The sequence below is a fragment of the Candidatus Hepatobacter penaei genome (genome assembly GCF_000742475.1).
In the GTDB taxonomy this organism is placed as follows: Bacteria; Pseudomonadota; Alphaproteobacteria; order Holosporales; family Hepatobacteraceae; genus Hepatobacter; species Hepatobacter penaei.
Window position 1 is genome coordinate 151414 of sequence record NZ_JQAJ01000003.1, and the last position, 55471, is coordinate 206884.

At 49.2% G+C, this 55471-nt stretch carries 64 protein-coding genes, 3 tRNA genes and 1 pseudogene (1 of these 68 cut by a window edge); 51 read left to right on the forward strand and 17 right to left on the reverse strand.

The genetic code is table 11. From position 1 onward, the window contains the following. Both IG82_RS07100 and IG82_RS0105005 read left to right on the forward strand, forming a co-directional pair. Positions 1 to 1346: pseudogene (locus IG82_RS07100) on the forward strand (hypothetical protein); the annotation flags it as partial. 55 nt (positions 1347 to 1401) lie between these two features. Further along, positions 1402 to 1476 (forward strand) — tRNA-Thr (locus IG82_RS0105005). A gap of 115 nt (positions 1477 to 1591) precedes the next feature. Here IG82_RS0105005 and tgt read toward each other — a convergent pair. From tgt to IG82_RS0105025, 3 genes are read right to left on the reverse strand one after another with little or no spacing between them, the layout of a single operon-like run. Then, entirely contained in the window at positions 1592 to 2746 is a 1155-nt protein-coding gene (gene tgt / locus IG82_RS0105015) for a tRNA guanosine(34) transglycosylase Tgt (protein ID WP_031934465.1), read from the reverse strand. Between the two features lie 23 nt (positions 2747 to 2769). Next, positions 2770 to 4290 (reverse strand): methionine--tRNA ligase, encoded by a 1521-nt coding sequence (metG, locus tag IG82_RS0105020; protein WP_031934466.1) that lies wholly within the window; start codon positions 4288 to 4290, stop codon positions 2770 to 2772. 28 nt (positions 4291 to 4318) lie between these two features. Then, the gene (locus IG82_RS0105025) at positions 4319 to 4957 is read right to left on the reverse strand and encodes a hypothetical protein (RefSeq protein WP_135957804.1); all 639 of its coding nucleotides are present in this window, start codon (positions 4955 to 4957) and stop codon (positions 4319 to 4321) included. Between the two features lie 99 nt (positions 4958 to 5056). Here IG82_RS0105025 and IG82_RS0105030 point away from each other — a divergent pair, with 99 nt between their 5' ends. Then, the gene (locus tag IG82_RS0105030; protein WP_031934468.1) at positions 5057 to 5902 is read left to right on the forward strand and encodes an alpha/beta fold hydrolase; all 846 of its coding nucleotides are present in this window, start codon (positions 5057 to 5059) and stop codon (positions 5900 to 5902) included. Positions 5903 to 5998: 96 nt separating this feature from the next. Here IG82_RS0105030 and IG82_RS0105035 read toward each other — a convergent pair whose 3' ends face one another. Further along, the gene (locus tag IG82_RS0105035; protein WP_156095393.1) at positions 5999 to 6388 is read right to left on the reverse strand and encodes an NADH dehydrogenase ubiquinone Fe-S protein 4; all 390 of its coding nucleotides are present in this window, start codon (positions 6386 to 6388) and stop codon (positions 5999 to 6001) included. Between IG82_RS0105035 and gmk the strand changes: the two genes are divergently transcribed. The 5 genes from gmk (at position 6380) to IG82_RS0105070 (ending at position 8571) form a co-directional block, all read left to right on the forward strand. Beyond that, complete coding sequence (gmk, locus tag IG82_RS0105045) at positions 6380 to 6979, forward strand: guanylate kinase (RefSeq protein ID WP_031934470.1); 600 nt, start codon at positions 6380 to 6382, stop codon at positions 6977 to 6979. The genes IG82_RS0105035 and gmk overlap by 9 nt on opposite strands. A gap of 70 nt (positions 6980 to 7049) precedes the next feature. Then, entirely contained in the window at positions 7050 to 7256 is a 207-nt protein-coding gene (gene rpmI, locus IG82_RS0105055; RefSeq protein WP_031934471.1) for a 50S ribosomal protein L35, read from the forward strand. 9 nt (positions 7257 to 7265) lie between these two features. Then, positions 7266 to 7619, forward strand: a complete 354-nt coding sequence (gene rplT / locus IG82_RS0105060; RefSeq protein WP_031934472.1) for a 50S ribosomal protein L20 — start codon at positions 7266 to 7268, stop codon at positions 7617 to 7619. 21 nt (positions 7620 to 7640) lie between these two features. Then, positions 7641 to 7949 carry an FtsB family cell division protein gene (locus IG82_RS0105065; RefSeq protein ID WP_082192085.1) on the forward strand — a complete coding sequence of 103 codons (309 nt, stop codon included), beginning with the start codon at positions 7641 to 7643 and terminating at the stop codon, positions 7947 to 7949. Beyond that, positions 7933 to 8571, forward strand: coding sequence for a hypothetical protein (locus tag IG82_RS0105070; protein WP_031934474.1), 639 nt, complete (start codon positions 7933 to 7935; stop codon positions 8569 to 8571). The genes IG82_RS0105065 and IG82_RS0105070 overlap by 17 nt, the downstream gene beginning before the upstream one ends. Here the strand turns inward: IG82_RS0105070 and IG82_RS0105075 are convergent. After that, positions 8568 to 9242: a methyltransferase domain-containing protein gene (locus IG82_RS0105075; protein WP_216476162.1), complete on the reverse strand. Its 675-nt coding sequence runs from the start codon at positions 9240 to 9242 to the stop codon at positions 8568 to 8570. The two genes, IG82_RS0105070 and IG82_RS0105075, sit on opposite strands and share 4 nt — an antisense overlap. Before the next feature lie 64 nt (positions 9243 to 9306). Next, the gene (locus IG82_RS0105080) at positions 9307 to 10629 is read right to left on the reverse strand and encodes an MFS transporter (RefSeq protein ID WP_172642908.1); all 1323 of its coding nucleotides are present in this window, start codon (positions 10627 to 10629) and stop codon (positions 9307 to 9309) included. A gap of 310 nt (positions 10630 to 10939) precedes the next feature. Between IG82_RS0105080 and rpsL the strand changes: the two genes are divergently transcribed. The 32 genes from rpsL (at position 10940) to IG82_RS0105245 (ending at position 29365) form a co-directional block, all read left to right on the forward strand. Further along, a complete protein-coding gene (gene rpsL / locus IG82_RS0105090) occupies positions 10940 to 11314 on the forward strand; it encodes a 30S ribosomal protein S12 (protein WP_031934478.1) in 375 nt (124 codons plus the stop codon). Further along, entirely contained in the window at positions 11314 to 11781 is a 468-nt protein-coding gene (gene rpsG / locus IG82_RS0105095; RefSeq protein ID WP_031934479.1) for a 30S ribosomal protein S7, read from the forward strand. The genes rpsL and rpsG overlap by 1 nt, the downstream gene beginning before the upstream one ends. Positions 11782 to 11801: 20 nt before the next feature. Beyond that, the gene (gene fusA / locus IG82_RS0105100; protein WP_031934480.1) at positions 11802 to 13886 is read left to right on the forward strand and encodes an elongation factor G; all 2085 of its coding nucleotides are present in this window, start codon (positions 11802 to 11804) and stop codon (positions 13884 to 13886) included. Positions 13887 to 13956: 70 nt separating this feature from the next. Next, the gene (gene tuf, locus IG82_RS0105105) at positions 13957 to 15144 is read left to right on the forward strand and encodes an elongation factor Tu (RefSeq protein WP_031934481.1); all 1188 of its coding nucleotides are present in this window, start codon (positions 13957 to 13959) and stop codon (positions 15142 to 15144) included. 35 nt (positions 15145 to 15179) lie between these two features. Then, complete coding sequence (gene rpsJ / locus IG82_RS0105110; RefSeq protein ID WP_031934482.1) at positions 15180 to 15491, forward strand: 30S ribosomal protein S10; 312 nt, start codon at positions 15180 to 15182, stop codon at positions 15489 to 15491. A 1-nt stretch (position 15492) separates the two neighbouring features. Further along, positions 15493 to 16149: a 50S ribosomal protein L3 gene (gene rplC / locus IG82_RS0105115; RefSeq protein WP_031934483.1), complete on the forward strand. Its 657-nt coding sequence runs from the start codon at positions 15493 to 15495 to the stop codon at positions 16147 to 16149. 10 nt (positions 16150 to 16159) lie between these two features. Further along, positions 16160 to 16777: a 50S ribosomal protein L4 gene (gene rplD / locus IG82_RS0105120; RefSeq protein WP_031934484.1), complete on the forward strand. Its 618-nt coding sequence runs from the start codon at positions 16160 to 16162 to the stop codon at positions 16775 to 16777. Next, positions 16774 to 17106 carry a 50S ribosomal protein L23 gene (gene rplW, locus IG82_RS0105125; protein WP_052545735.1) on the forward strand — a complete coding sequence of 111 codons (333 nt, stop codon included), beginning with the start codon at positions 16774 to 16776 and terminating at the stop codon, positions 17104 to 17106. The genes rplD and rplW overlap by 4 nt, the downstream gene beginning before the upstream one ends. Continuing rightward, positions 17103 to 17924 carry a 50S ribosomal protein L2 gene (gene rplB, locus IG82_RS0105130; RefSeq protein WP_031934486.1) on the forward strand — a complete coding sequence of 274 codons (822 nt, stop codon included), beginning with the start codon at positions 17103 to 17105 and terminating at the stop codon, positions 17922 to 17924. The genes rplW and rplB overlap by 4 nt, the downstream gene beginning before the upstream one ends. Positions 17925 to 17936: 12 nt before the next feature. Beyond that, on the forward strand, positions 17937 to 18215 hold the full coding sequence (gene rpsS / locus IG82_RS0105135) for a 30S ribosomal protein S19 (protein ID WP_031934487.1): 279 nt from the start codon (positions 17937 to 17939) through the stop codon (positions 18213 to 18215). Positions 18216 to 18223: 8 nt separating this feature from the next. Beyond that, the gene (gene rplV, locus IG82_RS0105140) at positions 18224 to 18595 is read left to right on the forward strand and encodes a 50S ribosomal protein L22 (protein WP_031934488.1); all 372 of its coding nucleotides are present in this window, start codon (positions 18224 to 18226) and stop codon (positions 18593 to 18595) included. After that, positions 18595 to 19260, forward strand: coding sequence for a 30S ribosomal protein S3 (rpsC, locus tag IG82_RS0105145; protein WP_031934489.1), 666 nt, complete (start codon positions 18595 to 18597; stop codon positions 19258 to 19260). The genes rplV and rpsC overlap by 1 nt, the downstream gene beginning before the upstream one ends. Beyond that, positions 19260 to 19673 carry a 50S ribosomal protein L16 gene (gene rplP / locus IG82_RS0105150; RefSeq protein WP_031934490.1) on the forward strand — a complete coding sequence of 138 codons (414 nt, stop codon included), beginning with the start codon at positions 19260 to 19262 and terminating at the stop codon, positions 19671 to 19673. The genes rpsC and rplP overlap by 1 nt, the downstream gene beginning before the upstream one ends. Positions 19674 to 19694: 21 nt before the next feature. Further along, the gene (gene rpmC, locus IG82_RS07415) at positions 19695 to 19874 is read left to right on the forward strand and encodes a 50S ribosomal protein L29 (protein WP_408605318.1); all 180 of its coding nucleotides are present in this window, start codon (positions 19695 to 19697) and stop codon (positions 19872 to 19874) included. A gap of 2 nt (positions 19875 to 19876) precedes the next feature. Beyond that, positions 19877 to 20116 (forward strand): 30S ribosomal protein S17, encoded by a 240-nt coding sequence (gene rpsQ, locus IG82_RS0105160; protein ID WP_031934492.1) that lies wholly within the window; start codon positions 19877 to 19879, stop codon positions 20114 to 20116. 48 nt (positions 20117 to 20164) lie between these two features. Further along, the gene (rplN, locus tag IG82_RS0105165; RefSeq protein WP_031934493.1) at positions 20165 to 20533 is read left to right on the forward strand and encodes a 50S ribosomal protein L14; all 369 of its coding nucleotides are present in this window, start codon (positions 20165 to 20167) and stop codon (positions 20531 to 20533) included. Further along, positions 20533 to 20856 carry a 50S ribosomal protein L24 gene (gene rplX, locus IG82_RS0105170; RefSeq protein WP_031934494.1) on the forward strand — a complete coding sequence of 108 codons (324 nt, stop codon included), beginning with the start codon at positions 20533 to 20535 and terminating at the stop codon, positions 20854 to 20856. The genes rplN and rplX overlap by 1 nt, the downstream gene beginning before the upstream one ends. Positions 20857 to 20879: 23 nt before the next feature. Further along, a complete protein-coding gene (gene rplE / locus IG82_RS0105175) occupies positions 20880 to 21425 on the forward strand; it encodes a 50S ribosomal protein L5 (protein WP_031934495.1) in 546 nt (181 codons plus the stop codon). Further along, on the forward strand, positions 21425 to 21730 hold the full coding sequence (gene rpsN, locus IG82_RS0105180; protein WP_031934496.1) for a 30S ribosomal protein S14: 306 nt from the start codon (positions 21425 to 21427) through the stop codon (positions 21728 to 21730). Before rplE ends, rpsN begins: the two co-directional genes overlap by 1 nt. A gap of 10 nt (positions 21731 to 21740) precedes the next feature. After that, positions 21741 to 22136 (forward strand): 30S ribosomal protein S8, encoded by a 396-nt coding sequence (gene rpsH, locus IG82_RS0105185; protein ID WP_031934497.1) that lies wholly within the window; start codon positions 21741 to 21743, stop codon positions 22134 to 22136. Positions 22137 to 22154: 18 nt separating this feature from the next. Then, the gene (gene rplF, locus IG82_RS0105190) at positions 22155 to 22685 is read left to right on the forward strand and encodes a 50S ribosomal protein L6 (RefSeq protein ID WP_031934498.1); all 531 of its coding nucleotides are present in this window, start codon (positions 22155 to 22157) and stop codon (positions 22683 to 22685) included. Next, complete coding sequence (rplR, locus tag IG82_RS0105195) at positions 22682 to 23038, forward strand: 50S ribosomal protein L18 (protein ID WP_031934499.1); 357 nt, start codon at positions 22682 to 22684, stop codon at positions 23036 to 23038. Before rplF ends, rplR begins: the two co-directional genes overlap by 4 nt. A 9-nt stretch (positions 23039 to 23047) precedes the next feature. Further along, positions 23048 to 23641 (forward strand): 30S ribosomal protein S5, encoded by a 594-nt coding sequence (rpsE, locus tag IG82_RS0105200; protein WP_031934500.1) that lies wholly within the window; start codon positions 23048 to 23050, stop codon positions 23639 to 23641. Then, positions 23631 to 24080: a 50S ribosomal protein L15 gene (gene rplO, locus IG82_RS0105205; protein ID WP_031934501.1), complete on the forward strand. Its 450-nt coding sequence runs from the start codon at positions 23631 to 23633 to the stop codon at positions 24078 to 24080. The genes rpsE and rplO overlap by 11 nt, the downstream gene beginning before the upstream one ends. A gap of 6 nt (positions 24081 to 24086) precedes the next feature. After that, on the forward strand, positions 24087 to 25421 hold the full coding sequence (secY, locus tag IG82_RS0105210) for a preprotein translocase subunit SecY (protein WP_135957812.1): 1335 nt from the start codon (positions 24087 to 24089) through the stop codon (positions 25419 to 25421). Positions 25422 to 25427: 6 nt separating this feature from the next. Next, positions 25428 to 26075 (forward strand): adenylate kinase family protein, encoded by a 648-nt coding sequence (locus IG82_RS0105215; protein ID WP_082192087.1) that lies wholly within the window; start codon positions 25428 to 25430, stop codon positions 26073 to 26075. Between the two features lie 55 nt (positions 26076 to 26130). After that, positions 26131 to 26496, forward strand: coding sequence for a 30S ribosomal protein S13 (gene rpsM, locus IG82_RS0105220; RefSeq protein WP_031934504.1), 366 nt, complete (start codon positions 26131 to 26133; stop codon positions 26494 to 26496). Between the two features lie 14 nt (positions 26497 to 26510). Beyond that, positions 26511 to 26897 carry a 30S ribosomal protein S11 gene (gene rpsK, locus IG82_RS0105225; protein WP_031934505.1) on the forward strand — a complete coding sequence of 129 codons (387 nt, stop codon included), beginning with the start codon at positions 26511 to 26513 and terminating at the stop codon, positions 26895 to 26897. A 26-nt stretch (positions 26898 to 26923) separates the two neighbouring features. After that, entirely contained in the window at positions 26924 to 27979 is a 1056-nt protein-coding gene (locus IG82_RS0105230) for a DNA-directed RNA polymerase subunit alpha (protein WP_052545738.1), read from the forward strand. An 8-nt stretch (positions 27980 to 27987) separates the two neighbouring features. Beyond that, positions 27988 to 28407 carry a 50S ribosomal protein L17 gene (gene rplQ / locus IG82_RS0105235; protein WP_031934507.1) on the forward strand — a complete coding sequence of 140 codons (420 nt, stop codon included), beginning with the start codon at positions 27988 to 27990 and terminating at the stop codon, positions 28405 to 28407. A 9-nt stretch (positions 28408 to 28416) separates the two neighbouring features. Then, positions 28417 to 29229 carry a CDP-alcohol phosphatidyltransferase family protein gene (locus IG82_RS0105240; protein ID WP_052545739.1) on the forward strand — a complete coding sequence of 271 codons (813 nt, stop codon included), beginning with the start codon at positions 28417 to 28419 and terminating at the stop codon, positions 29227 to 29229. Positions 29230 to 29289: 60 nt separating this feature from the next. Next, a tRNA-Thr gene (locus IG82_RS0105245) sits at positions 29290 to 29365 on the forward strand. A 264-nt stretch (positions 29366 to 29629) separates the two neighbouring features. Here IG82_RS0105245 and IG82_RS0105250 read toward each other — a convergent pair. From IG82_RS0105250 to IG82_RS0105305, 7 genes are all read right to left on the reverse strand, one after another. Continuing rightward, the gene (locus IG82_RS0105250; RefSeq protein ID WP_172642909.1) at positions 29630 to 31684 is read right to left on the reverse strand and encodes a hypothetical protein; all 2055 of its coding nucleotides are present in this window, start codon (positions 31682 to 31684) and stop codon (positions 29630 to 29632) included. A 368-nt stretch (positions 31685 to 32052) separates the two neighbouring features. Beyond that, complete coding sequence (locus IG82_RS0105260; protein WP_031934510.1) at positions 32053 to 33006, reverse strand: SPFH domain-containing protein; 954 nt, start codon at positions 33004 to 33006, stop codon at positions 32053 to 32055. Between the two features lie 174 nt (positions 33007 to 33180). Then, on the reverse strand, positions 33181 to 33987 hold the full coding sequence (locus tag IG82_RS0105265; protein WP_082192088.1) for a phosphatase domain-containing protein: 807 nt from the start codon (positions 33985 to 33987) through the stop codon (positions 33181 to 33183). A gap of 118 nt (positions 33988 to 34105) precedes the next feature. Continuing rightward, a complete protein-coding gene (locus tag IG82_RS0105275; RefSeq protein WP_156095395.1) occupies positions 34106 to 35584 on the reverse strand; it encodes a hypothetical protein in 1479 nt (492 codons plus the stop codon). Positions 35585 to 36533: 949 nt separating this feature from the next. Next, positions 36534 to 38090 (reverse strand): hypothetical protein, encoded by a 1557-nt coding sequence (locus IG82_RS0105295; RefSeq protein ID WP_031934514.1) that lies wholly within the window; start codon positions 38088 to 38090, stop codon positions 36534 to 36536. 33 nt (positions 38091 to 38123) lie between these two features. Next, complete coding sequence (locus IG82_RS0105300; protein WP_156095396.1) at positions 38124 to 38666, reverse strand: hypothetical protein; 543 nt, start codon at positions 38664 to 38666, stop codon at positions 38124 to 38126. 272 nt (positions 38667 to 38938) lie between these two features. After that, a complete protein-coding gene (locus tag IG82_RS0105305; RefSeq protein WP_156095397.1) occupies positions 38939 to 39526 on the reverse strand; it encodes a hypothetical protein in 588 nt (195 codons plus the stop codon). A gap of 92 nt (positions 39527 to 39618) precedes the next feature. On the opposite strand from IG82_RS0105305, the gene IG82_RS07180 reads away from it, so the two are divergent. Then, positions 39619 to 39780 (forward strand): hypothetical protein, encoded by a 162-nt coding sequence (locus tag IG82_RS07180; protein ID WP_156095398.1) that lies wholly within the window; start codon positions 39619 to 39621, stop codon positions 39778 to 39780. A 188-nt stretch (positions 39781 to 39968) separates the two neighbouring features. On the opposite strand, the gene IG82_RS06995 is transcribed toward IG82_RS07180, so the two are convergent. Continuing rightward, the gene (locus IG82_RS06995) at positions 39969 to 40937 is read right to left on the reverse strand and encodes an N-acetylmuramoyl-L-alanine amidase (protein ID WP_052545740.1); all 969 of its coding nucleotides are present in this window, start codon (positions 40935 to 40937) and stop codon (positions 39969 to 39971) included. 161 nt (positions 40938 to 41098) lie between these two features. Here IG82_RS06995 and IG82_RS0105325 point away from each other — a divergent pair, with 161 nt between their 5' ends. From IG82_RS0105325 to rfbC, 5 genes are read left to right on the forward strand one after another with little or no spacing between them, the layout of a single operon-like run. Beyond that, entirely contained in the window at positions 41099 to 41827 is a 729-nt protein-coding gene (locus tag IG82_RS0105325; protein WP_031934518.1) for a cephalosporin hydroxylase family protein, read from the forward strand. A gap of 1 nt (position 41828) precedes the next feature. After that, positions 41829 to 42779: an NAD-dependent epimerase/dehydratase family protein gene (locus IG82_RS07000; protein WP_052545741.1), complete on the forward strand. Its 951-nt coding sequence runs from the start codon at positions 41829 to 41831 to the stop codon at positions 42777 to 42779. Beyond that, positions 42776 to 43816, forward strand: a complete 1041-nt coding sequence (gene rfbB, locus IG82_RS0105335; protein WP_031934520.1) for a dTDP-glucose 4,6-dehydratase — start codon at positions 42776 to 42778, stop codon at positions 43814 to 43816. Before IG82_RS07000 ends, rfbB begins: the two co-directional genes overlap by 4 nt. Beyond that, positions 43803 to 44699 (forward strand): sugar nucleotidyltransferase, encoded by an 897-nt coding sequence (locus IG82_RS0105340; RefSeq protein ID WP_031934521.1) that lies wholly within the window; start codon positions 43803 to 43805, stop codon positions 44697 to 44699. Before rfbB ends, IG82_RS0105340 begins: the two co-directional genes overlap by 14 nt. Continuing rightward, entirely contained in the window at positions 44671 to 45192 is a 522-nt protein-coding gene (rfbC, locus tag IG82_RS0105345; RefSeq protein ID WP_216476163.1) for a dTDP-4-dehydrorhamnose 3,5-epimerase, read from the forward strand. The genes IG82_RS0105340 and rfbC overlap by 29 nt, the downstream gene beginning before the upstream one ends. A gap of 42 nt (positions 45193 to 45234) precedes the next feature. Here the strand turns inward: rfbC and IG82_RS0105350 are convergent, their stop codons facing one another. Next, positions 45235 to 46392: a hypothetical protein gene (locus tag IG82_RS0105350; RefSeq protein WP_031934523.1), complete on the reverse strand. Its 1158-nt coding sequence runs from the start codon at positions 46390 to 46392 to the stop codon at positions 45235 to 45237. A 220-nt stretch (positions 46393 to 46612) separates the two neighbouring features. On the opposite strand from IG82_RS0105350, the gene IG82_RS0105360 reads away from it, so the two are divergent. After that, positions 46613 to 47716: a hypothetical protein gene (locus IG82_RS0105360; RefSeq protein WP_156095399.1), complete on the forward strand. Its 1104-nt coding sequence runs from the start codon at positions 46613 to 46615 to the stop codon at positions 47714 to 47716. 104 nt (positions 47717 to 47820) lie between these two features. On the opposite strand, the gene IG82_RS0105365 is transcribed toward IG82_RS0105360, so the two are convergent. Continuing rightward, complete coding sequence (locus IG82_RS0105365) at positions 47821 to 49560, reverse strand: ABC transporter ATP-binding protein (RefSeq protein WP_216476164.1); 1740 nt, start codon at positions 49558 to 49560, stop codon at positions 47821 to 47823. 472 nt (positions 49561 to 50032) lie between these two features. Between IG82_RS0105365 and IG82_RS0105375 the strand changes: the two genes are divergently transcribed. From IG82_RS0105375 to IG82_RS0105390, 4 genes are all read left to right on the forward strand, one after another. Further along, positions 50033 to 50109 (forward strand) — tRNA-His (locus IG82_RS0105375). A gap of 225 nt (positions 50110 to 50334) precedes the next feature. Then, the gene (locus IG82_RS0105380; RefSeq protein ID WP_172642910.1) at positions 50335 to 51558 is read left to right on the forward strand and encodes a hypothetical protein; all 1224 of its coding nucleotides are present in this window, start codon (positions 50335 to 50337) and stop codon (positions 51556 to 51558) included. A 244-nt stretch (positions 51559 to 51802) separates the two neighbouring features. Continuing rightward, entirely contained in the window at positions 51803 to 52114 is a 312-nt protein-coding gene (locus IG82_RS0105385) for a hypothetical protein (protein ID WP_135958384.1), read from the forward strand. Then, positions 52086 to 53540: a hypothetical protein gene (locus IG82_RS0105390; RefSeq protein WP_156095401.1), complete on the forward strand. Its 1455-nt coding sequence runs from the start codon at positions 52086 to 52088 to the stop codon at positions 53538 to 53540. The genes IG82_RS0105385 and IG82_RS0105390 overlap by 29 nt, the downstream gene beginning before the upstream one ends. Before the next feature lie 124 nt (positions 53541 to 53664). Here IG82_RS0105390 and IG82_RS0105395 read toward each other — a convergent pair whose 3' ends face one another. Continuing rightward, positions 53665 to 55471, reverse strand: the 3' portion of a protein-coding gene (locus tag IG82_RS0105395; protein WP_031934529.1) for an F-box protein. 17 nt of this gene lie beyond the right edge of the window; the window shows 1807 of its 1824 coding nt (coding positions 18-1824); its start codon lies off the right edge, out of view; its stop codon occupies positions 53665 to 53667.

Here is a 55471-nt window from a genome sequence, read left to right on the forward strand (position 1 = left end):
GCGGCAACAACAGCGGCGGTAATCTTATGGATCGCTCTGTTGAATCAGATTCGTCTTCTCAGCCTGGACAAAACCAGGGACAGCAACAAAACGATAACAATCAAAAACAAGCACAAAATAACAACCAACCTTCTGCCAGCGATACGGCTTGTCAATCGAAGTGCAATCCCAATTTATGCGCGCAACAGCAACGCGCTGTCACAGATTGTGAAAGTTCGTGCCAACAAGATTATCCCCAATACGTCAATGACTGTAGAAATGCTTTTAATAACCAAAATCAATCTGGCGGTGGGTTTGGCGACTATGGTGATGATGGGGGCGACGGTTTTTTGGGTGATGGTGATGCCATTGGGGGCGTTGCGGGCGCTGTTGGCGGCATTGTCATTGCTGATAAACAAGCAGATGCAGAAGTGGCAAAAGCGAAGACAGAAGCTGCGTCTCAGCAGGCGCAAAAGGAGATAGAAACAGAAGCGGCGATGAGAGAAGCCGAACTGCAAGCACAGTCTGCCGTGGCGCAAGCTGATATTGCCGCAGATGCCGCCACCGATGCAGCCCTTGTGACTGGGGGGCTGGAGATTGGGAAAACGTTGGTAGATAAGGACAAAGGGGATGACGGAGACAAAGGTAAGGATAAAGATGATGATGCGGGTGACAAAGATAAAAGTGACAGTGATGGCGATGATTCAAAAAAAGAAGATAGCGATGACGGCAAGGATGATGGGGATGATGACGCTGATGACGATGATTCAAAAAGAGAGGGTGGTGATGACAAAAAAAGCAGTGGCGGTGATGCTGACAAAGATACAAAAGAACGGGAGGATGATGCTGACGCCCGTGGGGCCATCATGGGCGGCGTCTTAGGAGGCGGTGCCTCGGGGGTGGCTGGGCAAGGCAAGGGTGGCGTCAAAGAGGGCAAGGGCGGCAGTGCTGACGGCGCAGGACAAGCAGGTGCTGGCGGAAAAGGCAAGGGGTCAAGGGACGGCGTGGTTTTTAATATGCTGATTATCCAAAAGAAAAATGGCGAAAAACCTCAAATTGTTCCCCTATCTCCTGACTCTGTGTCATCCATTTGCTTTATGAACATTCCATCCAAAAAGGATCAAGCAGAAGACAAACCTGAAGACAACGGCCCCTCAGAAGCGTTACGCGCAAACTCGTTGGAGATGCGTCGTATTAAGGCTTCAGAGCGTCTTGAGCGCGATCTTGACAGCATTGGCGGGCGCGTGGAAGAGATTGATATCTCTATTCAATCCTTGCGTGAAGATGTGCGCCGTTTGGCGTTAACGCCGGTGCCTAAAACCGAGCAAGACGATCAACAAAAGGATGGATCGGACAAAGAGGAGTAAAGAGTCGCTTGATAAGGTTGCACCTTGCGTATGTTTTTGGCAATCTTAAGAGAATGCCGTTGTAGCTCAGTGGTAGAGCGCACCCTTGGTAAGGGTGAGGTCGAGAGTCCGATTCTCTCCAGCGGCACCATGTACAGCCGTCTGAAGGATGCGTGTCATCGCATCCGTCACAGTGTGTGGCTTGTGCTGGTGGGCGCTTTCTTGATCCAGGTGCATAAGAACCCCTAGGGTACCGGCTGTTGTTTTTAGATACGGTTGGCCAAAATCTCGCCTTTAAGGCGTTCCATCCAAGATACCATAAACGCCACATTATGTTGTGTGAGGGCAATCGGCCCTAATATTTCCCCCGCCTTAAAGAGATGATGAAGGTAAGCTCTCGAATAATGTTTGCATGTGGGGCAGGGGCATTGTTTATCAAGGGGGGTGTCATCAGTGCGGTATTGGGCATTTTTGATGTTCAGATGATCCTTGCCGTGGGTGTGAGGGCACATCAGGGCCCCGCCGTGGCGAGCCAATCGCGTGGGGTGAACACAATCAAATGTGTCAATGCCTCGTTGGATATGGGTTTCGATGTCGTGCAGTTTGCCAATGCCCAGCAAGTGAATGGGTCGTTTTTTGTCGAGATAGCTTGTGGTCATGTCCACCACTTCATTCATTTGCGCAGTGGAGGCCCCGAGCGAGCCGCCAATGGCATGGCCAAAAAAAGCATGCTGGTTCGCAAAGTCAGCGCTTTCTTGGCGCAGGTGTGGGTAAATGCCGCCTTGAATCACACTATAAAGCGCTTGTGTGTGGTGGTTGTGTTGTGTAAAAAAATCAAGGCAGCGTTTTCCCCAGCGGGTGCTGAGGCGCATTGATTTTTCAGTATACGCTTCACTCACGTGATAGGGCGTGCACTCATCAAAGGACACAATCAAATCAGCGCCCAATTTTTGCTGGATGTCTATCGATTTTTCAGGTGTCAGGTGATGTTTTTGGCCATCACGATACGACGTAAACGTCACACCGTCCTCACAAATGCGCAGACAGTTTTTCTTAGGCGCACGGGCGCGTCCTTTAATTTCGTCGGTCACATGGCCATGGCCGAGACTAAAGATCTGAAAGCCGCCTGAATCTGTGAGAAGGGGTCCTGACCAGTTCATAAACTTATGCAGACCGCCCAAGCGTTGAATCAGCTCAGCCCCTGGCTGCAGCATGAGGTGATAGGTGTTAGACAAAATAATGGGCACGCCAGCCTCTCGTAAGGCGGCGGTGCTCACACCCTTCAGTGAGGCTTTGGTGGCACAAAAAATAAAGGCTGGGGTGGACAAGGTGCCGTGGGGCGTGGTGAGGGTGCCCACGCGCGCGCCACTTTTGGTACTTTGGTGCGTGATGTCAAAACGAAAGTGTGGGTAAAGATCCATTGTCAGTGTCAGCTGTTTGCGGGTTACGCGGCGTTGCGATCCTTTTGAAACAAGGGCCAAGGCTTGGGAAGGCTGGCACCCTCAGTCAGGCGAAAGGTCTCGTTATGGAAAGGAAGCGGCGGCCCGTCATACCCCAACTGGGCAAGCATGGTTTTTGCAGCTTCAGGCATCACAGGTTGCAGATAAAGCGCCAGATCATAAAGCAATGCAAGCATCTGAACAAGGCCACTATTCAGACGACGCAGATCTTCTGGTGCATCGCTTTTTGCCAGTTTCCAAGGTTCAAGGGCGTCAAAAAAGCGGTTCCCTAAGGCGACGCCTTCCCAGATGTGGGTGAGATAGCGGTGTGGCTCCACGGATGTCATAAAGCCTTCTAACTGGGACCACAGATGCTGGCGCCAGGTGTCGATATCCTCAGACACAGGGCCTTGGGGGTTGGGGGAGATTGTGCCGCCACGCTTTTGGATGAAGGCCAACACCCGTTGAAAAAGATTGCCGAGATCATTCGCTAAATCAGATCGAAAACGCTCGGCAAAGGTCGCTTCAGAAAAATTGCCATCATCACCAAAGGGCATTTGCCGCAACAGAAAATAGCGTAAGGGGTCAATTCCAAAAAGCGCCACAAGATCGGTGGGAGAAAGCACATTGCCCACGGATTTTGACATTTTCTCACCTTCCACCGTCCACCACCCATGAATATAAAGCTGTCTGGGGGGGGGTATATCTGCAGCCATCAGGAATGCAGGCCAATAAATGGCGTGAAAGCGCAAAATATCCTTACCAATCACGTGTCTTGCGTGGGGCCACCATGACTCAAATTTCTGGTTTTTTTCAGGGTAGCCTAAGGCGTTGATATAATTAGAAAGGGCATCAATCCACACATACATCACATGCGTCTCATCACCCGGCACAGGAATGCCCCAGCGCAAGGTGGAGCGTGAGATAGCTAAATCTTGAAGCCCTTGTTCAACCCAGCTGATGGTTTCATTATAACGGGTTTTCGGCACAATAAAGTCAGGGTGTTGCCGATAAAAATCCAGCAGCTTATCACGAAAGGCGGAGAGTTTGAAAAAGTAGCATGGCTCTTCCACCCAAGCGACCGGTGCTCCTGTGGGTGCCTTGCCGTCCTTGATATCCGCCTCTTTATAAAAAGCCTCATCGCGCACGGCATACCAGCCTGCATAAACGCCCTTTTCGATCCAGCCGTTTTGATCTATTTTTTTCCATAAGGCCTCAGCGCCGCGCTTGTGCCGGGCTTCTGTGGTGCGAATAAAATCATTGGGCTGCGCGCCTACCTCTGCATTCATGTCATAAAAGGGTTGATAGGCCTGATCAACAAAATCTTGAGGCTTCAGACCTGCCTTTGTGGCGGCTTCGACAATTTTTTGGCCATGCTCATCGGTGCCCGTTAAAAAATAGGTTGGGCGTCCTGCCAGGCGCCAAAAACGGGTGATGGTGTCTGTGAAAATGGTGGTATAGGCGTGCCCTAAGTGGGGGGCGCCGTTAAGGTAGTAGATGGGCGTTGTGATATAAAAAGGGTGCACATGGTTCTCCGCACAAACAAGGCTCAGGCTAAGAAATCTCAGGCCCTTCGTCAAGAGGCGGCATGGGGGGTGTGAGGCACATTTTGCGATATTGGCTGCAAGATTGGTTGTGCAGTTGCGTGGAGAGAGGAATTAAATTTTGTGGCAGTTGGGTGATGATTTTGGCTGTGATGAATTGAAGGTAACGCGGGGTTTGGGGGCTGAAAAGGTAGGCCTCCAAATATTCAAGGGGAGCATAGTTTTTTTCCAGCACAAACACGCCGGCCTTGGCGTCAAAAGAGAGCTGTTCGGCATTGTCCTTCACGCATGGCAGCTTTGCAAAGGCGGGCACAATTTCTTTGCATAACAGCCAAAAAAAACTTAACGATGCCCGATGTTGGCAGGCGCCCCGTTCATGACAGAGGCCGTTTTCTCCGCATATGGTCATGAGGGTGTCGCGTGACGGATTGGTTCTGATTTTGATAAAAGTGGTATTCAGGGCTGTGTCATAGGTGGCAACTTTGGGGGTTTTTGACCAGTGTTGCTTGGGCAACTCCGCCTGCAAAAAAGGCCCACTCACACACCACATAAAGAAGAAAAAAGCACAATAAGTTATGGATCTATAACATGTTTTTGTGGAAAAAAGGCGCGCTGTCACCCCTGTGGGCGCAATTGTGGCAGATGTCATATTTTTTTGATTTAGCAATGTCTTTTTAATAACTCAAAGCTTTAATTACTTAAAAAAGAGAAAAATTTTCTGAAAATAAGAAAAGATTTTGGGTGTTCTATGCGTGAAAAAAGTTTTTTAGGGCTGAATCCTCAAGGGTTTCATCGTGTGGTTTACCAAGAGTGGGGGGAGCCTGATAACCCTCAGGTGGTGGTGTGTGTGCATGGGCTCACGCGCAACAGTGGTGATTTTTTCTGGCTGGCAGAGGCCTTGTCCAAGCATTTTCGCGTGATTTGCCCGGATATGGTGGGCCGGGGGAGAAGTGATTATTTGCGAGATGCCGCACGTTACACCTATCCACAATATATGGCAGACCTGAACGTTTTGTTAGGGCGCCTTGATGTGGAGCGTGTGCACTGGGTGGGCACCTCGATGGGCGGCTTGATTGGGATGATGATGGCCAGTTTGCCCCAAAACCCCATCAAGAAAATGGTGCTCAATGATATTGGCCCTTTCATTCCCAAAGAGGGGCTGCAGCGCCTGATGAAATATGTGCCTAAAAACCATGCCTTTGAGCAGTTTGATGAGGTTATTCAATTCTTGAAAAGCAATTTGTTGGGCTATAAAGATGTGACGCCGCTTCAGTGGAAGCAGATGGCCGAGCAAAGCGTTTTATGGGACGTAGTGAATAAAACGTGGAACACCAATTATGATCCGCTGATTGCCTCCACCATCAGCACAAAAGATGTGGTGGATATTGATTTCTGGAAATATTGGGAAAAACTGTCGTGCCCGGTGTTGGCGTTGCATGGCGCAAACTCAGACATTCTGCGTCAAGATACGGTGAATCAAATGGCGTGTAAGCCAGGTGTGAAAACCCACTCTTTCCCCAAGCAAGGCCATGCGCTCTCTCTGGCCACGTCTGATCAAATTAACCTTGTCACTGAGTTTTTACTAAGCGCGTGATGTGCATTGCTGCGTGGGCATCGGCGTGCGGATAGATGACAGGGGTATTGGGGGCCTGTAAGATGAGGCAGGACTCCTTTTAGGCTCACAAAGTCGTTATGAACGCAAGTGGGGCTTTAACAGATGCTCTGTATAGCTGTGTTTATGCATGGGGGCCACGGGCGGGTCTTTTTGGACAATATAGCGCCATTTTTTTTGCTTGGCATAGTCAATGGCTTTTTGCTTGGTCTTAAATTTCAAGATCACTTCTTGACAGGTATCTTGTTGCGAATGCCAATGCATGGAAGGGTCAATCATCATTTTTGATGACGCCTGGAACACCAGGTGCCATATCTCTCGATGCATGCGGCCAGACTGTGTGGGTGATTTGGTGGGGCGAAAAATAATAACGTCATGCATGGTGGGCGTGAAAAAAAAGATGCATCTTGGTGGGTTTTTGATTAGGATAAGCCAAGAGGTCTTAAACGTGTCTTTACGTTGATTCAAACAAGCTCCAACTTCTTGATTGTGCTGTCTTCTCCTTCAGGGGCAGGAAAAACCACCCTGTGCAAAGAACTCTTGCGTTTGGATGACAACCTCAGGTTGTCTGTCTCGGCGACGACGCGGCCCATGCGTGAGGGGGAGGAAAACGGCCGAGATTACCACTTTCTTGCGCGGGATGATTTTCAGCGGGATGTCCAGCAAGATTTGTTCATCGAGCATGTTGAAAGTTTTGGTCATTTGTATGGCACGCCCAAAAAATCTGTGGGTGAGTTTCTCAATCGCGGTTTTGACGTGTTGCTGGATGTGGATTGGCGTGGTGGTGAACGTGTGGCTCAAGAGTGGCCTGGCCGCTGTGCCCGCATCTTTATCTTACCGCCTTCCCTGGAGGCGTTAGAAAGCCGTCTGTTATCCCGCGGGCTTGATGATGAAAGTGTCATCAAAAAACGTCTCGCGCGGGCTGAGGATGAAATTCCTCACTGGATTGATTATGATTATGTGGTGGTGAATGATGAGCTTCCCGATGCGATTGAAGACCTGATGGCGATTGTTCGGGCGGAGCGTCTTAAGGCCAAGCGTTTTCATGCCTATGTGTGATGAACAGGTGCTTGCGTATGGGCGGCAGTTTTGATACCATGGGGCGTGTTTATGTTGAAAAAGGGCGACTGTGTCTAAATTAAAAACCAAGAGTGGTGTGAAAAAGCGATTTCGTTTGACGGGCTCGGGCAAGGTTATTATGGGCCAAGCCGGTAAGAGGCACAATTTACGTAAACGTTCGATGGATATGAAGCGCGGTGCCCGTGGCACCACATGTATGAAAGAGTGTGACAGCCGCTTTGTGAAGCGTTATTTCATGCCTTATGGTGTGAGTTAGGGGGTTTTTGTGGCAAGAGTAAAACGTGGTGTTCAAACCAAACAAAGACACAAAAAAGTATTGCAGCGTGCGAAGGGCTATCGGGGGCGGTCAAAGAATTGCTATCGCTTGGCTTTGCAGCGTGTTGAAAAGGCTCTTCAATATGCCTATCGTGATCGCCGGTGTCGTAAGCGCGATTTTCGTGGTCTGTGGATTCAGCGTATTAACGCGGCGGCTCGCCTTGGGGGGATCACCTATGCGCGCTTTATGGCAGGCCTCAAATCTTTGGGGATTGACCTTGACCGTAAAATCTTAGCCAGTCTTGCGGTGGAGGAGCCTGCCTCTTTTGCCTCTCTTGTGGAGAAAATTAAAAAAGGCGCATAAATGTTGACGTAAGGGGGCAAAATGTTGCGTTTTGTTCTTTCTTTCAAACATTGGTTCTTATTTTTGACCTTCTTTCTCGTGTTGGGGTACTTAGGGTTTCACTTTGTCGAAGGTGACCTTGGCCTGCGTTCGTGGCAGCGCCTTGAGCGTGAGCGTCGCGCTGTCTCTGATCATCTTGTGGCAGCTCAACAAGGGGTCCAAACCCTTGAGAAACGTGTGGGTCTTTTGAAAGGGCGTATTGACCGCGATCTTCTGGAAGAACAGGTGTTTCGTCACTTAGGGTATGTGCGTCCAGGGGATCTTGTTTTTTTCGATGAACCCAGCGCGTAATCATCCCTCATTTCCACCCTTGGCGGTCGATTTTGATGGCACCTTGGTGCAAGAAGAAACGCACCGCGTGATCTTAGGTTATGCCTTCACGCGCAGGCCTCATCTTTGCGTGCATGCCTTCTTTTTGCTTATCACTCAGGGTGTGGCTTCAGCAAAATGTTTTTTGGCATCTGCGGTATTGCCCCGTATGAACCCTGTGTGGACGCTGCGCTCTGATCTTTATCGCTGGCTTGTGGAAGAAAAAAAGCGGGGACGGTCTTTATTGTTGGTGACAGGGGCGCCTTTGTGTGTGGTGACGTGGCAGGAGCATTGGCTCCACCTTTTTGATGATGTGCTGACCTCTTTTCCTGGATGCAATATGGTGGGTCAACAGAAAGCCGCGCAGTTAACGGCACGTTTTGGGGAAAAAGGGTTTGATTATATAGGCAACAGCTGGAAGGACCGCCATGTCTGGCGTGTGTGTCGACAGCCTTACGTTGTGGCCCCTTCACGTGGCCTTAACAGGTGGATGGCTCGCTTTATGTCTCCTTTTTGTCTATGGGCAGAAGACGGCTGGAAGAAGGGGGGCTTGCAAAAAAACGGCGGAAAAAACCTTCGGCGCATGAAGCCTTCAGCACATTAGGCGCGTTGCCAGGACAGGTGAGGCCTTTCGTGGCTGTGTGCCCGGTCTTTTTGTGCGTAGCGCAAGCGAAAATGTCCACCTTTGCGGATGGGGAGCCAATCAAGGGCTTTTTCAAAAGCATGGCATAACGACGGTGCCCTGCCAATGGTAGCTGCAGAAGAAAACACAAGGCCGTGCTCAAAGGTGAGGGTCAAAAAGGTATCTTCAAGCAAGGTTTCGATGTCTTGGTCTGTGTGCACGTGCCCTGGAGGCAGGTGGTTATAGGGCGGTTGGTGCCAGGCAGGATGGTCTTCGGGCACCAGCATCACAAGCTTGCCATCAGGGGCGAGCATGCGCCATACCTCTCTTAAAAAATGTGTCGGAAAGGTGGTGTATTCAAAGCTGTGAAAAACATACACATAATCAAATGTGCGATCCTTGAGGGGAAAGGGGGCATGATCATCCAAGGGCAGCGTAGGGTAAGCGTGTTGGGTGTCCATGAGTAAGGGTCTGGGTGTCAGCGCCACTTTATGGGCCGTGGTGATGGCGTCGAAAAAAGGTTCTACATAGCCAACGCCAAGCACGTTGTGGGTGGGCGGATGTGCGGGAAGTTTCAGAGAAGACATAATGGCTTGCCGGGTAAAGCGTCCCACAGGCGTGTCATAAAAAGATCGGAAGTTCTCAAGATTCATGGGATCAAAGCCATCCATCGCCAAAAACGATGGCCCAATCTATAGCAATACTTTTAAAAAAAGTCTACTCTAAGGGGGCTAAGGTACGATCTTTGAGAAGCACAAGACCGACAATGGCGCCAAGGCTTGCCACCATCAGATAAAAAGCGGGCGCCAATAAAGAGGAAGATACTCCAATCATCCACGTCACCACAAAAGGGGCGCTTCCCCCAAAGATGGCCATACTCAAATTATGCGCGATGGATATGCCCGAATACCGCACGCGCGCAGGGAATGATTCCACCAACACCGCAGGGATTACCGCAAAATAGGTGCCCATAAGAAAAGAAATCACCATTTGACAAAACGCAATGGTGTAAAGATCGCCCGAGAGAAATCCATAAAACAAAGGAATGCTGAGAAAAAGAAAGCCAAGCGCAGCCCCCAGCATCAAAATCTTGCGACCCATTTGATCAATGAGAGAGCCCGAAAAAAGAATGCCCAAGCCAAACACCGCCATGCTCAGGGTGCTGATGGTCAGTGTTTGCGTCCGGCTTAGCCCGATAAACTGCTCAAGATAGCCCACTAAAAAGGTCACCACGATGTAAAATCCAATGGCCACCAAAAGATCGATAAGAAAAACGGTTATAAGGCTTTTTCTGTGACGTGTAAACAGCTCTTGATAAAGCAGACGCGCTTTGGGTTTGTGCTTCTTTTTGGAAGATTCAAAGGCTTTTGGGTCGCCTAACGCTTGGCGCATGTAAGAACCCAGCCATCCGCCCAGCAGGCTCAAAGAAAAGGGCACGCGCCATCCCCACGTGCTTAACTCGCTTGGAGATAAGGTATAGCTCAAAAGGGCCGCCAGCCCGGATCCAAGGAGAATGCCTAAAATGGCGCTTAAGGGGGCAAAGCTGCCCCAAAATCCTCGTCGCCGGCCTTCGGCGTGCTCGACAATAAAAATAATAGATCCTGTAAATTCCCCGCCCATAGAGACACCCTGCAGCAAGCGAATAATGGTCAGCAAGAGGGGCGCTCCCCATGCAATGTGCTCATAGGTGGGCAGACACGCAATGGCAAAGGTGGGGAAAGACATAAGATGGATAGACCACAATAACGCCGTTTTGCGCCCCACACGGTCACCAATATACCCGAAAATCAGGCCGCCCAAGGGACGCATAAAAAACCCTGCGGCAAAGACGCCATAGGTGGCCAACAAGGAGGTGACCATATCGCCCGTGGGGAAGAAAAGTTTTGCCAAAAGGGTAGAAAAATAACCATAGAGCGCAAAGTCATACCACTCAAGGGCATTACCAATCATGGAAGAGAGCACCACTTTGCGGAGACAGGTCTGTTGTTCGTCCTTGGCGGCGGTTCTTCCTTCATTATCCGTAATATCTAAAAGAGACATATACTTCCTGATCATGGGGTAAGTAGGAACCATCATAAGGAATCAAAAGACGACCTGCAAGAAGGGAGTTTTTTCTTACATATCTGCGGGGGTTGTCTGTGATCTGTTGATTTCTTCAATAGTTAACAGTGTGTTGAGGTGTTTTTTTGCCGTCAAGATCCATCAATTCTTCGCAAGGCGTGATCTTTTTGTCGAAAAAGCTGTGGTTTTTGTGGGGTGTGGTCTTGACGTTGGGGGACGAGGGTTCTATCCTGAGGTTAATGAATAAATCCTTAAGGGTTGTGGCTTTTGTTTGCAATAGGTGTTGGGCATGCCGACGATTAACCAATTGATTCGTGCGCCGCGTAAGGTGCGTGCACGTCGTTCTAAATCTCCAGCTCTTGTGGGGTGTCCGCAAAGGCGCGGTGTTTGCTTGCGTGTGACGACGGTGACACCAAGAAAGCCTAACTCGGCTCTTCGTAAGGTGGCGCGTGTGCGTTTAAGCAGCAAGTATGAAGTTACGGGCTACATTCCCGGAGAAGGGCATAACCTGCAGGAACACTCTATTGTTTTGTTGCGTGGGGGGCATGTGCCCGACCTTCCCGGCGTTCGTTATCACGTGGTGCGTGGCGCCTTGGATACGCAGGGTGTGAAGGATCGTAAGGAAGGTCGTTCCAAGTATGGTGTGAAGAAAGGGAAGGGCTGATCGTGCGACGTCATAGAGCGAAAAAAAGAAAAGTTTTTGTCGATCCAAGTTGTGAAGATGAGGTGATGGTGCGTTTTGTCAACGCCCTGATGTGGCGCGGCAAAAAATCCTTGGCGCGTGATCTTTTTTATGGCGCGCTGGCCAAAATTGGATCTAAAGAAAAAACAGAGAAAGAGCTTTTTCACGAAGCCTTGGCCAATGTGAAGCCGGCCCTTGAAATCCGTTCCCGTCGTGTGGGCGGGGCGACCTATCCTGTGCCTGTGCAGGTAAGGCCAGAGCGTGCCCAAGCATTGGGTATTCGTTGGCTAATTCACAGTGCACGCAAGCGTTCAGAGAAAACCATGCTTGAGCGCCTGGCAAACGAATTTAAAGATGTTCTGGCGGGGCGTGGTGGCAGCGTCAAAAGGCGTGAGGACACGCATAAAATGGCCGAAGCCAATCGGGCCTTTTCTCACTATCGTTGGTAGAGGGGGCGCGTTAATCTATTATGTCTTCTCAAAGAACGCCGCTTTCTGACTATCGCAATATTGGCATTATGGCCCATATTGATGCGGGCAAAACCACAACCACAGAGCGCATCCTTTACTACACCGGCAAAACCCACAGAATCGGAGAGGTTCATGAGGGTGAAGCAATCATGGACTGGATGGAGCAAGAGAAAGAGCGTGGCATCACCATCACGTCTGCGGCCACCACGTGTTTTTGGAACGACCACAGAATTAACATTATTGATACGCCAGGTCACGTCGACTTCACCATTGAGGTGGAGAGGTCGTTGCGTGTTCTTGATGGGGCCGTAGCTGTTTTTGACAGCGTAGCGGGTGTGGAGCCTCAATCTGAAACGGTGTGGCGTCAGGCCAATCGTTATCGTGTGCCGCGTTTGTGCTTTGTTAACAAAATGGATCGCATGGGTGCTGATTTTTACCGCTGTGTGTCCATGATTGATGACCGTTTGGGCGCAGTGCCTGCTGTGATCCAACTGCCGATTGGTGCCGAAGATCAGTTCAAAGGGTTGATTGATTTGGTGCGCATGAAGGCACTAATCTGGCAGGGTGAAGATTTGGGCGCTAAGTTTGATGTGGTGGATATTCCGAGTGACCTGCAAGAAAAAGCACAAGACTATCGCCGTGCCTTGATTGAGCGCGTTGTTGAACAAGATGATCAGGCCCTGGAGGCGTATCTTGAGCATGGCAAAGAGCCTGACGAGTCAACGTTAAAAGCTTTGATCCGTAAGGGAACACTTTCTTTTTCATTCGTGCCTGTGTTGTGTGGTTCTGCTTTCAAGAACAAGGGTGTTCAGCCCTTGTTGGATGCGGTGATTGATTATTTGCCCTCACCTTTGGATGTGCCGGCGGCTGAAGGCTCAGATCCGCGTGATGAGACTGTCAAAATTGAGCGTAAGCCCCAGAAAGATGAACCGTTCTCGGCGCTGGTTTTTAAAATTATGACGGATCCTTATGTGGGGTCCTTGACATACATACGTATCTATTCTGGCAAGCTAGAGTCGGGTTCTTATGTATATAACGTGGCCAAAGACAGGAAGGAGCGTTTGGGTCGCATGTTGTTGGTTCATGCTAATAATCGCGAAGACATTACTGTTGCTGGCGCCGGTGACATTGTGGCGCTGTGCGGTATGAAGGGGGTAGTCACAGGAGATACGTTGGCTGATCCCGCATCGCCAGTGGTGCTTGAGCGTATGGAGTTTCCCGATCCGGTGATTGAGGTGGCGGTTGAGCCTAAAACAAAAGCAGATCAAGAAAAAATGGCGGTGGCTTTGGGGCGTTTGGCAGCTGAAGATCCTTCGTTTAAGGTGGCTACCAATGTGGAGACAGGCCAAACCTTGATTAAAGGTATGGGTGAGCTTCACCTTGAGGTGTTGGTGGATCGCATGCGGCGCGAGTTTAAGGTGGAAGCCAATGTGGGCGCGCCTCAGGTGGCCTATCGCGAAACCATCACCAAAACGGGATCCATTGATTATATCCACAAAAAACAGAGTGGTGGTGCGGGGCAGTTTGCGCGCATTCACCTGACCTTTTCTCCCCTTGAGCCGGGTGAAGGGTTTGTGTTTGAAAGCAAGATTGTGGGGGGTGTGGTGCCCAAAGAATATATTCCATCCGTGCAAAAAGGGCTTGAATCGGCCATGGCGTCTGGGGTCTTTGCGGGCTTTCCGATGACGGACTTTGAGGCCAAGTTGACAGATGGTGCCTATCACGACGTTGACTCTAGCGCGCTGGCGTTTGAAATTGCGGCGCGGGCCGCGTATCGTGAGGGTATTATAAAATGCGCGCCGGCGCTTTTGGAGCCTGTGATGAAGGTGGAGGTTACCACCCCTGAGCAATATATGGGGGATGTGATTGGTGATCTCAATTCGCGGCGTGGCCAGATGGGTGACATGGGGGAGCCTGTGGGCGACACCCGGGTCATCAATGCCTTGGTGCCGTTGGCGGAAATGTTTGGTTATGTAAAGGATTTGCGCTCGCAGACAAGTGGTCGCGCGACCTATTCCATGACATTTGATTGTTATAAACCAGTGCCTCGTCAAGTTGCTGAAGAAATTCGTTCAAAAACATGATTGAGATTTTTTTAAACGGGCGTTAGTGTTAACCTAGGAGAGATCAAAACTTTAGAGAGGTTTTTGGAAAATGGCGAAAGAAGAATTTAAGCGGACGAAGCCGCACTGTAACATTGGCACAATTGGCCACGTTGACCATGGAAAAACATCGTTGACAGCGGCGATTACAAAGGTGTTAGCAGAGTCTGGTGGCGCTGAATTCCAGGCTTATGATGAAATTGACAAGGCGCCTGAGGAAAAGGCCCGCGGCATCACCATCTCCACAGCTCATGTGGAGTATGAAACAGGCAATCGTCACTATGCCCATGTGGATTGCCCTGGTCATGCTGACTATGTGAAAAACATGATCACCGGTGCGGCGCAGATGGACGGCGGCATTTTGGTGGTGTCGGCCACGGATGGCCCGATGCCTCAGACACGTGAGCACATTGTGTTAGCCAAGCAGGTGGGTGTGCCGGCTTTGGTTGTGTTTCTTAACAAGGTGGATCAGGTGGATGATCCTGATCTTGTGGACCTTGTGGAGATGGAGGTGCGTGAGCTTCTTTCCAAATATGAATTCCCTGGTGATGATGTGCCGGTGATTCGTGGCTCAGCCCTATGTGCTTTGGAAGGCAAAAATCCTGAGATTGGCAAGGATGCCATTTTAAAATTGATGGAAGAGGTGGATAGCTTCATCCCCCAGCCCACGCGTGATGTGGACAAAGACTTCCTCATGCCTGTGGAGGATGTGTTTTCCATCTCAGGTCGCGGCACGGTGGTGACCGGTCGTGCGGAGCGTGGTTTGGTAAACTCTGGTGATGAGGTGGAAATTGTGGGGATTAAAGGCACCCAGAAAACTACTGTCACGGGCGTTGAGATGTTCCGCAAAATTTTGAATCGTGGTGAGGCTGGTGATAACATTGGATTGCTGCTTCGCGGCGTCAAGCGTGAAGATGTGGAGCGTGGTCAAGTTGTGGTAAAGCCTGGGTCTGTCAAACCTTACAAAAAGTTTGAGTGCACAGCCTATGTCTTGAAAAAAGAGGAGGGCGGGCGTCATACTCAGTTTATGAACAATTATCGTCCCCAGTTTTATTTCCGCACCACAGACGTGACGGGGTCTATCACCCTGGCGGGCTCTGAAATGGCTATGCCTGGTGACACGGTGAAGATGACGGTTGAGTTGATTGTGCCTGTGGCGATGGAAGAAAACCTTGACTTCGCTATTCGTGAAGGTGGCCGCACCGTGGGTGCCGGCGTTGTGACAAAAATATTGGATTGAGCTAGAGGAGTTTTTGTGTATAGTCGAGGCGTTTTATGTTGACGCAGAAAAATGTTGCCATCCGTCTTAAGGCGTATGACCATCGCGTTTTGGATCAATCTTCTTCCAAGATTGTTAAGACCTTGACGCGCGTGGGTGCTTCGGTCAAAGGGCCGGTGGCACTGCCTCGCTCTATCCGACGTGTCACTGTGTTAAAGGCGCCTCATGTAGCCAAGAAGTCGCGTGAACAGTTTGAAAAACGGTTGTGCCGTCGTGCTATTTATGTCTCTAATCTCACCCCCCAGGCTGTGGAAGTTTTGATGGACCTAGACCTGCCGGCGGGTGTGCGTGTTGAAGTGAGGAGCTGATATGCGTTCGGGAATACTGGCTAAAAAACTTGGGATGTCTCGTCTTTTTCGTGAAGATGGGGTGCACGTGCCTGTCACGTTGTTGAGTCTTGATGATTGCGTTGTGGTGTCTCACAAAACAAAGGATCGTGATGGATATAACGCCTTGCAGGTAGGCAGTGGGGTGGTCGCCACAGCCAAGCTTGCCAAGCCGTTGCGGCGTGCCTTTGAAAAAAACGAAGCATTGTCTGAAGGGCGTCGCAAGATGGTGGAGTTTCGCATTGATGAGGACCATTTTCTCGACCCTGGGCATGTGTTTTCTGCTGACTATTTTTCTGTGGATGCGCGCGTGGATGTGACGGGGACGTCTAAGGGTAAGGGATTCCAGGGGCCGATGAAGCGCCATAACTTTGGCGGTCTGCGGGCGAGCCATGGTGTTTCTATATCTCATCGAAGTCATGGATCTATCGGTCAGCGCTCGTTTCCAGGCAAGGTTTTTAAAAACAAGAAGATGGCTGGGCATATGGGTGACGCGCGCGTCACTGTGCAAAGTTTGCGTGTGGCTTTTGTGGATGTAGACAAAAAGTGGATTGCGCTGGAAGGTGGGATCCCTGGGCCTCGAGGAAGCTATGTTATGGTCCGTGATGCTGTGAAAAAGTCGTTAGCGTCTGCGGTGTAGGGGGATTTTTGTGAAAGTTTCAGTTTGCAGTATTGAAAGTAAGGAAGTTGGTCACCTTGATCTTGACCCGCGTGTGTTTTTGCGTCCTTTGCGTTCAGATATTCTTGCCCGTGTGGTGCGCTGGCAGCTGGCTAAGCGTCAGGCCGGCACGCATCAAACGAAGGGTATTTCAAATGTCTCGGGCACGACGCGTAAGCCTTATAAACAAAAGGGCACAGGTCGCGCGCGTCAGGGAAGCCTGCGCTCTCCGCAGTTTCGAGGTGGCGGTATTATTTTTGGACCACAAGTGCGTTCTCACGCTCATGCGCTACCAAAGCGTGTGCGCCGATTGGGATTGTCGGTCGCACTTTCGGGCAAGTTGGCTGAACAAAAACTTGTGGTGGTTGATGCGTTGACCTTTGCTTCGCACAAAACACAAAAGATTGACCAGTGCCTGTCCTCGTGGCAGGGGCGTCTTCTTTTTGTGGCGGCGGGTGAGCCTGATGCGCAGTTTGTCAGGGCCGTGCGTAATTTGTGGCGCGTGAATATATTGCCGGAAAAAGGTCTTAATGTTTATGATATTTTACGTCATGATTACATCATGGTGGAAAAGCCGGCTATCAAGTCTTTAGAGGAGCGTCTTGTATGAGGGGCACGCAGTTTAAAAAAAGCTATCAAGGGCCGTCGGTGTCACGACTTCCCTATATTTTGCGGGGGCCTATTGTGACAGAAAAATCCACGATGGGCACACAAGGCGGCCGCTATACCTTCAAAGTTGATCGCGGTGCAAACAAGATCGACATCCAAAAGGCTGTGGAACATTTTTTTGGTGTGGATGTGGTGTCTGTGAACACCTTAAACCGCGTGGGTAAGAAGCGTCGCTTTAAGGGCGTGTTAGGTCAGACCTCGGGAATGAAAAAAGCGGTGGTTCGTTTGAAAGAGGGCCAGGTGATTGATGCAGAGGGGGGTGAGAAGTGAGTTTAAAGGCTTACCGTCCCACAACACCAGGCCAACGAGGAACAGTCCTGGTCGATCGTTCTTTGTTATGGCGGGGGCGTTCTATTAAAACGTTGACAACGCGCATGGCCAAAACGGGCGGGCGTAATGCTGTGGGCCGTTTAACGGCGTATCATCGTGGCGGCGGTCATCGCAAGCTTTATCGATCTATTGATTTTAAGCGTATGCACCGCGATGTTGAGGGGCGTGTGGAGCGGGTGGAGTATGACCCTAACCGCACGACGTTCATTGCGTTGGTTCGTTATCCAGACGATGTGTTGTCATATATCTTGGCACCGGCTAAATTGGGTGTGGGTGGCGCTGTGGTGGCCTCTGAGAAAGCCGATATCCTGCCAGGCAATGCGTTGCCGTTGCGGGCCATTCCTCCGGGAACCTTTGTTCATAATGTGGAGATGAAGCCCGGTAAGGGGGGGCAGATGGCGCGTGCGGCGGGTGCATTTGCACGTATTATGGGGCGTGATGAGGGATATATTCTTTTGCGGCTGTCCTCAGGTGAGATGCGCCGTGTGCCGGAAGATTGCTGGGCCTCTGTGGGTGTGTTGTCAAATGCGGATCACAAAAACATCTCTTTAGGAAAAGCGGGGCGGAACCGTTGGCGTGGGCGTCGGCCTTGTGTGCGTGGTGTGGCCATGAACCCCATTGACCATCCCCATGGTGGTGGTGAAGGCAAAACATCAGGGGGGCGTCATCCGGTGTCTCCGTGGGGTTTGCCGGCTAAGGGGAAGCGGACACGCAAGAACAAGCGTACAGATCGTTTGATTGTTAAGAGACGTAAGTAAGGGGTAAGAAGCGTGGCGAGATCAGTTTGGAAAGGTCCTTTTGTTGATGGCTATCTGCTGAAGAAGGCGGATGCTGTGCGTGAGTCGGGGCGTAAAGATGTCATTAAAACGTGGTCAAGACGGTCAACCATTTTGCCTCAGTTTGTGGATTTGACATTTGCTGTATACAATGGTCGCAAGTTTATTCCTGTGTTTGTTACCAAAGAAATGATTGGTCGCAAGTTTGGCGAGTTTTCGCCCACGCGCACTTTTTTGGGGCACGCAGGTGACCGTAAGGCGAAGCGAGGGTAAGGGTTGACGTGAAGAAATCAAAGACAAAACTTTCTTTTGGCAAGCATGCAATGGCCTTAGGTCGGCGGATACGTGTCAGCCCACAAAAACTTAATCTGGTGGCGGCCTTGATACGTGGTCTTCCTGTGGAAGAGGCGCGTGTGCGTTTAGGGTTATGCTCGCGCAGAATTGCTCATGATGTTCAGAAAATTTTGATGTCGGCGGTGGCCAATGCAGAGCACAATAAGGGGCTTGACCCAGATGCTCTTTACGTGACAGAAGCCACGGTGGGTCGTGCGCTTGTGATGCGTCGTCTTGACATTAAGGGGCGGAGTCGCTCTGGACGCATCGAAAAACCTTTTAGTCATTTGCGTGTCGTGGTTTCGGAGGCCAAAGCATAATGGGACAAAAAACAAATCCAATTGGTTTTCGTTTGGGGGTCAATAAGACCTGGGACTCTTTATGGGTGGACGAAAAAAATTATGCCAAGCTGTTGAAACAAGATCTTGAGGTGAGGCGCTTTTTGTTTGACAAACTTAAGCATGCCAGCGTTTCGTCTGTGACCATTGAGCGTTTGTCAAAGAGGCCGCGTGTGACGGTGCAGTCGGCGCGTCCGGGCATTGTAATTGGTCGCAGGGGCGGTGATATTGAAAAATTGCGTTTGGCCTTGTGCAAAAAAATTGGTGGGGATGTGAGCTTCAATGTGTTGGAGGTTCGCAAGCCTGAACTTGATGCCCAGGTGGTGGCGTCGGGGATTGCGCAGCAACTTGAAAAGCGGGCCTCTTTCCGTCGTGTGATGCGCAGGGCTATTCAATTTGCCATGAAATTGGGCGCGCAGGGGATTCGTGTGAATTGCTCGGGCCGCTTGGGTGGCGCTGAAATTGCGCGGATGGAGTGGTCTCGTGAGGGGTGTGTGCCGCTTCATAAGTTGAGGGCTCACATCAGTTATGGCACAGCTGTGGCGAAAACCACGTATGGCACCTGTGGTGTGAAGGTTTGGATTTATCTTGGGGATATCTTGGGCCATGGTGCCCCCGTGCCTCAAGAGGAAGGACAGACAAAATAATGTTATTAAGCCCTAAGAAAACAAAGTATCGCAAGGCCTTTAAGGGCCGCATCCATGGCAATGCGCAAAGGGGGTGTCAGCTTGCTTTCGGCTCCTATGGCATGAAGGCATTGGGGCCTGAGCGGATCACGTCGCGGCAAATTGAGGCAGCGCGGCGAGCGGTGACGCGTCATGTGAAGCGTCTGGGCAAAGTGTGGATTCGCATTTTTCCGGATGTTCCTGTCAGCAAAAAGCCTGCAGAAGTTCGTATGGGCAGTGGTAAGGGCTCGCCCGAGTTTTGGGTGTGCCGTGTGAAGCCGGGCCGTGTGCTTTTTGAAATTGAGGGGGTTTCTGAGGAAATGGCGCGGCAGGCTTTTGTTCTGGCGGGTGCAAAGCTGCCTATTCCTACGAAATTTGTGACGAGGAGAGGGTAGATGACGGTTTTTTTAGAGCTCATGAAAAAGAGCGCCACGGATCTGCGGGCGGAGTATCATGCATTGGCGCGTGAGGAAATGAACTTGCGTTTCCAACATGCGGCAAAACAATTAAAAAACACGTCGTCCTTGCGTCATGTCAAGCGAAAAAAAGCTCGTGTTAAAACAGCTTTGTGTGTTATTTTGGACAAAAAGGGGTAGCTATGGCGCGACGTGTATTGAAAGGAATTGTCGTTTCTGACAAGATGAATAAAACAATTCAAGTGCTTGTAGAGCGTCGGTTTGTTCATCCTGTTTATGGAAAGATTGTCAAAACACGCAGGAAGTATGCGGCCCATGATGAACAAAATGCGTTTAAGGTGGGGGATAAGGTTTCTATTCTTGAATCAAAGCGCTATTCGCGAACAAAAGCTTGGGAAGTGTGTGCTGAAAAGAATGGCTAGATGGATAATGAGACACACAATGTGGAATAGAAGAGAGGACGTTGTTGTATGATACAGATGCAATCGATTCTCCCTGTGGCAGATAACTCAGGGGCGAAGAAAGTTCAATGTATCAAAGTGTTGGGCGGCTCAAAGCGCTGGGCGGCTCACCAGGGTGATATTGTGGTGGCGTCTGTGAAAGAGGCTCAGCCGCGCAGCCGCGTCAAAAAAGGCGATGTGGTGAAAGCCCTTATTGTGCGTACAGTCTTTCCTATTTCGCGTCCTGATGGCACCAAAGTTCGTTTTGACAATAACGCGGTGGTGTTGCTGGACAATCAAAAAGCCCCTGTGGGGACACGTGTTTTTGGTCCTGTGATGCGTGAGTTGCGGGATGCAGGTTTCGGCAAAATTGTTTCATTGGCGCCTGGGGTTTTGTGATGACGTTTAAGTGGAAAATTCGCAAAGGTGACCAGGTGGTTGTGTTGGCTGGTAAGGACAAAGGCCGCAAGGGTGAAGTCTTGGAAGTGCTGCGTGATCGACACCGCCTTAAGGTTAAGGGTGTGCAAATGGTGGCGCGTCATCAAAAACCTTCGCAGGCTCATGCCAAGGGAGGGATTGTTCGTCAAGAAGCTTCCATTCATGTGTCTAATGTGGCGCATGTGGACCCTAAGACAGGTGGGCCTTCTCGCGTGGGGGTGAAGATGCTCAAAGATGGTAAGCGCGTTTTGTATGCAAAGCGTTCTGGTGAAGAAATTCGTTAACGAGAGGTTGTGGCAAACATTTTATGTCTTTTTTTTATGACTATTATCACAACACACTAAGGGATCAGCTGCTCAAAGAGCTGGGGCTTAAAAATGTAATGCAAGCACCTCGCCTGGAGAAAATTGTGCTCAATATGGGTGTGGGGCGTGCCGCGCAAGACAGCAAAGCGCTTGAATTGGCGCAGCAGGACCTGACCTCGATCGCGGGTCAATATGCACTTGTGCGCAAAGCCAAAAAATCAGTGGCGGGTTTTAAAATACGTGCAGGCATGGGCGTGGGCGTCTCTGTGACGCTGCGTCGCAAGCGTATGTATGACTTTCTTGAGCGTCTCATTGTGATTGCGTTGCCTCAGGTGCGTAATTATCAGGGGGCTTCGATCAAAAGTTTTGATGGTGCGGGCAACTATGCCTTGGGCATTCCCGAGCATACGGTGTTTCCCGAGGTGGATTATAATAAAGCGTCGTATGCTGTGGGGTTAGACATTGCCTTTGTGACGAATACGATGGATAATAAGGCAGCCTTCTTGCTGTTGAAGGGATTTGGTATACCGTTTAGAGGGACGTTATAGTGGCGAAAAAAAGTGCAATTGAAAAAAACCATTATCGTGAGCGTTTGGTGAAGAAAAATGCTTCCCGTCGCAAGCGGTTGAAGGCGTTGGCGGCAGATAAAAATGTGACGCTTCAAGAGCGGTTTCAGGCATCGTTAAAATTGGCACAGATGCCGCGTAATGGATCGCCTGTGCGTGTGCGTCGTCGCTGTTTTTTGACGGGGCGTCCTCGGGGCGTGTATCGAGAATATGGCATCTCTCGGATTGCTATTCGTGAGCTTGCGCTCTCGGGGCAGTTGCCGGGTGTAATTAAGGCAAGCTGGTAAGGAAAAAGACATGATCAACGACCCTGTAGCAGACATTCTTACCCGGATGCGCAATGCGATGCGCGTGGGGAAAGCCACCTGTCGTGCGCCGGCTTCGCGGTTTGCAGAAAAAATCTTGGACGTTCTCGTGCGGGAGGGGTATCTCCTGGGCTATGCACGACAGAATGTCAGGCAAGGTATTGATGAGTTGGTGGTGGACCTTAAATACGATAAGGGCCGCCCTGTGATTGAAGAAATCTCCCGGGTGTCTCGGCTGGGGCGTCGCTCGTATAGTCAGATTCGCCGCTTGCCGCGTGTCAATAATGGGTTGGGTATTTTTGTGCTTTCCACATCGAAAGGGGTGCTTTCGGACCGTGAGGCTCTTGCACATCATGTGGGGGGTGAAATTGTTTGTCGTGTTTATTGAGATGCATAGGAGACGCGTATGTCACGCTTAGGGAAGCGTCCTATTCCTCTGCCTCAGGGGGTGACCTGCTCGTTGCGCAGTGATGAGGTGTTGTTAAAGGGACCTAAAGGTGAGCACACACTGGCTTTGCCGGCGGGTGTTTCGTGTGCCTTGGATGGTGATATGGTAACGTTGCGTGGTGAGCAAAGCGGCCGTGGCAAGGTGTTGTGGGGCATGGCCTGGAGCTTGGTCAAGAACGCTATTCAGGGTGTGTCCCAAGGGTTTTCTGTTGATATGAAAATGGAAGGCGTGGGTTATCGTGCGGCGTTAGCAGGGCGGTCCTTGAAAATGCAGTTGGGGTTCAGCCATGACGTCGTGTTACCGTTACCTGAACATGTGAATGTGGTGGTCAAATCGCCCACAGAATTTTCTGTTGAGGGGCATTGCAAGCAAAAAGTAGGTCAGGTAGTGTCAGATATTCAGGCCTTCCGACCTCCTGAGCCTTATAAAGGCAAGGGCATTCATCGTGTGGGCCAGTATGTTTTGAGAAAAAAGGGTAAGAAAAAATGATCCGAGCGGGTGTCAGGCAGGAAAAGCGGAAAGAACGCAATCGCTTCCGTTTGCGACAGAAATCTGGCGGTCGTTTGCGGTTGTCTGTGTTCAGGTCCAAGCGGCACATCTATGCCCAGATTATTGATGATGAAGGGCATAAGACACTGGTGGCCGCATCATCTCAGGAAAAACCTTTGCGTGATCAGTCGCATGCTGGGTGTGACATGGCTGGTCACGTGGGTAAACTTGTGGCAGAGCGGGCGCGCAAGAGCAAGATTGACTGTGTTGTGTTTGATCGCGGTGGCTATCTTTATCATGGCCGTGTCAAGGCGCTGGCTGAAGGTGCGCGTTCTGCCGGATTATCGTTCTAGAGGATGACTATGACAAAAAATACATCAGGCCATAAAAAAGAAGAACGCAATACTGACCTTTTTCAAGAGCTGGTGGTGGTCAATCGTGTCACCAAGGTGGTGAAAGGTGGTAAGCGTTTTGGGTTTTCTGCTCTGGCTGTTGTGGGGGACCGCAAGGGGTGTGCCGGATATGGTTCGGGCAAAGCTAAAGAGGTGTCAAAAGCGGTGCGCAAGGCGATGGATCAAGCCACAAAGCACATGAGCCGTGTGCCCTTAAAGCAAGCGCGTACGCTTCATCATGATATAAAATGCTCTTACGGTGCCGCCCTTGTACAACTTCGTTCTGCAAAGCCAGGTACGGGGGTGATTGCAGGGGGCGCTATGCGTGCCGTTTTTGAAGCCTTTGGTGTGCAAGATGTGGTGAGTAAATCTTTGAAAAGCTCTAATCAACATAACCTTGTCAAGGCTACGTTTAAGGCGATGCACTCCATTTTGCCGCCGCGTCTGGTAGCACAAAAGCGGGGGAAACGTGTGGCGGATGTGTTTGTGTCTTCGGGAAAGGCGCGAACTTCGTCTGCGGACAAAAAAGATGTGTTAACACAAGAGGCGACCCATGAAGCTTAATGCTATCAAAGATTATGTTGAAGCGCGGAGACCAAGGAAGCGCGTGGGGCGCGGCGTTGGTTCGGGCAAAGGTAAGACGTGCGGCCGTGGTTATAAAGGCCAAAAGTCGCGAACCGGGGTGTCTATCAAGGGGTTTGAAGGTGGGCAGATGCCCATTCATATGCGGTTGCCCAAGCGTGGGTTTAACCCGCTCAAGAAAAGGCGTTTTCAAGAGCTTTCTTTATCACGATTACAGGCTCTCCTAGATCAAGGGGTTCTCTCTGCCAAGGAAACGGTGACCGAGGCGCTGTTGGTGGAGAAGGGCATTTTCAAAAAAGCATTTCATGGGGTGCGTGTGATTGGCAAAGCCGATCTGACACATCCTGTGAAGCTATCTGTTTCGGGTGTTTCGTCGTCTGTGCGGGATGCTGTGACAAAGTGTGGTGGTGAGGTATCTTAACATTTCATGATGAATGAGCGCGCCATTCAGTCAGCTTTTAATTGGCAAACGTTTTCAAGAGCCGAGGTTCTTAAAAAGCGCATTCTTTTTACCCTGGGCGTTCTTATTGTTTATCGTTTGTGCACCTACATTCCCTTGCCGGGTGTGAACCCGCAGGTGATGTTGGAGATCACGCGCCGTAATGCGAGTGGTTTTTTGGGCATGCTCGATATGCTCTCTGGTGGCGCTTTGGGGCGTGCGACGATCATGGCCCTTAACGTCATGCCTTATATCACGGCCAGCATTATTGTTCAGCTGTTAACTGCCATGATTCCTCACTTTGAGGCGTTGCGCAAAGAGGGGGAGACGGGGCGCAAAAAGCTCAACCAATACACGCGTTATCTCACTGTGGGGTTGGCCACGGCTCAGGCCTACACAACATCGGTGATGCTCGAAGGGTTGACAGGGGCCTCTGGGTCGCTTGTGTTTGACCCGGGGTGGTTTTTTCGCTTTGGTACGGTGATTACCTTGGTAGGGGGGACCTTTTTTGTCGTGTGGTTGGGTGAGCAAATTACGGCGCGCGGCATTGGCAACGGCTTGTCAATGATCATTTACGCAGGGATTGTGGCCAATTTGCCTCAATCAGCGATCCGTACCCTTGAATTGGGGCGCACAGGAGCCGTGCATATAAGTGTAATTTTAGCTGTGTTGGCGCTGTTGGTGGCGGTGATTGCTTTGATTGTCTTTGTGGAGCGTGGGTATCGTCGTGTGACGGTTCAATATCCCAAGCGTCAGGTGGGGCGTATGATGAGCCAGGGTGAGGTGAGCTACCTTCCTATTAAGATCAATAGCTCGGGGGTGTTGCCTCCCATTTTTGCCACCTCTGTGCTGATGTTTCCTTCGCTCATTGCCAGCGCCTCCTTTTTCAGCACCTCTTCTGTGGCGAGCACATTTTTACAGTATTTTGGGCGCGGGCAGGTGTTGTTTATCTTGCTATACGTGGCCTTGATTGTGTTTTTTGCCTTCTTCTATACAAGCATTGTGTTTAACCCTGAAGAAACGGCTGAGAATTTGCGTAAAAGTCATGGGTTTATTCCTGGATACAAGCCTGGAAAGATGACGGTGGATTACTTTGACTATTTGTTGACGCGTTTGACGGTGATTGGTGCGCTTTACCTGTCGTTTGTGTGTGTGTTGCCAGAGATCCTGATGTCCCAAGTGACTCTCTCCTTCTTTTTTAGTGGTACAAGTTTATTGATTTTGGTCAGCGTAACGATGGATACGGTAGCCCAGGTGCAGACGCATCTTATTTCCTATCAGTATGAAGGTTTGTTGAAAAATCGTTATCCTGGGGGAAAGTAAGGGGGTATGCGTATTGTTTTATTGGGGCTGCCGGGATCAGGAAAGGGGACGCAGGCACGCATATTGGCGGAAAAGCTCTCCCTTCCTTTGGTAGGCACGGGTGACCTGTTGCGGCGTGAGATTGAAAACCAAACGCCTTTGGGACAGCAACTCAAACCCATCATGGACCGGGGTGACTTTCCTCCTGATGCGCTTGTGATGGATGTATTTATGGAAAATGTCAAAGCCTTGCCCGGTTTTGTGGTGGAAGGCATCCCTCGGAGCCGTGTGCAGGTGGATTTGCTTGACAAAGCCTTTGCTGAGCATGACATGGCGTTGGATTTCTTATTTTACTTGGACCTTCCTCAAGAGGTGGCGCTGAATCGTCTTTTGAGTCGTTACATGTGCTTGTCTTGTGGCGCTACGTATGGTCCTAAAGATGGCAAAAAACGTGTGTGTGATTTTTGTGGTGGCACACAGTTTGGCCAGAGACGCGATGATGTGGAAGATGTGATTGTCAAGCGGTTAAAGGCACAACATCTGCGCGATCAAGACATTTTAAAAGCATATGAAGATCAGCCCTTTTTTCATCGCATTTCGGCGCAGGCGCCTGCAGATGAGGTGAGTCAAAAGATTGTGGATTGTCTAAAAAACTCGCCATGTGGGGGGTTTTAATGGAGGAAAGCGTGTGTTATTCTTTCTTTAAGCATAAAAGTATGGGTGCATAGTTGTGGTACGTATAGCGGGCGTTAACGTTCCAACGCAAAAGAGGGTCGAAATTGCGTTGCGATATATTTATGGGATAGGTCCGTCGTCAGCGCGCTCTATCTGTGAGGCCTTATCCATTCCGGAAGCGTGCCGTATTTCTGAGCTCAAAGACACCGATGTGTTGAAGATTCGTGAGCATATTGATGCACACTATAAAATTGAGGGTGATCTGTTGCGTGAGGTGCGTCAAAACATCAAACAAAAAACAGAGTTAGGTTGTTATTCAGGTCTACGTCACCGTAGAAATCTCCCGGTTCGGGGTCAGCGCACGCACACCAATGCACGCACCCGTAGAGGGAAGGCACGTCCTATTGCGGGCAAAAAATAAGAGGTTAAGGTTGTATGGCGTATCAACGTTCGTCAAAGGGCAAGGAAAAGAAGCGTAACATTACTTGTGGGGTGGTGCATATTTATTCCACATTTAACAACACGCTTGTCACATTGACTGATGTGCAAGGCAATGTCCTTTGCTGGTCTTCCTCGGGTGGAGCCGGTTTTAAGGGGGCCCGTAAGTCAACGCCTTATGCTGCGCAACTTGCCTCTGAAGCGATTACTCAAAAGGGTAAAAATTTTGGCCTCAAAAGCGTAGAGGTGTATATCAAAGGCCCAGGGTCGGGGCGTGAATCTGCGTTACGTGCGCTTAAGGGTGGATTTAATGTGACGTCCATTCGTGATGTAACGCCGATGCCTCACAATGGGTGTCGACTTCCTAAAAAGCGTCGCGGATAACTTTTTCAGAGGATGGGAATAAGGGAATGCTGAGACAAAATTGGCAACAAATGATTAAGCCTTGTAAGGTGAAGGTGAGTCGCGAATCCGACCAGGGTCGTCATGCGAATCTTACGTTTGAGCCCTTCGAGGAAGGTTTGGGGATCACGATCGGTACGGCACTGCGCCGTATTCTTCTGTCATCCTTGCGTGGCGCGGCAGTGACGGCCGTTCGCTTTAGCAATGTGTTACACGAGTTTTCGTCTATTCCTGGTGTGCAGGAGGATGTGACAAATATTCTGTTAAACCTCAAGAATCTTGACATTAAGTATGAAGGGTCTGGCCCTTGTCAGGTGCGTGTGCAGGCCGAGGGTCCAAAAACCTTGACGGCCGGCATGATTGATGGGGGAGGGAATGTAGACTTTTTATCTCCCGATCAGCCTATTTGTGTGCTGGGGAAGGACGCAAAGGTTGACTTTGAGCTCACCATTGAAACGGGGAAGGGCTATTCTTCTGTGGGGGATAGGTCTAAGGAAGACCTGGCTTTGGGCACCATCTTGGTGGATGCTATTTTTAATCCTGTCAAGCGTTGTTCATTTGTGGTGGAAAGCACACATGTGGCTCAGTTCAATTGTGATCGTCTCGTGTTGACGGTGGAAACTAACGGATCCATCAGCCCTGAAGATGCGGTAAGTGCTGCCTCGCGCATTCTTCAAGAACAGCTGGGTAAGTTTATTCATTTTAAAGATATTGAAGAGCCTTATGTTGAAGAGGTGGAAACAACGACCCCCCCCCTTTCTTTCAATGCTGATTTGTTACGTAAGGTGGAAGAGCTTGATCTTTCTCTGCGTTCGTCTAACTGTCTTAAGGCGGCTAAGATTGTGTATATTGGCGACTTGGTGTTGAAAAGCGAATCGGAGCTGCTAAGGACTCCTAATTTTGGTCGTAAATCATTAAGTGAAATCAGTGATGTCTTGAAAAAGATGGATCTAAGGTTGGGGATGTCTGTGGCTGATTGGCCACCAGAGGACATGGATGAGGCCCTCAAGAAATCAAAAGAGGCGCTGTCAACACGGGGTATGATCCCTCTTTCGCGAGGATAAGGATAGGTATGAAGCATAGGACAGGTCATGGCAAGCTGGGACGGCCTTCGCATCAGCGTCGTGCTCTTTTGATGTCATTAGCAAAAAGCTTGGTGAGTCAAGAGCGTATTGAGACAACATTAACAAAAGCAAAAGTGTTGAGACCTTTCGTGGAACGACTCATTTCTTTGGGGCGTCATGATACGCCGGGGGCGCGTCAGCGTCTTTTTTCTTTCTCCCATGATCGTGCCTTTTTGAAGAAGCTGACATCTGAGTTGCGGGTGCGTTATCAGAATCGTCCCGGGGGCTATACGCGGATTATCAAAAAGGGCTACCGTTTTGGGGATCATGCGCCCGTGGCGTTGATGGAGCTTGTGGACAGACCTCTTCCTCAACAAAAAAAGGCCTCTAGCAAAAAGACAACCTCCGTAGAGGAGTCACCGAAGTAGGGGACAGGTATGGGCGCTTCGTTTCTTGCCAAAAACCATCGCAGGCGAGACTCTTTGCGTGTGTACAAAGAACAGATTTGGCAAAAAGCACCGTCTCCTGATCAGATTCGTCACGTTTTTCCTAACGTCATCACCATTGTGGGCATGTGTCTTGGCCTTTCGGCCATTCGCTTTGCCTTTTCTCATTATTGGGAGTGGTCGGTGATGTGCATTTTGGCGGCCAGTGTGTTTGATATGGCGGATGGCCGCGTGGCTCGTTTTTTGGGGAGTGCATCTGATTTTGGTGCTGAACTTGATTCATTAGCCGATTTTTTGTGTTATGGCGTTGCGCCCGCGTTGGTGATTTATTTCCATTCCTTGTCGGCATGTCCGGGGCTGGGATGGGCGCTGTGTCTTTTTTTTATGACGTGTTCAGCGCTGAGGTTGGCGCGGTTTAACGTCTATCGTCTTTTGTCGAAAAAAGTTTCGTGGGGTGATTATTTCTCTGTCGGGGTGCCGGCACCGGGGGGCGCTTTTATTGCGTTGCTTCCCTTTTTCTTGCATTTTTCGTCCGGCATGGAGTGGATGTTTCCTTGGTATTTCTTAGTGACGTTGGCTTTGGGGGGCGGGCTGATGGTCAGTCGTTTGCCCACACTGGTGTTTAAGCGCTTTCCTTTTGCGAAGCACCGGCTACCCCTTCTTTTGTTGGGGGTGGCGCTTATCACGGGCGGTCTTTTTAGCATGCCGTGGGCTGTGATGACGGTGTTGACCGTGGCATATATAGCCTCAATCCCGTGGAGTTTTCTCTGGGTAAAGCGTCGTCGCCACCTCACACCCTCTTAGCTTTATCTTGCTTCTTGCCTCTTGCGCCGCAAGCTTACTTTTTCTAACCTCAAAGAGTGTGCCGAAGTAGCTCAGCTGGTAGAGCAACTGATTCGTAATCAGTAGGTCGGGTGTTCAAGTCACCTCTTCGGCACCAGGGTTAACCTGGCTTCCAGAGTTTTTCTATTTTTCCAAAAACGACATGGTCATCACATTGTCATCGACGTGAATCATATTGAGGCCTCTATGAGGGAGGGTATTTTGACATGATATCAGGACGGAGAAGCGCGGTGGAACAGACATGGGTCATGACGGACGCGGCACTCAGTTCAAAAGGCACGTGGCACTATAAGTCATGTTGATTTTTGCGACGGTAAAGCATCTTTTGGGAAGAGGGGAAAGAGGCGCAGTCTTTTATAGATCACTCTTTGCTTTTTTCAGTGGGCTGCGCCTTGCGGGCATCTTTGAGCTGGATGGCCGTCGATGGGAACTTCTGCGTCAGGGCCATGAGCTCGTCTCCTAAAGCCATTTTAAGGAAGTGGTTTTGGAGATATCGTTGGCCTTCAATCTTATGGCGCACCAAAGTACGGAACATCTCTTTCAAAATAGGTAAGGATGGCATATTCTCAGCGCGTTCCATGTGGCAAGGACCATAGGACTGGAGAATCTCACCTCCGTCATTGCGTACGTAGTCCATAAAAATCTCAAAACATCGAACGTTTGCCCTCAATGCATCAAAGAATGCGTCCACTTCTGCCTTATGCTTATCGAATCCCGGCATTTCATCAATGATATGAATGTGCGCACACGCTAATTTGAGGTGACCAAAATCGTGAACAATCGTAAAATTTTGCTTCAACGTATGAGTATCGGTAGGTATACACGCAAAACCTGACGCCGTTTTTTGTATCACTAAATGGCAACCCTTTGCAGGGGTCACCGTGGCCTGTGCCCAAAAATCTTGATACTTTTTTTGATCAAAAATCGGTTCAAAACGAAACCGCCTTTTTATATTCATGGACGTTTCGTAAGCCATGCGCTGGCCTTGTGCCAACAATGAGAGACCATGAACAGGTGTGCGCGCATGCACAACTTTTTCTGAGTCATGATATCGAATGACATCGCCATGATTGCGTGTGGGCCAGGCGATGGAAAACGTGAAATCATCGTCATGGATAAGTGGCCGCTGGCTAAACATGTCCAGCTCATTCTTACAAAACATTAACAGATCTTTATCCGCCTTCGGCTGGTGCGGCAGATCACCTGTGGGACGGAACATGATCCCTTCAAGCCCCACGGCCAAAAAAGACGATGCACAATCAGGACAAGCAGCCAAAAGGGTGAGGCGCTGCGCATTGTTGAGGTAGCGAAAAAACGCATCCCAAATCTCTGGCGGTAAATCCAGAATGTTAAGCGCTCTTGTCTCTTCTTCTGTTGCCTGATCCTTCTGTGGTGCCTTTAGATCCGCCACTGGCGTGGTCGTACTCGTGTCTTTCGCGGTCGCAAGCGTGACGTCAAAGGGACGTAATGGTCGATGGGCAGGCACAGGGTGGGGGTTCTCTTGACCTTTTTCAAAATAGCTAAGCGTAAACCATGGTCGCTCTTGTTCAGGGTGAGGAAAAGCAAATCCATTCATCTGAAGAATGTCCAACCAACCAAGACAATCGTGACCGGTAGAGCCCCACATATAATCGCCCATTTCAATACGCAGGTGACCTTCCTCAATGTAAGGCTTCATCCACAAGGGCATTGCATACATCCCAAACCACCTTAAGTGGAATATAGATCCCACAACCTCTCCAGACGCAACTTGCGATCCTTCCACAAGGTGCCTTGGAAAATGATCGATGTCACTTCGTCCCTCCAACCTTTTAAGATTCGGCATGGATACATTGGATAGTAGATTGAGGTCTGGATAGTCTTTGGGCAAAACGAGGTGACTCATCATATTCAGATCAACACCGGTAGGCAGTGGCTTGTGAAGCACCTTCATATGGAGCTCCAAAATTAAAGCAGCATCCTCAGGCGGCAGACCAAGTGCAGAATTTCGAAGCACGGACGTCCGGAAAATCTTGCTCTCTAAGGTTTGAAAAAGATGCGCAACAGATGACCCCACCCAATCTTTCTCAGCCAAACAATGACAATAGGACGCATCGCCCAAAGAAGCACACAGAAAGTTTACATAACCAACCAAAAAACTAGGTAAATTGACCTCTATGAATTCATATAACTGTCTACCTTCTGTCCGCCAACTCCCCATAAGTTTCAGAGTGACCTTTGCACAATCCTTAAGTGTCTCGAGTTCACTCATGGGTCCATACATTGGCGGGGTGGCCGACGAAGGTGCGGCTTCACCCATATCCTCTGCATCCCCACCAGGGTCAACATTGGGGCCTGCCCCCGCATGGGCCTCGATGTCATCCTCGCCTGGCAAAACTGCCATTGCGAAAGGAGAACCTAAAACAAGTACGCTCAAAAGCGCGACACAACGCATCATCATCCTAACCATCTTCTATGGAGAATGCTCCACTATTTTCTCATAGACATAAAGTGCCAAAATGATGCATTTTATCAATATATTATTGATTTTATTGTATTTTTTGTCAGCAATGATGTTGGTTTTTCGTGTATGTCAGGGGGTATGCAGGATGTAGCGTTTTATCATGGGCCTCGCTCTTTTCTGTGAGCACCCATACTCAAGCTCTGCTCAAGAAACAAAGGCAACTGCGGTTGAGGATACGCAAAACGTTGTGACCAAACATAAGAGCCATACGGCAAACAAGCTGCAGGAAGAGACGGGCCCTTCACTCACATGATGCCAACGACACTGGATAAAATGATGATTCAGGAGGAGGGGGTCTTGGGTTTCTTGAGGGCTTCTTGAGGCGTTTTGGCGAGCAGGTCAGAGGCAAAGATGGTTTCTCGAATTTGCGCCCCAAGATCGCCCACATGTTGGGGTGTGCTTGGCACAAAAATAACGCTTTTTTGTGAGGAAGAGCCCAAGTCTTTCAGCATATCCAGGTATTGCGTCATCATCACCACTTCCATGACGGATTGACGTGTCACGCCTTTAACGCCGTGCATCATGTCTTCCACAGAACTTTTCAGCCCTTCAATAATGGCATGTCGCTGACCTGCCAGTCCTTTGCCATGCAAAATGTTGGATTCAGCTTCAGCTTCGGCTTGTTTCACGCGAATGACCTTTTCGGCTTCCCCTTTTTCTTGTGCCGCCAGACGCAGACGTTGCGCTGTATTGATTTCATTCATGGCGCTTTTCACCTGTGCGTCGGGTTGAATGTCTGTGATGAGCACTTTTAAGATTTCATAACCAAACCCTTTCATTTGGGGCATCAAATCATCACACACGATATTGGCAATATCATCTTTCTTCGAAAACACATCATCAAGAATCATTTTGGGCACCTGTGCACGCACGGCGTCAAAAACAAAGGATTGGATCTGATCATCTGGAGATTCCAGCGTATAAAAGGCTTCGAAAATCTTGTCTTCAAGAATGCGGTACTGCACCGACGTCATCAGATTCACAAACACATTGTCTTGGGTTTTGGTTTCAACGGGGACATCCATTTGCAAAATACGCAGGCTCATGCGTCCCTTCACATGTTCAAAGAAGGGAATGAGGGCACGCAGCCCTGGGCGCGCAATGCGAGAGAAGCGTCCTAAACGCTCGACTACGGCCACGTTTTGTTGGCTCACAATGAAAAAAATGGCAGGCACCAATATGATCGCCACACTGACGACAAGTAACAATCCAGCCCAAAAAGGCGTTATGTCCATTCTTCACCTGCTTTCCTTATCTTTAAAACTTCTCTTAGGATAGGGCGCCAGCTCTTAAAATATCTTTAAAAGACAAAAAAATGAAAGGCTGTTGAGTTTTTGTGGGAGGAGTAGAGAAAGAGGAAAGAACTCCATTTCTCTATTGATTTTAGGGCCCTGCCTGCACAGGGTTGGCTATATCAGAACCGAGGGAGGGGGGAGAGAGAGGGCTTCTGGCAGCTGTGTCTTACGCCTTTGTCTCTGAAAAGGCCTCAACGAGCCCTCTGCGTCCTTACGCACACGAGCATAAAAAAGTTTGAGTAGTTTAAGGCGCGTCTCTGCAGGTCTTTTCTTGACCCCCGTCCTGGGTTTCCTGAGATCGGCTCCGCCCAACCGCCACTGGCGCGCAAGAATGGTGTCAAAGGAGTCGCACTTTGCGTTCTCTATTATATCCACAAGTGTTAGGAACGTTGTGGTGCGACCACGCCCGCCGCGACAGTGAATCAGAAGAACCGCACCTGGAGGAAGGGATTTATAAAACTGAAGGAAGGTATTGATTTGCTCTATAGTCGGAGGATAGTGATCGGGAACATGGAGCCTCAGATATTTAAGACCCTGAAGTTCTGTCCATGCGTGTTCTGAAAGGTGCTCTTGTATCGTACGATGGTTGACGCAGTTTCCCTTTGTCCCCCATGAAATAGATTGCCCCTTCATAAAAAAGTGAGTTTCTTTCCTTAAGTCCACGATCCCATAGAGTTGAGGGTTCTCTTGCAAGAGCATCTTCAGCTGTTTGAAAGATGGTTGAGGACTGCCGATGACCCGCAAACGTTGAAGGTTCTTGGTAAGCGTTGGGTTGCGTGGTGACAAAACGCGCAATCTGGTTTGGAAACGTTTGGCCGATGTGGGGTCTTTCACAAAACAAGGCGGCTTGGGAACGAGCGGTTTACCTTTCAAAAGACACCCTAATAGACCGAAAGTAAGAACTGCTTTCACCCAACGCATGCACGACTCTTTTGAGGCTCCTTATTCCAAGGATGTCAAATTTGCCTTAAAAATATCTTTTTTTGACAAAAGATGGATGAAGAGAGGGCCTCTCACGCCCTTGCCTCTAAAGGGTTGATTATGCTAGGGGGGCAGCTGCCGAACGTGCTTCTTTGGCGTTGTCCCCTTCGGGGGTCTCCACGATCGCCTCCTTTTGATTGGCTTGGCTTTGTGCTGATTCTTGATCCTGGGCTTCTGTGCGTTTCTTGATCGCATCTCTGGCATCGTTCCATTGATTGTGAATCTGTTCACTCATCATGCCCGCAATACGGGGGACACATAAAAAGCCTTCAATGCAATGACTTTTATCAGAAGTGAAGAAATTGTTCATTGTCACAATCACGCGTTCACTGGATGGGTCATAGAGGGCTGCCGTCAACGGGATTGCCTGGGGGGACTCACCCTCAGTATAGCCTTCCGCAGGGTGCGCTTTCACGATCAACTCCATGGGGAACGCCTCTTTTTGTTCATTTGATGCATTAAAGCTATAGCACGTGACGGGGACTGTGGGGCGCTTTTGAATAAGATCTAATATCTTGCCTCCACCAAATATGAAATGGTCATACTGTCTTGGTTGTTCGGGTAAAAAACGCAGCTTCACCCCAGCAAGGATGCCATGTTTCGTCATGGTGGAGCAGTTTTCCATCAACGACAGTTGATCATAGAAGGGCATATAATCACGGATGATCTTCTGAATCAACTCAGGCGGCAAAACCAGCAAAATGTTTGGCGTGGTCTCTCCATCAGGCACGTCTTTCTGGGTCTTCTTTTGTTCGATTGTTTTTTCCTCTGATGAAGGGGGGCAAAACCTAACACTTATATCCACAAGGCACCGCTGAGAAGCTTGAGGGCTATGGAAAAAATGATCTTTACCCTGAAGGGCCTCTTCAGAAAGGGGCACCAAGGCTGTGCTATGTCTTTTAATCAAAAGCGAAAGGGGACGCATGTCTAGCCTTGAGCCTCTTTCTTCCCAGGAGTGTGTTTTTTGCTTATAAAAAACAATTCTTGTTGGTTCGGGAACTTTCAGGCCATGCAGGGGAGCGCCTGGCATGATGCTTTCTGCAACCAGGGCCAAAAGATCATCTAAGCGAGCGTTGGGGAGAAAAGACACATCTTTCACATTGAGTGCAATTTTGACGTCATCACGTTGTCTGCCGCTATGACTGACCGCATGGTCGCAAAATGTGTTCCAGTCTTTGGCCTTCAAGGCTTTGCCTATGTTTGAGCCAGGAAGCCATTCACGATCATCTTTTGGCGAAAGGCGTAAAGAAAAAAGAGCGCTTTCTTTCTTAATTTCATAAAGGCGTCCAACACCGCCAACAAAAATTTTCTCTGTTGGCAATACCCATATCTCAACACTCAGAGCACATTTTCGAAGCTGCGTCATGGTGTCATCTTCTGGCCACGGTGCAAAGTGATAACGTGGCTTAGAGGCAGGGTGCGCAGAGGGCTGTGCCCCAGACTCAATGTCCCTGCCGTCAGCATCCATACCCAGGCAAGGGTGGAGAGAGGCCGTTATCAACACCCAAACTACTATTCTGTCAATTATTTTTGACAAAAAAATCAAAGCCTTATGTGGTCAGGATCGGTCTTTAAGAAGGTTATTGGGCCGTAAGGGTGGTGATGAGCGGGGGGAGCGCGTCGTTTGTGGCGCTAAGCTTTGTACCTTTGAGGATATACACAAAAGCTGGTAGAAAAGAGGGGGTCAAAGCCAGGAGGCAGCCACCCCTTTTCTATGGTTGTGCGTGATGTGAGATCAGGCAGGTAGGCTGTCGGGCGTTACAAAACTTGGTTTTTTGCGCTTACTTTTATCAACCCATGAGTTTGCAAAACACACAGCCCTGCCTAGCACGTTGCTGACATATTGCACGCCAAAAGGGGCTAGAGAATTGTAGGGCTCGGCGTCTAAAAAAAAGCATTTTCAAAATTGTTCCAGGACAGAACATTTTTGCGCTGCGTTGACCACAAAAGTTTCGAGAAGAATCCTTTTTTCTGGATGACGTTATCAATCACTGCTCCGCACCCAGATCTCATACACATCAAACCAGGCCCTGTGGCAAAAACGGTATAGCTTTGATCTTCCCCGTGGGCTTTTTTGGCGCCCAAAACACCTGTGTCTATCATGGCTTCATAGCGGGACACGATCTCCCACAAAATGCTTGACCAAAGCTCAGAAGAAGGGTGAGAAAGGTAGGGGTCGTTATTGTTATAGGGAAGACGACAGGCATGAGGCGTTTGGGGAATGGTTTGGGGAAGGGGTCTGACCTGAAAACCATCAAGATCGCAATAAAGGTTTTAGATTCAATATTTATTATCAATTTATTTTTAAATAATATTGAGCTATTTTTTTGAATTAATGATCAAAAATTTTATATACCTGCGTGAATCTGACCATTTTTTGCCTTTTATAAGGTAAGAAAATGAGCACCAAGGGAGGGATGTCAGGGAAGCCCTGTTGTTGTAAGAGGGCGCCGGTGTGAGCGCCCTTTGTGTTGTGATCCTAGCGCTTAATCGTCTTTGCAAGGAGAGAACGTGCCGTCTTGTTGCAGTTTGCGCATCTGGATCTGGGGATAATTGTGGCGTATTTGCGTGATGATGCCTGTCTCGCCTCCGTGATGCGCCGCACCATAGGTGATCAAAACAGGTGGGTGGCTGCCAGCATCACCCGAGGGTTTTGAGTAAAGACGCTCATTGAGTAAGTGCACAAAATATGTCGGAAACCAATGATTGTTTCTTAAGCTCAGGGCACAAGAATCCTGCATAAAAAGTTCGTTACCCAGCAAGTATTCCAATTCACACCGGTTAATCTCAAGGAGTTCTAAGGGTTTTTTTGTTCCAACCTTCTTGTGGGTGTTGGAAATAAAGCTTTCATAGTCATCTTGTATTGTTTTTAAGAGCTTGAAAAAGTCGTAGGGATTTAGAGGATTAGGCTCATTGCACTGGCTTAAAAGGAAGTCATACCTTTCTTTGTTTGTCTCCAGAGATGTCCTGTGCTTTTGTGGAAATAATGCTTCTATTTCCGCGTCTAAATTTAAATGCCCTTTCTGGCTTTCTTTGAGGGCAAACATTACAAACTGAACGAAAGAAGGGGGTATCTCATTGAGATTGACCTGTGCTAAAGCATTTTTCTTCACCTCTTTCTTGATGTTATCAGGCAAATAGGTGTCTGCCCAAGAGCTATACGCTTTTTCTAGCAGATTTTTTAGGACTTCCTTGTTAAACGCCTTTATTTGGCTAACATCACCCTTGGGATGAACTTCTACATACTCTTCTGGAAAATTAGATGAAAGATAGTTACCTGAAAAAGAGGCTATATGCAGATATGACCCTGAAGAGATTACATACGGTTGTCCTGGGGGCGTTGCAGGATACGGTGCTGGAAGAATCTCAACATAGCGCCCTGAAGAAAGCTTTCTATAAGGCCCTGGAAAAGTCCTTACATAGCCTTCTGAAAACGTGCCAACAACCTGTCCTGGGGAAATCTCCATATACTGTTCTGGAGGAATATTTATAAGCTTCCCTGGAAGAGAGTCTAAACATTGATTGATGCTGCTTGACCAATCCCATGGGTGGGTAACCTTAAGGGGGGGTGCGGGGCGCATGCACTCTTCTTTTGTGATCTCTCCTACGAAATGTGCCTTATCTTGGGAGGCAATGGCGCGAATCATCTTTTGGGTGTGGAGGGGTAAAATTTCCATCGTGAGTGGGTGACACGTGCCAAAGATATAGGTGTTAAGGGAGCGACCATGTTCATCCAACAGCTGATAGAACGCTGGGTTCATGTAAAACTGGAAATAACGCTTCATGCAGGGTTTGGCCAGCATTCGATCTTCTGTTGTGATCATGCTTGGTATAAGGGCATCGACAATAGGCGCGGTAGATTCTTTTCCTGTATGATCATGATGTTTCTTTTGACGAGGGAGGGGAGGTGCGTCTTCTCCGCTGTCGTTTGAGGGTAAAGCCTTTAAGGCGGTTGCGCCCTGTGCGGCAAGACCCAAAAGCAGTCCACATCGAAGGAGAGAAGACAATAAAAAATGATGACAAAACATCAATAGAATATCCATAAAAAACAGCTCCTTATCTTAAGAAGATTTTTTCTAAAATCTATCTTTTTTTAAAGAAATTTTTTTCTTAAGATCTCTTTTGCTGAACGCGTAAGGTGTTTTATAAAGATCCATGATGGCTTTGTAAGCATAGGTTTTGGCCGTGAAGGAAGGCAGATGATGGTGCGTTTCATAATACAAAGCTAAATCCTTTCGCGCTTGGGGGAGCATGCGTTGAATGGTTTTCCATAGGCGTTGTTCGTAGGAGCCTTGAGCGGCCCATCTTTGTAAACCTTGGGTGACTTCAGCCTCAGTATTATAGGCTTTCATATCAAGAGGTGGCAGCGCATGGGGTCTTTGTGCAATCAGACGAATCAGAGGATAAAAGTGGCAGAAGCGTGTTTCTGAGATAGGGTGATAAGTGCCCCCGCCGGTGTCTTGACCCATAGATGTGTCAAGAGCAGTGATGAGCTGCTGGACTGACAGGGGTAGGCTTGAGAATATGCGTTCACGCGTGGGCAATTGAATGGCACCTACCTTGATAAGGGTGCGCGTAGATGTGACCCGATAGACTTCCCATGCTTCTATGTCAGACATTTTGATACTCACAATAAAAAGATGCGGTGTTCCTTTTAGCCTCATGACAAGGGGTGATTTGCGTAAATCAGAATACAAAAGGGGTGTGCTTTTTTAACGTGCTCATGCTATGCCCATCATATTGAAAATATTATCTTTTTTGACATAACGTCGCCGTGTTTTCAATAAGCTTCTGATTTTTTGATAAGGAAGGAGATGGCACTTTTGATCCTGCCAGCTTTTGTCTTTTGGCTATGGCGCCTCTGCTTCTCTGTCTTGGCTATCTCTAGGTGCTAATCAAAATCTGAGGCTTTCATGTTTCGAGGTTTTCCATAATGTTCAACCACAGAAGAAAATTGATCCACCAGGCGTTGGAGTGTGTCTGTTTTGTGGGTGATGTAATTGAGAGTCAGGAGCCCTACGTCTTTTGTGTTCACGCCTGCTAACAAGGTGCACAAGGTGGCTTCTGGCTGAGGAGGAGAGGGGTGTCGATAACATCGCTCCCAATCATGGATGGTGATGCTCACAATGGGAAGGCTTTCGAGGTGTTTGAGGGGAGCCAAGGGGTGAGGCAGGGCATGGGCAGAATGGTGGGGGTCTGGGCTTTGTTCAAGAGGCCTCTCCGCCGGTGGCAACACATAGACACCATAGGCATCTTTTTGAAAGCAAGAAGAGCTTGCCCACCCTAAGGTCATGCGATACTGACCCTTTGAGGCCATATCTTGGTTCGAGTCAATGGTGCAACGCATGGGGCGAATGGAAGGATCTTTGGCTTTGACCATATGGCTCAGCGTTGCAAGGTGATCCAGCCCTATATCATCACTGGCCTGGAGTGCACAACCAAAGAGGAAAAAGCATAGCATAAGACGTATGACCCACATATTGTTGACTCCTGGGCGTTTTTGAGGGGAAAGATCTCGTTTCTGAAGCTTAGCGAAACGTGTGCCTTTGACCATAGCGATGTTTTTGTTGTTTGATTTTTAATCAAATTCAATTTAAATCTCTGTCCATGAAGGAAGCCATGCATGCTTGCCCCCATGACGGTGCAATACAGGCCAAGTCAACCATCGTCATGCGCCAACATCGCCCCAATGCCTGGGGGCTTGATCGCAAAAAAGCTGAAGACCCCCGTTAAGGGGCCAGCAGTGAGTACACACAGCACGCAAGACTGATGATAATCAACAGAAGGGAAAGAATTTTCATGATGCACACCCCGAAGACGATCGTGTGTTGGGCAAGCATGAAAAAGAGAATAGGCGCAAGAACGTGGGACGTCTCTCCTGTTTTTTTATAAATAATTTTAGTAAAAAACGTTCTAAATGATCAACGCCCATGACCATATTTGGCATTAAGGCCCCATATCCATTGCATATCCTCGTGGGTAAGGTAGGTTGCTGCATAATGTTTAGGGTTCATATGGGCCGAAAAGTGGGCTTTAAAGGCGTGAAACGTCGCCATGTTGGACGCATGGGCTAAGCCCTTTTCTGGCAAAGCGTCATAGCCATAGCGTGCGAGTTCACGCAGGAAAAAGAGCTCATCCACATCCGATGGATAAGGCGTTCTGGGGGCAAAGTGTTGCGCAATATAAGAGGGGCAGCGCTCTTCAGGCGTCAGCCATGCGCCAATGCCGTGAGCTGCTAACAGGTGCCAAGGAAAAAGGGGGCCTGGGTCCATGCGCCGTGTGGGGGCAATATCACCATGAGCGAGAATGTGGGTGGGCGGGATGTCATAGCGTGTGATGAGGGCGTTGATGAGCTGAATGGACACCTCCATTTGGGTGTCGCCATAAGTGTACCATGTATACCCATCCGGGGTTTGTTGATAGGGCAAGAGGCTCCAGGGCTGGGGATGCCTGCTCGTGCTGGGGTTGACATATTCGATACCTAAAGAACACGCGTTGAGGGCGCTAACGCCCCGCCAAGAAGAAACGCCCGCATGCCAGGCAATGTCTTCATCACGCACAAATTGCACGAGGCACCCTTCGGGGATGTTGGCCTCTGGGTTATGGTGATGTTCTTGTTGCGTGATGACATAGTGCGCGCTGACACGCGTTTGTTTTTGGGGTTCTGTAAAGAATTGGGTCGTGGTGCGCGCATCAACCTGGGTGCTGTGAAGGATCAGGTGTGTGATCGCTCGCGGGGATGCGGGGGGTTCCCAGTGGTTGCGGGCTTGGTCTTCAGGTTCCTCAAACATAGCCACACGGGTGCCCAGTTGGCCATGTATCCTCTCTTGCGTAAGGTGAATGGGGGCCTGAGGCATGCTGAGTTTTTGTGTAAGGGTGTGGGCGTCCATGGGCGATTTTCAGGCTCTGGCTTTGTATACCATCTTGACATAGGTCTCAGGCTCAGCAAACCCCCTTCCTGGGGTCTCTGTCTTCCGTGGGTAAGACTTGTTTTTGAAGGAGAAAGTCCTTACCTTGAGTGTGTGAGTGGAATTGGGCCCTATCATTTTCTATGTTTGATCGCCAAGCCTTTGAGAAAGACCGTGCTGTTAAGCGCAAGAAGCAGCATGAAGATCCCCAACTTCAGCAACAAGCGCTTTCCTTTTTTGAGACCGCGGATAAAGGTGATTACGCATATCAGTGGGATTGGTTGGGGTTACCTATTATCCAAACACCTGAGGATGTGGTTGCCGTTCAAGAGATCATTTGGAAAAACAAACCAGATGTCATTGTTGAAACCGGTATTGCGTGGGGTGGAAGCATCGTTTTTTACGCATCGTTGTGCGCGCTTTTAGGGGGCGGGAAGGTAGTGGCTGTGGACAAGGTGTTGCCGCAAAAGAACCGTGATGCCATTATGGGATATCCTTTTTCAGATCGCATTCATCTGTTTGAAGGCTCGTCCACGGATAGATCTGTTTTTGAGGCGATGTCATCCAAGATTCGCCCCGGTGATAAGGTGATGGTTTTGTTGGACAGCAATCATACTCATGACCACGTTTATGAGGAGATGAAGCTTTGGGGTCCCTTGGTGACCAAAGGGCAATATCTTGTGGTTTCGGATACCATTGTGGAAAAAATCGCACCCCAAACCCATCGGCCACGCCCCTGGGGAATCGGGAACAACCCGCAAACAGCTGTGGATGCTTACCTTAAAGAAAACTCCTCTTTTTCTCTAGACAACCCTTATCACCACAAAGCCCTCTTTTCTTGCACCAAGGGCGGTTACCTCTTGCGTATTTAGGATGAAAAAAATTCTTGTCACGGGAGCGTCGGGCTTTTTTGGAAAAAGCGTCTTGCGCGCCCTCCATCGCCGAAAAACAGATGACCAGTTCATTTGCCTGGGGCATACACATACTTTACTGCCTCTCGATCATCGTTTTGTGTGGGAGCGGGCAGATTTGTTGGATGCTGAGGCCTCGGCTCGCCTTATGGAAAAATATAAGCCTTCTCACGTGATCCATCTGGCTTGGTATGTGGCGCATGGATGCTTTTGGCATGCACCAGAAAATGTGGACTGGCTCAAAGCCACCAACGATTTGTTTGATGCCTTCTGTGCCCAAGGTGGGCAGCATTTTTTAGGTGCTGGCACACTTTTTGAGTATGACCTTTTGGCGGACCCTTTGGATGAAAGCGCGCCCATCTCCCCTCAAACACTTTATGGAGAAGCCAAGGCCGCTACATACCGACTGTTGCTGCAAAAGCAAAAACGCCTTGCGTCACGCCTTGCCTTGCAGTGGCTGCGCATCGGTTATTTTTTTGGAGAGGAAGAACCTCCACAAAAGTTCTTATCACTCATGGTGGCTAAGATGGTACGTCAAGAAGACATCCATGCAGTATCCAGAACATCATTGCGTGATTATGGTCATGTAGATATCTTGGGTGAGGCCATCAGTCACCTTGTGGATCGGCCAGAAGATATGGTGCTCAACGTCAGCGGCGGGGGGCATCAAACGTTGGGTGAGATCATCGATAGCGTGGCACAGCAGCTTGCCTACAAACGTCCCATTCTTTATGGTGCGTATACGCCGCCTGCCCATGAACCTGAGAACATCCAGCCCAATCTCTCAAAGCTTAGAGCGCTGCTTGGTGAAATGCCTGGTCAACAGGATTTTCAGACGCGTCTCAGCCTGTTTGTTCAACACAAAACCAATGAGATAACCCAAGGTAAATCTTGTGAAAGAGGGCAAGCATGAAGGTTCTTCTCACAGGTGGGGCAGGGTTTATTGGCTCGCATGTGGTCGATTTTTTACTTGAAGAGGGCCATCAGGTGTGTGTGGTGGATGCGCTGACGTATGCAGGCAGAGAAGACAACCTTTCAGGCGCCAGGCAGCACGCTTCGTTCTCTTTTCACCATGGTAACATAGGTGATCAAGCGCTTTTGGCTCATCTCTTTGAGACAGTTCAGCCCGAATCGGTGATCCATGCCGCGGCTGAATCACATGTGGATCGCTCGATCGATGATGCCTCTGTTTTTGTAAAAACCAACGTAGAAGGCACCTATCAAATGTTGGAAGCAGCGCGCCACTATTATGAAACGCTCAGCCCTCAGGCCAAAACCTCTTTTCGTTTTTTGCATTTCTCCACCGACGAGGTGTTTGGTGCCATGACGGCAGCAGGGGAAGCCAATGAGCAAAGCCCTTATGCCCCTCGTTCTCCTTATGCTGCTTCTAAGGCTTCGGCAGATCATTTCGTGCGTGCCTACCACGTGACGCATGGGTTGCCTGTGTTGCTGGTGCATCCGTCGAACAACTATGGTCCCAGGCAGTTTCCAGAAAAGTTGTTGCCTGTGGTGTTAATGAATATCCTGCAAAAAAAGCCCATTCCTTTGTATGGCGACGGCAAACAGGAAAGAGAATGGCTTTATGTGGAAGATTGTGTGCGTGGCGTCTTGGCTGTCTTGCATCACGGGCAGATAGGGGCGTCTTATTGTCTAGGTCCTGGAAGCACCACAACGAATATCGATATTGTGCATAGCTTGTGTGGGTGGATGGACCGTTTGAGGCCAGACCCCGAAGGGCCCTATACGCGCCTTATCCACGCTGTTCAAGACAGGCCGGGTCATGATCGGCGTTATTGCCTCGACACCACAAAGGTGAGGAAGACTCTTGGGTGGTCTCCCCATGTTGCCTTAGAGGAGGGGCTTGAAAAAACGGTACGTTGGTATCTGGATCATCACGTGTTTTTAATAGGACCGCACAAGCGTTTGGGGTTGCGTCATGGCATGCACTAAAGGGATCATTCTTGCAGGAGGGTCAGGGTCCCGTCTGTTTCCGCTGACGTTGGCCAGTAATAAACAGCTTTTGCCTGTGTATGATAAGCCGGTGATTTACTATCCTCTCACCACGCTCATGCTGGCAGGGGTGCGCACCATTTTGATTATTGGTCGCGCGCAAGATATGCCTTTTTTGCAAGCCCTGCTTGGCACAGGTGAGCAGTGGGGCTTAACTTTGCAGTATGCCGTTCAAGATGAACCCCGCGGGTTGCCTGATGCTTTTCTGGTGGGGAAAACGTTTTTGCAACACGATCCTGCCTTGTTGATTTTGGGAGATAATTTTTTCTATGGTCAGGGGTTGTCACAAACACTGATCAAGGTGGCGCGCCATGTCGATGGGGTCCATACCTTTCTCTATCGTGTCCATGATCCGCGCCGCTATGGCGTGATGGTGCTTGATGTGGAGGGCAGGCCGCAAAGCATTGTCGAAAAACCTGAAAACCCACCATCAAAGTTGGCTATTACCGGGCTTTATCTATTTGATGGCACGGCGGCTATGCGCGCTGAAACCCTTGTGCCATCAGCGCGAGGGGAGTTGGAGATTGTGGATCTTATTGCCAGCTATATGAAAGAGGGGCGCGCACAGGCCACGGTGTTGGGGCGTGGGTATGTGTGGCTCGATGTGGGCACACCGCAGGCTCTTTTGGAGGCATCAGAGTATGTGTCGGTGGTGCAGTCTCGTCAGTCGTTGGTGGTGGCCTCGCCTGAAGAAGTGGCGTGGCGTATGAAGTTTATTTCTTCTGCAGCGTTTCAGCGCCTGGTGGAAGAGCTGCCCGTTTCTGCTTACCGCAGCGTTCTCGAGGAGATGATGCATGATGAATGTACGCAAAACAGCCATTGAAGGCGTTTTGGTTTTTGAGCCCAAGGTCTATCCTGATGTGCGTGGCCGCTTTTATGAAGGCTGGCGGGCAAACGCTTATCAAGAGGCAGGCATTCTCGATGCTTTTGTGCAAGATAACTTATCTATCTCCAAGAAAAACGTTTTGCGAGGTCTGCATGTGCACCACCGCCAAGGTCAAATGGTCAGCATCATTGAAGGCCAGGTTCTAGACGTAGTGGTGGATGTGCGCCCCCATTCGCCCACATTTCGTCAACACCTTTGTTTTGAGCTATCAAGTGATACACCCCAACAAATTTATATGCCGCCAGGCTATGCTCATGGCTTTTATGTACGAAGTGAGCAAGCCATTTTACACTATAAAGCCACGCGCTATTACGACCCTTCTGAAGAAGAGGGCATCGCCTGGAACGATCCCACCCTCGCCATTGCCTGGCCCACAGGTGCGCCTATTCTTTCAGAAAGAGACCAAGGGTTTCTCCCCCTCAAAGCATGAAGGTTCTTCTCACAGGGCGTTTCACATCATGAAGACGTGTGTTTATGGGGAACCCAATTCAGACGCATAATCTTGGATAGCTTGTTTCTTCAGCGTTTTGGGCGTTCTGATGCCATCTTGCGTCGTTTTGGCTGTTGAGACCTGAAGCTGATCTGTGCGGGAGAGATCGGGGTCTTTTTCCATAATGATGAGTGCCTGTAGCAAGGGGGTAGGCGAGCGGAAAAAAGGTTCAGGCCGGACATAATCTTTGTTTGGCACGCCTCGATAGTCCAACGGGGGAGCATCGGTTACAGCCCATAACAAAGGTTGAGATGAAAAGGATATATCTTTTCTGTGCGTGTCTTCTTGGGGGTTGTTTTCCTTTTTCTGGCTATCTGCTGCAGCATGGGCACCATTTGCTGTGTTTGTATCTTTTGTCTGTGACACAGGGCGTGCGTGCTCACCTTTGGCTTCGTCTTTATAAAGCTTAGAGGGTGCAGATGAGGCGGATGAAGGGGACGATGTGTTCCAACCCCGCCGCTTTTTTCTTTCTCCGTGCGGAAGGCTTTGTGTGCGCTTACGGTCTTTTTTCTGGCTGGTCGGAGTGCGTGCATCGGTTGGCACAGAAGATGTGTCGTCTTTTTTTTCTGCTGTGTGGGAGAACGCGCTCATTGGGTGCCAAGATTGTTTCCAGATGGCCTTGACTTGACTCTCTCTAAGTTTTTGAGGGGAGAGCAGCATGTATTGGTTTTTCTCTTGTGCTTGAGCATGCCATCGGATCCATCCGCGTGTAAAATTGGGTAGGTAAAGTGCACATAAGGGGTGCCATGTTTTTTGTTCTGACGTTTTATCTATGGTTAAGACGGTGCCAAAGTCATTGGGTTCATAATAATGGCCTTGGTCATCTGTGAGCACATTCCAGGCCTTGGTGCAAAAAAACACTGTGTTATCATAGCGGCAATAGCGGATATCTTTATGGGGCACATAATACATCTCGCCAGGTTGTTCGGTCTCGGCTTCACGCATAGATAAAAACAAACCCCCCTTTGTGGTGGCTTCAGGAAAAATCTTTTGGATGTCTGCTTGTCCTTGCGTGCGTTGATCAGAGGTGTTATCCCATGTCCAGCTACAGAGATCATTTTTGGGAGGGAGGCTTAAGAGAAAGGAGCAAGGTGTGGTGATTGTCCATAAACAACATAAAAAGGAAAAAGAACGGCTCATTTTTGATATTATATATCTATATTTTTGATAATATTGTGACCGACTCTCGTTTTTATTTCTATAAAGTCTTTTTTAGACATGTAAAAAAAGGTTTTTTGCCAACTCTGATGTCAATGACAGGCATGCAGCAGAAGTGATGCCCTTTTTCGGCGAGTCATCTTGTGTGTTGTTCTTTTCTTTGCTACGGTCGGCTGGGATGTAGGTCAGAGGAAAAAAGGCTATGAAAAAAAAGGCTTCTTTGTTCAAAGCAGTGCTTGTGTTGGCAGCTGTGGGTGGATTTGCAGTTTTGCTGATGCACGGGCTTAAGCCGGCTTCCTCTCATGCGCTGATTGATGAAGATGGCCGCCTTTTACCGCCACTTGTGGCTGTGTTTGCCTCGGTGGCAGAGTGCGTTCGAGACACAGCGTTTACGTTTTATGTGCCGATCCATATAGAAGAGGCCAACGCTTTGGGGCAAAGCTACTTTCTTCGTCAGCCGGGCAAAGAGCGAAAAGATGCTGAAGATACGCCGTTTGTGGAGGCGCTCAGACCCTGCGCGCAAACACTGCTGCCCTCACTCACAGCCCTGGGCGCGGTGGCTGCCGTTTACCCACGCGCGCAGCATTATGATGCGGTGGTGGTGCACGGGGCATCGGCGTGGACGCTGGATAGCCGCCTTCGTTTTGTGAAGCATCTTTTGGCGTCACAGAAGGTGACAATGGATCGCCTTTATATCATCACAGGTGCGCGCGATTTGTGGGATGCCGCCAAGGAGGAAGATAAGGGCCATCCAGAAAAGGATGAAAAAGCCTATGTGGAACAAGCAAATGCACATACCAAAAGCAGGGAAGGCCACGATCCTGTACCTTCGCTCACGTTTGTGGGGCCGACAGGTGAGGGCAATCTTTGCTATGAAACAGATGCCGCCGGTGTGTTGGTCCAGGCTATAAACTTTGGAGATAAGGTGAAAGAGATTGTGGTGATTTCAGCGCCTAAAAATGAGGGAAGAAGACCTAACACAGCAGACACGGTGGGGGCATGGAAAACGTATCTTGATGCCAGTCACACACAACCAACAACGGTGTTGGCCATTTCAAATAACCCGCATATTTTGTATCAAGATGCGGCCTTGCGTCAGGTGTTAGCCACCAAAGGGTGGGGCGATGTTCAGGTAGAAACGGTGGGCTCGGGTGTGTGCGGCCTGTCTCAGGATGGTAAGCCTAAACCGTGTGATGACATTGATCTGCAACAAGGTCCGGCCTTGCGGAATATTCTTGATGCCCTCGCGCGTGCACTTTATATGGAAAACAAACTGTATCAAAAAAGCTGCGCGCAGCCTTCTTAATAAGGGCTAAGTGCCTTAGGCTGACCTGCCTATGTTTTGGCAGTTTGGCTTGGAAAGGACCAAGGGGTCATGAAGGATTTATGCTTATGCCCTAAAGAAGCTGGCTAAGATGAGAGGGCCTCATAGGTGGTGGTTTTTTTAAGGCGCCCATTGTCCATCACAAAAATCTGATCACATGAAGACAGCGTGGTGAGACGGTGCGCCACCATAATCACCGTGCGCCCCTCTAAAAGGGTATGAATGGTTTTCATGAGCTGGCGTTCAGTGTGATGGTCAAGGGCTGAGGTGGCTTCATCGAGCACAAGCAGCTCGGGCTCATGATAAAGGGCACGGGCAATGGCAATGCGTTGACGTTCCCCGCCAGATAGGCGTACCCCTTTTTCCCCAATGGGCGTAAGAAGGCCCTGCTTTTGTCGCTCCACAAAGCGGGTAAGCTGGGCACCATGAATGGCGCGCGTAAGACGCGTCGCATCTGGGTTTTGATCGCCAAACACGACATTGTCGGCAATCGAGGCATCCAACAGATAGGGGGCCTGGGGCACATAACCCAACACATTCTGCCAATCAATGTTGTGGGTGGGGATGTTATCGATATGCACGTGGCCCTTTTGGGGCATCAGCAACCCTAAGATAGCATGAAGGAGTGTGGATTTTCCCGACCCCGTTGTGCCCACAATGCCCACACATGAGCCTTTGGTGATGGTCAAGGAAACATCATCAAGCGCCTTGGTCTGCGCACCAGGATAGGTGAAGGTGAGGTGATGGCTTTGAATGGAATCTTTGAAAGAAGAGAGGACCGTCTTTTTTGGCTCTATGTGGGGTGTGTGATCTGCGTGTATTTCTTCATACAAACGATCAATGAAGGGTTTGGCAAGCGCCAGGTGATTGCCATAGCCTGTTAAGCGAATGGTGGTGGGGATGAGACGAAACCCGGCATAGACATAAAGGCCCAGAATAGGATAGATGGCCTGCATATTGTCCTGTTGAATCCCCAAAAACCACACAGCAAAAACCGCCATGCCCACAAAAGTGGCTTCGAGAATCAGCTTGGGCACCTCGCCTAAGGTGGCTTCTCGTGCTTTGGTTTGGGCCCGTTGTTGAGAAAAAGCAGCATAGCGCCCAAGGAAAAAGTCAGCCCTGCTAGATAGCGTGATTTCTTTAAAGGCGTGAAAAAATTCAAGCAGCTTTTGACGTGCTTCAAGACTAACGTCTTGCCATTGTTTTCCCACATGATAAAAACGGGACATAATGGTGAGGTAAAGGATCAGCATAAGCCCTGTCGTCATGGTCAGGATATAAAACGCCAACGCCGCATTCATATAAAAAATCAGGGAGAACAAAACGATGGCCATCATGAGTTCAGAAAAACCAGAGACCAATGATTTCATTCCTAAGAGAAAAAACTGATCTGCATTGTTTTCAATCACTTCAAACCGATGCGTGGTGCTTTTGGAGAGAAAAGAAAGATAAGAGCGCTTTTGATACATGGTGAGCAACCGCATCCGAAAAAGCGTAAGCATGTGCTGGAGTGTTTTGTTTTGATAAAAGACCTCCGCCAGCAGAAAGCTATTTTTTAGCATATAAGCCCCTCCACACAAAAGCGCTGCCCACAATACAGCCCCCTGGGGCGTGAGGGATCCTGACAGCCCAGAAAAGCGGTCAAAATAAGAGGGGCCCGCCTCAGGGTTGCTTAGGATTTGTGCAAAAAGAACGACTGTCCCCGCGGTGACCATTTCCAAGCCAGAAGAGATGAGGGACAACACCCCCAGCCCAAGCCATTGCATTTTTTGTTTTGTGCTTAGCAACCAGCGTATTTTATGAATGGTGGTGAAAAAATTAGACAAGCGCATAGAAACGAAGGGAAAATAAAGAACGATATATCCTTTTATGGTGCGTTTTTTTTAGGGTCATGGCAAGGGTGGTGAACACGTCTTGTGGATGTCTCAGTGAACGCAACGGTGCCCGTTCCCTAGATATAGTCAGTGCCCTAGGTATATAATGAAGCCTGCGCGCGTAAGGACTGGGTGTGTCATGCTTGCTTATGGGGCGCCGCTGTTTTGTGAGCAGGGCGTGCGCAAAAGTGGCTCACCCACAGAAAGAAAATTTTTCACAAGGACCCAAGGATGCTTATGGTGAGGTGAGGTGCTGCGTGTTTGAGAAATGACCCCACATCCTTAGAAACAGAAGGGAGACACAAGGACAGACAAAGGTGTTGGTCATGTGTGAAAGAGCAGGCCCTCTTGTGTAAGGTATGGCATATATCCTTGGGGTAAGGGTTGACCCTTGTCAGAAACCCTTTTACCCTTTGCAAAGGTGGCGGGTGTAGCTCAGTTGGTTAGAGCGCTAGGTTGTGGCCCCAGAGGTCGCCGGTTCAAATCCGGTCACTCGCCCCACGTTTATCATTCCCTTTTTGTTGTGTATACGCCCCCTTGCGCTATGGCTTTTTTATATGCATAAAGTATAAAAATAATTATTTTTTTTACCTAAAGATTATATATTTTGGCTTTATTGGGTTGCTTATGTATCATATTTTTTTATTTTTTATCTTTTTAGCTTCTTTTCCTATCGCCCATCTCTTGGGAGTTGGGTTTGAACATAATGAAGACAACGCAAGAACATTGGTCATCAAAAGCATTGAGCTTTCTGATCCTGATGAAGATCCTGGCTATGCGGCCAAGATCCGTTTTTTACCCAAAGGGGGAGGATATAAGGGCACACCTGTGTCCAGTGAATGTGTGCGATTTTGTTATGGGAGGCTCTATGTCGAGAGTACCCTTCTGATTGATGTGCCTGTGCATAGGCGGATACAGCAATGGAGTTGGGGGCCTTGGTGCCCTCAAAAGGTTGGTTTTTCTTGCATCTCTTTTATGCCTAAAGAGGGAAAAGAAATAACGATCATGGATGATGATGGTTTTTTGTTGCGTGGGATCTTGGGTTATTTCTTTTCCCAAAAGAAAGCGCATGTTCTGGGGAAGCATGAACCTTCATCGCTTCATATCCTTGCTATTCAAGAGAGAATCGCGCCTTTGATCACCTATCTTGATGGGTATTGTTATAAAACATCGCCTTCAATCTTTAGACATCGTGCTGATTTTGAGAAGACAGATTTGATGTTTTTTCAAGAGGTGTCCACAGAGGGTGAGGGTTATTCGAAAACCGTGCGTATCAGGCCCACCAACCATGCTTATGAGATGAGTTATCCTGTTCTCTACACGTTGCTCGCAAACTGCTATTGGCACAAAATTCTTGCATGGCCCTCGTCTTCCTCTTTGTTTTTTGTGCAAGATGAAACGGTGTTTGTGCGATGCGAGGGGGGTGAAATATGCAACAGTGACGTCAAAGTTGTGTCGCCCACGTCTTCTGCTGATCATCCTTTGAAAAAATATGTGCTTAATATTGTACCCGCTGTAGACCAAGAAAAAAGGAATATGAGCCATACAAAAGTGTATTTTCAATGGGTTCAAGACGATGGTTCTTTAGCCACCAGAAGGAGGTTTCACGAGGTGTGTGCTTCACATACACGATCTCGTGTATCCTTGTTGAAAAGTGCTTACTCGCTGTATACATTTTCTTTTTTTACGCACGGGCATACACCCTTTTTCACCTATGGCCCCGTTTACTGGCATGAAGAGAGGATAAATAACATCTTTTTCGTGGGTGTCATCAATCATGTGCAAAAAGCGTTGCAAGACAAGGCCTGTGCTCTTTTTGATTACTTGGAAGGCCTTCAATCAGCTGTTGGCGGGGCGCATGGTGAGCCGAAAATATTACAAGGAAAAATGTGCGTTGTTGACGGAATGGACGCCAAACGTGTGGAAGGTAGCAGAGCGTATAATGGGTAGAAAGCCTTGCCATGCGTTGTTGATGGCATAGAAGTAGAACCTATGGCGGATGGCATGGACGCATCATAACACGAAGACGCCTTAGGCATCGTTTGTAACCCGTTTTTGGTAGTGGTTTCTGAGGAAACAGGTCTCCGACATAGAATAAAAAGACAATAAAATAAACTGATTAAGATGGGATGCTTTTTTCTGGTAAGAGATCTGCCTTAATAGATAAAATTTTAAAAAATTTTTATCTATGCCTATGAAAAAGTTGATTACATGCCTATGTCTGTATGTGTCGCTGGTGCTTAACGGGGCATCGCCACAAAAGAGCGATTCCTTAGATTCATCGTATTCATCCCTTGATGAAGATGAAGGCAACCCTAAACCTCGGGGGTGGCTGACCCACTATTTTGATATGTCTCAGCATGGTCTAGACCAAGAGGGCAAAGCCCGTTTTTCTGACTTTCTGCACCGAGTGTGCCAATTGGACGGGACCGTCGCCAGAGAGATGGATGCATGGTTAAGTGATCCCAACAATGATTATGTTGACAAAAGAAAATGCCTGTCTTGAGCGTGCCTTTCACACCATCACATCCGGCACGCCGGTTCACATCCTAGCCAAGCTCCATTTTGTGTGGCGAGACAATCCCTTGCCCGATCGCTATGTGCTTGAGCTGGTGAGCCTGGCCTCAGAAATTCTTAACCATGGCGAAGACAGGTTGCCTTGGTCACTGCATGTGTGGGTTGATGATGCGCGCCTTTTTAGGCAGTGGACGTCCCAATGCCACCCCACTCTTTTTAAGGAGATGGATGCTTATGTAAACCATCCGGATCAGCGTGATTTAAGGGGGTACCTCAACGACCTTTGGCATCAAAACTGGTGGAATGAGAAAGAATATGCGGTGAAGACGCTGTGCGAACATGTGCTCTCTTGTGTGAGCGGCAAAAAAGATTTCTTTGAGGGGACAGCGTCTGAGGCCAACGATTTCCTGGATGCTTATATGACGCTTTGGGTTTACAAACGTCGTCAGTCCTCTTTTTTCAAAAAAGCGCTTAACAAGTGGTTTTTAAGGGATGCTTATTTTGCGTTCCAAGACCGTACGGTGCCTTTTACCCGAGGGAATGTTTGGGATGCGTTGCGTACCTCTCCCGCCATTCAAAGCAAAGTGCGTCATTTTTTGCATGGGGTGGAAAGGGCGCGTCAGAGAAAAAAGGCCCTCATGCCTGAAGAGGTGACCAGCCACTTAAGCAGGCTTCAAAAAGCCAAAAATGGTCGCGGAGAGCCCATACTCACCATTCATCAGCTGTCGGATCTTTATGCTGACTTTAAGCAAGAGGCAGGTCCTTTTCTGGTGAAAGCCATTGCAGATATATGTCAGTTTGAGCGTGTGGGCCTCAAAAATTTGGCCTCTCTTTCTGACATTGATCGCAAGGTGATCTTGCGGCAACATGGCGGTGTCTATTCTGACTTTGATGGCATACAGCTGGCCCCTTTGACCTACGAAACGCCATGTCTGACTCGGGGTTGTGTGCGTGTGCCCGTTTGCAATAATGACCCCTATTTTTCTGATGTGTTCGCCAAAGATCTGTGGGATCCTGTGCTTTATGACATTGCCGCGCGCTATCAGCTGGCTGCCCACACAGGCATGCTGGATATGAAGAGATGTGTTAAAAAAGGCACCATCGCTTTGACCGGCCCGGGGGCTGTGTGTCTTTTGGGGGCGCATCATCCCTTGCGTGATGTCAAAAACGTGTTCCACCGTTTGCGTGACAAACAGCGTCGAGCCGGTGGAGCTGAGGGGGCTTATCTCTTTTCGCTCTTCACAGAGGAATTTCCTGATCAAGGCCGGTTTCGCCATCTGAACCTGCAATACATTTTGTCAGACGACAGCTTTAAACGGGTGGTGATGTTTGATGGGTCATGGGCTCAAGAGGTAAGCCCCCGCAAGATCAAAACCTTTGAAGCCGAAGATCTGGACAAAAACAGCCTCACCTAACGGCAACGTTCTCAAGAGGGCCAAAAAGAATAACCTAAAGGGTGCTGACATCAAGATGGTTAACCCAAAGGCCCTGGCCTTGGGGCCTCTTTGTCACGAAACGCCCCGCCATCCTTCAAAAGGGTCAGGTGCTACCTTCTTTGTCGGTGTGGGGCGCAAGATTTTGTGTGGGGCCAATGATGGGCGTTTCCACAGGGGGTGTTTGGGGGGTGTGCATACGCCTCAACACCTCGGGCCTGTCCCCAAAGAGTTCTTCAAGGCGGCGCAGCCATAGACGCTCTAGTCGGCTGTTGATGATGGGGATAAATTCTGCGGCTAAGGTCGTAGAGTCAGGTTGCGGCGATGGTTTACCATAGATGGGGCCCGCCTTCAGCAACTCGCTATCCAGCTTACCTGAGGAGTCAGTGTGCAAGGTAACCCAGTATGCGGGAACGTGGCATGGTGGTGAGACATTCTCCTGCTTTCGTCTGCGCCTCTGTTTGGGCTTATAGACACTTTTTTCATAAGACATCCACAATGTTTGGGTCTCCACCAGCGTACCCTTAAGATGATGAAGACAAACGGTGACTATGGTTAACCCTTCCTTATATCCGCCAAGCGTCATGTAGGGCACATCAAGACGCCAGATGGCTGATGCGTTGTAATAGGCTTCAGGAATCTCGACTCCCCAACCTAAGGCGAAGAGCCTAAAGTCAATACATGGGTCACCTAAAAGGGTTGTGCGTAGAAAACGACAGGTTTGTGAAAGGTGCTTTTGATCTTGAGCAGGTAAGAAGCGGGCAATCTGGCACACCAGATCCGATGGCAAGTCGGTAAGCCCAAGGGCACCGTTTGATGGGCGTGAGGCAGCCTCAGGGGGTGTATTGTTTTGCGTGCCATCCCCTTGTTTTGTGCCCCCTTGTTCTGTCTCTCTCTGTTTTTGATTGTCTCGGGAGAAGGAGTGTTTTGCCCACAGAATCTGAAAGGGAAGGGTCGCTGGGCTGCTGGATTGGGCATGCCATGGGCTATGCTGACCTTCGTAAAAAAAGCCAAAATCTTGCATATAAGAGCTGCTTTCTATCTCTTTCCCATCCTCCATAGGGGATGTGTTAGGAACGAAATGCACGTGTGGGTATTGTTTGTGGAAGTCATCTTTTAAAAACTGATCACGGCCTACATCAGATCCAGCAAAGGCAAGTTGGGGAGGATATCTGAGCTTGATGGTCCCTTGCGTTTTCAAAAAAGAAGCTGACAAAGCAAGGGGGGCAATAGTTGATGCAAACCCAACAGACGACTGGAAGCACGCAGGGTGAAAAGACGGGAAAGAGAAAATGCCGTGTTGCCAGCCTTCATACGCAACATGCCTTAAGCTCGGAAGGATAAGGTGAGGCATATATGTAAGCGAAGGTGGTGGTTGGCATGAATGGTCCCAACGAGAGGCAGGGTAGATGACCAGGTGAGTCAGTTTTGTGCTGTCAAGAGGAGGGAAGATGGTACGTGCTCCCCCCGCTTTTTCACTGAGGTGTTCTATCCACGTCAGCCTATAGACGGTGGGGCGGGATGACCAGTCTTTTTTTGCCAGGACATTAAAAGAGACCTCCAGACTCTCAAAGAGCATGTCTATGGAGAGATGCGGCCTCAGGTCAGGGAGACGGTGTTCCTCCTCAACATCTGTGTCCTCAAGTTCCTCCATCGCTTTGGTTTTGATGCTGAACTGAGGGCGCTTTTCATGAGCACTTGTGTTCTTGGCATAGCGCACACATATTTGTTCGTTTTGACTTTCAACGCTCAGGTAACAGTTCGCGTTACGTGCATATTGCAAAAAGGGTCTGATTTTTCTTTCTGTTCTGGGGTTATACAAGGCATGAGGGTCTTGATCTACATCGCCCGGACCCTTGGCCCATAAGGGGGTGACACAGGTGGCGGCTCCAAGGCATGCAGAAAAAAAAGCA

Coding starts and splice junctions, on each gene's coding strand:
- rpsQ (WP_031934492.1), top strand. CDS start 19,877: ATGGCGCGACGTGTATTGAAAGGAATTGTCGTTTCTGACAAGATGAAT.
- IG82_RS0105385 (WP_135958384.1), top strand. CDS start 51,803: ATGAAAAAGTTGATTACATGCCTATGTCTGTATGTGTCGCTGGTGCTT.
- IG82_RS0105340 (WP_031934521.1), top strand. CDS start 43,803: ATGGCATGCACTAAAGGGATCATTCTTGCAGGAGGGTCAGGGTCCCGT.
- IG82_RS07000 (WP_052545741.1), top strand. CDS start 41,829: ATGAAAAAAATTCTTGTCACGGGAGCGTCGGGCTTTTTTGGAAAAAGC.
- IG82_RS0105295 (WP_031934514.1), bottom strand. CDS start 38,090: ATGGATATTCTATTGATGTTTTGTCATCATTTTTTATTGTCTTCTCTC.
- IG82_RS0105350 (WP_031934523.1), bottom strand. CDS start 46,392: ATGAGCCGTTCTTTTTCCTTTTTATGTTGTTTATGGACAATCACCACA.
- rpsJ (WP_031934482.1), top strand. CDS start 15,180: ATGTTGACGCAGAAAAATGTTGCCATCCGTCTTAAGGCGTATGACCAT.
- rfbB (WP_031934520.1), top strand. CDS start 42,776: ATGAAGGTTCTTCTCACAGGTGGGGCAGGGTTTATTGGCTCGCATGTG.
- IG82_RS0105390 (WP_156095401.1), top strand. CDS start 52,086: ATGTTGACAAAAGAAAATGCCTGTCTTGAGCGTGCCTTTCACACCATC.
- IG82_RS0105230 (WP_052545738.1), top strand. CDS start 26,924: ATGCTGAGACAAAATTGGCAACAAATGATTAAGCCTTGTAAGGTGAAG.
- tgt (WP_031934465.1), bottom strand. CDS start 2,746: ATGGATCTTTACCCACACTTTCGTTTTGACATCACGCACCAAAGTACC.
- IG82_RS0105300 (WP_156095396.1), bottom strand. CDS start 38,666: ATGTCTGACATAGAAGCATGGGAAGTCTATCGGGTCACATCTACGCGC.
- IG82_RS0105080 (WP_172642908.1), bottom strand. CDS start 10,629: ATGTCTCTTTTAGATATTACGGATAATGAAGGAAGAACCGCCGCCAAG.
- IG82_RS0105215 (WP_082192087.1), top strand. CDS start 25,428: ATGCGTATTGTTTTATTGGGGCTGCCGGGATCAGGAAAGGGGACGCAG.
- fusA (WP_031934480.1), top strand. CDS start 11,802: ATGTCTTCTCAAAGAACGCCGCTTTCTGACTATCGCAATATTGGCATT.
- rplX (WP_031934494.1), top strand. CDS start 20,533: ATGACGTTTAAGTGGAAAATTCGCAAAGGTGACCAGGTGGTTGTGTTG.
- rfbC (WP_216476163.1), top strand. CDS start 44,671: ATGATGAATGTACGCAAAACAGCCATTGAAGGCGTTTTGGTTTTTGAG.
- rplO (WP_031934501.1), top strand. CDS start 23,631: ATGAAGCTTAATGCTATCAAAGATTATGTTGAAGCGCGGAGACCAAGG.
- IG82_RS0105065 (WP_082192085.1), top strand. CDS start 7,641: ATGTTGCGTTTTGTTCTTTCTTTCAAACATTGGTTCTTATTTTTGACC.
- rpsC (WP_031934489.1), top strand. CDS start 18,595: ATGGGACAAAAAACAAATCCAATTGGTTTTCGTTTGGGGGTCAATAAG.
- rplN (WP_031934493.1), top strand. CDS start 20,165: ATGATACAGATGCAATCGATTCTCCCTGTGGCAGATAACTCAGGGGCG.
- secY (WP_135957812.1), top strand. CDS start 24,087: ATGATGAATGAGCGCGCCATTCAGTCAGCTTTTAATTGGCAAACGTTT.
- IG82_RS06995 (WP_052545740.1), bottom strand. CDS start 40,937: ATGGACGCCCACACCCTTACACAAAAACTCAGCATGCCTCAGGCCCCC.
- IG82_RS0105260 (WP_031934510.1), bottom strand. CDS start 33,006: ATGGACATAACGCCTTTTTGGGCTGGATTGTTACTTGTCGTCAGTGTG.
- IG82_RS0105325 (WP_031934518.1), top strand. CDS start 41,099: ATGTTTGATCGCCAAGCCTTTGAGAAAGACCGTGCTGTTAAGCGCAAG.
- rpsL (WP_031934478.1), top strand. CDS start 10,940: ATGCCGACGATTAACCAATTGATTCGTGCGCCGCGTAAGGTGCGTGCA.
- rplC (WP_031934483.1), top strand. CDS start 15,493: ATGCGTTCGGGAATACTGGCTAAAAAACTTGGGATGTCTCGTCTTTTT.
- rpsK (WP_031934505.1), top strand. CDS start 26,511: ATGGCGTATCAACGTTCGTCAAAGGGCAAGGAAAAGAAGCGTAACATT.
- rplW (WP_052545735.1), top strand. CDS start 16,774: ATGAGGGGCACGCAGTTTAAAAAAAGCTATCAAGGGCCGTCGGTGTCA.
- IG82_RS0105240 (WP_052545739.1), top strand. CDS start 28,417: ATGGGCGCTTCGTTTCTTGCCAAAAACCATCGCAGGCGAGACTCTTTG.
- IG82_RS0105070 (WP_031934474.1), top strand. CDS start 7,933: ATGAACCCAGCGCGTAATCATCCCTCATTTCCACCCTTGGCGGTCGAT.
- rpmC (WP_408605318.1), top strand. CDS start 19,695: ATGAAAAAGAGCGCCACGGATCTGCGGGCGGAGTATCATGCATTGGCG.
- rplQ (WP_031934507.1), top strand. CDS start 27,988: ATGAAGCATAGGACAGGTCATGGCAAGCTGGGACGGCCTTCGCATCAG.
- rplE (WP_031934495.1), top strand. CDS start 20,880: ATGTCTTTTTTTTATGACTATTATCACAACACACTAAGGGATCAGCTG.
- rplF (WP_031934498.1), top strand. CDS start 22,155: ATGTCACGCTTAGGGAAGCGTCCTATTCCTCTGCCTCAGGGGGTGACC.
- rpsE (WP_031934500.1), top strand. CDS start 23,048: ATGACAAAAAATACATCAGGCCATAAAAAAGAAGAACGCAATACTGAC.
- tuf (WP_031934481.1), top strand. CDS start 13,957: ATGGCGAAAGAAGAATTTAAGCGGACGAAGCCGCACTGTAACATTGGC.
- IG82_RS0105025 (WP_135957804.1), bottom strand. CDS start 4,957: ATGACATCTGCCACAATTGCGCCCACAGGGGTGACAGCGCGCCTTTTT.
- IG82_RS0105360 (WP_156095399.1), top strand. CDS start 46,613: ATGAAAAAAAAGGCTTCTTTGTTCAAAGCAGTGCTTGTGTTGGCAGCT.
- IG82_RS0105030 (WP_031934468.1), top strand. CDS start 5,057: ATGCGTGAAAAAAGTTTTTTAGGGCTGAATCCTCAAGGGTTTCATCGT.
- rplR (WP_031934499.1), top strand. CDS start 22,682: ATGATCCGAGCGGGTGTCAGGCAGGAAAAGCGGAAAGAACGCAATCGC.
- rplP (WP_031934490.1), top strand. CDS start 19,260: ATGTTATTAAGCCCTAAGAAAACAAAGTATCGCAAGGCCTTTAAGGGC.
- IG82_RS0105265 (WP_082192088.1), bottom strand. CDS start 33,987: ATGCGTTGGGTGAAAGCAGTTCTTACTTTCGGTCTATTAGGGTGTCTT.
- IG82_RS0105305 (WP_156095397.1), bottom strand. CDS start 39,526: ATGTGGGTCATACGTCTTATGCTATGCTTTTTCCTCTTTGGTTGTGCA.
- rpsH (WP_031934497.1), top strand. CDS start 21,741: ATGATCAACGACCCTGTAGCAGACATTCTTACCCGGATGCGCAATGCG.
- IG82_RS0105075 (WP_216476162.1), bottom strand. CDS start 9,242: ATGAATCTTGAGAACTTCCGATCTTTTTATGACACGCCTGTGGGACGC.